At 64.4% G+C, this 55080-nt stretch carries 57 protein-coding genes and 1 pseudogene (2 of these 58 only partly in view); 27 read left to right on the top strand and 31 right to left on the bottom strand.

Annotation, left to right across the window (positions count from 1 at the left end):
- The 3 genes from QM996_RS10240 to QM996_RS10230 all read right to left on the bottom strand — a co-directional run.
- Window positions 1–456, bottom strand: partial view of an RNA polymerase sigma factor gene (locus tag QM996_RS10240; RefSeq protein WP_500267383.1) — the 5' portion only. Its footprint begins 99 nt before the window's first position; 456 of the gene's 555 nt are visible here — the first part of the coding sequence; its start codon is at window positions 454–456; its stop codon lies beyond the left edge, outside the window.
- Window positions 440–814, bottom strand: coding sequence for a COG4315 family predicted lipoprotein (locus QM996_RS10235; RefSeq protein WP_500267382.1), 375 nt, complete (start codon window positions 812–814; stop codon window positions 440–442). Before QM996_RS10235 ends, QM996_RS10240 begins: the two co-directional genes overlap by 17 nt.
- A 219-nt stretch (window positions 815–1033) precedes the next feature.
- On the bottom strand, window positions 1034–2128 hold the full coding sequence (locus QM996_RS10230; RefSeq protein ID WP_500267381.1) for an AbrB family transcriptional regulator: 1095 nt from the start codon (window positions 2126–2128) through the stop codon (window positions 1034–1036).
- Window positions 2129–2533: 405 nt separating this feature from the next.
- Here QM996_RS10230 and QM996_RS10225 point away from each other — a divergent pair, with 405 nt between their 5' ends.
- Both QM996_RS10225 and QM996_RS10220 read left to right on the top strand, forming a co-directional pair.
- Window positions 2534–3661, top strand: coding sequence for an ATP-dependent DNA helicase (locus QM996_RS10225; RefSeq protein ID WP_173517113.1), 1128 nt, complete (start codon window positions 2534–2536; stop codon window positions 3659–3661).
- A 384-nt stretch (window positions 3662–4045) separates the two neighbouring features.
- A complete protein-coding gene (locus QM996_RS10220; RefSeq protein WP_500267380.1) occupies window positions 4046–4789 on the top strand; it encodes an NUDIX hydrolase in 744 nt (247 codons plus the stop codon).
- 99 nt (window positions 4790–4888) lie between these two features.
- Here QM996_RS10220 and QM996_RS10215 read toward each other — a convergent pair whose 3' ends face one another.
- The 3 genes from QM996_RS10215 to QM996_RS10205 all read right to left on the bottom strand — a co-directional run bounded on the left by QM996_RS10215 (window position 4889) and on the right by QM996_RS10205 (window position 8060).
- A complete protein-coding gene (locus QM996_RS10215; protein ID WP_500267379.1) occupies window positions 4889–5563 on the bottom strand; it encodes a spermidine synthase family protein in 675 nt (224 codons plus the stop codon).
- Between the two features lie 214 nt (window positions 5564–5777).
- On the bottom strand, window positions 5778–6455 hold the full coding sequence (locus tag QM996_RS10210; protein ID WP_500267378.1) for a MerR family transcriptional regulator: 678 nt from the start codon (window positions 6453–6455) through the stop codon (window positions 5778–5780).
- 492 nt (window positions 6456–6947) lie between these two features.
- Complete coding sequence (locus QM996_RS10205; protein ID WP_500267377.1) at window positions 6948–8060, bottom strand: hypothetical protein; 1113 nt, start codon at window positions 8058–8060, stop codon at window positions 6948–6950.
- A 450-nt stretch (window positions 8061–8510) separates the two neighbouring features.
- On the opposite strand from QM996_RS10205, the gene QM996_RS10200 reads away from it, so the two are divergent.
- Window positions 8511–9263 (top strand): pyridoxine 5'-phosphate synthase, encoded by a 753-nt coding sequence (locus tag QM996_RS10200; protein WP_500267376.1) that lies wholly within the window; start codon window positions 8511–8513, stop codon window positions 9261–9263.
- 196 nt (window positions 9264–9459) lie between these two features.
- Window positions 9460–10674, top strand: coding sequence for a multidrug effflux MFS transporter (locus QM996_RS10195; RefSeq protein WP_500267375.1), 1215 nt, complete (start codon window positions 9460–9462; stop codon window positions 10672–10674).
- A 75-nt stretch (window positions 10675–10749) separates the two neighbouring features.
- Here the strand turns inward: QM996_RS10195 and QM996_RS10190 are convergent, their stop codons facing one another.
- Entirely contained in the window at window positions 10750–11634 is an 885-nt protein-coding gene (locus QM996_RS10190) for a Rossmann-fold NAD(P)-binding domain-containing protein (protein ID WP_500267374.1), read from the bottom strand.
- Window positions 11635–11835: 201 nt separating this feature from the next.
- On the opposite strand from QM996_RS10190, the gene QM996_RS10185 reads away from it, so the two are divergent.
- From QM996_RS10185 to QM996_RS10170, 4 genes are all read left to right on the top strand, one after another.
- The gene (locus QM996_RS10185; protein WP_500267373.1) at window positions 11836–12240 is read left to right on the top strand and encodes a winged helix-turn-helix transcriptional regulator; all 405 of its coding nucleotides are present in this window, start codon (window positions 11836–11838) and stop codon (window positions 12238–12240) included.
- A 517-nt stretch (window positions 12241–12757) separates the two neighbouring features.
- Window positions 12758–14038: an FAD-dependent oxidoreductase gene (locus QM996_RS10180; protein WP_500267372.1), complete on the top strand. Its 1281-nt coding sequence runs from the start codon at window positions 12758–12760 to the stop codon at window positions 14036–14038.
- 47 nt (window positions 14039–14085) lie between these two features.
- Window positions 14086–14466 carry a VOC family protein gene (locus tag QM996_RS10175; protein WP_500267371.1) on the top strand — a complete coding sequence of 127 codons (381 nt, stop codon included), beginning with the start codon at window positions 14086–14088 and terminating at the stop codon, window positions 14464–14466.
- On the top strand, window positions 14466–14834 hold the full coding sequence (locus tag QM996_RS10170; protein WP_500267370.1) for an NIPSNAP family protein: 369 nt from the start codon (window positions 14466–14468) through the stop codon (window positions 14832–14834). The genes QM996_RS10175 and QM996_RS10170 overlap by 1 nt, the downstream gene beginning before the upstream one ends.
- Window positions 14835–14897: 63 nt before the next feature.
- Here the strand turns inward: QM996_RS10170 and QM996_RS10165 are convergent, their stop codons facing one another.
- A complete protein-coding gene (locus QM996_RS10165) occupies window positions 14898–15617 on the bottom strand; it encodes an aspartate/glutamate racemase family protein (RefSeq protein ID WP_500267369.1) in 720 nt (239 codons plus the stop codon).
- Window positions 15618–15805: 188 nt separating this feature from the next.
- Between QM996_RS10165 and QM996_RS10160 the strand changes: the two genes are divergently transcribed.
- The gene (locus tag QM996_RS10160; protein WP_483504176.1) at window positions 15806–16270 is read left to right on the top strand and encodes an Lrp/AsnC family transcriptional regulator; all 465 of its coding nucleotides are present in this window, start codon (window positions 15806–15808) and stop codon (window positions 16268–16270) included.
- Between the two features lie 213 nt (window positions 16271–16483).
- Window positions 16484–17752 (top strand): NAD(P)/FAD-dependent oxidoreductase, encoded by a 1269-nt coding sequence (locus tag QM996_RS10155; protein ID WP_500267368.1) that lies wholly within the window; start codon window positions 16484–16486, stop codon window positions 17750–17752.
- Window positions 17753–17837: 85 nt separating this feature from the next.
- Here the strand turns inward: QM996_RS10155 and QM996_RS10150 are convergent, their stop codons facing one another.
- Window positions 17838–18563 (bottom strand): class I SAM-dependent methyltransferase, encoded by a 726-nt coding sequence (locus QM996_RS10150; RefSeq protein ID WP_500267367.1) that lies wholly within the window; start codon window positions 18561–18563, stop codon window positions 17838–17840.
- A 361-nt stretch (window positions 18564–18924) separates the two neighbouring features.
- Here QM996_RS10150 and QM996_RS10145 point away from each other — a divergent pair, with 361 nt between their 5' ends.
- The 3 genes from QM996_RS10145 (at window position 18925) to QM996_RS10135 (ending at window position 22825) form a co-directional block, all read left to right on the top strand.
- Window positions 18925–19365, top strand: coding sequence for a hypothetical protein (locus QM996_RS10145; RefSeq protein WP_500267366.1), 441 nt, complete (start codon window positions 18925–18927; stop codon window positions 19363–19365).
- Between the two features lie 3 nt (window positions 19366–19368).
- Window positions 19369–20601 carry an HlyD family secretion protein gene (locus QM996_RS10140; protein WP_500267365.1) on the top strand — a complete coding sequence of 411 codons (1233 nt, stop codon included), beginning with the start codon at window positions 19369–19371 and terminating at the stop codon, window positions 20599–20601.
- A 139-nt stretch (window positions 20602–20740) separates the two neighbouring features.
- The gene (locus QM996_RS10135) at window positions 20741–22825 is read left to right on the top strand and encodes an adenylate/guanylate cyclase domain-containing protein (protein ID WP_500270284.1); all 2085 of its coding nucleotides are present in this window, start codon (window positions 20741–20743) and stop codon (window positions 22823–22825) included.
- Between the two features lie 394 nt (window positions 22826–23219).
- Here QM996_RS10135 and QM996_RS10130 read toward each other — a convergent pair whose 3' ends face one another.
- Both QM996_RS10130 and QM996_RS10125 read right to left on the bottom strand, forming a co-directional pair.
- Window positions 23220–23708, bottom strand: a complete 489-nt coding sequence (locus tag QM996_RS10130; RefSeq protein ID WP_500267364.1) for a GNAT family N-acetyltransferase — start codon at window positions 23706–23708, stop codon at window positions 23220–23222.
- Between the two features lie 248 nt (window positions 23709–23956).
- On the bottom strand, window positions 23957–24388 hold the full coding sequence (locus QM996_RS10125; RefSeq protein WP_500267363.1) for a rhodanese-like domain-containing protein: 432 nt from the start codon (window positions 24386–24388) through the stop codon (window positions 23957–23959).
- Between the two features lie 87 nt (window positions 24389–24475).
- Between QM996_RS10125 and ftrA the strand changes: the two genes are divergently transcribed.
- Window positions 24476–25513, top strand: coding sequence for a transcriptional regulator FtrA (gene ftrA / locus QM996_RS10120; protein ID WP_500270283.1), 1038 nt, complete (start codon window positions 24476–24478; stop codon window positions 25511–25513).
- A gap of 34 nt (window positions 25514–25547) precedes the next feature.
- Here the strand turns inward: ftrA and QM996_RS10115 are convergent, their stop codons facing one another.
- The gene (locus QM996_RS10115; protein ID WP_500267362.1) at window positions 25548–26531 is read right to left on the bottom strand and encodes a nucleoside recognition domain-containing protein; all 984 of its coding nucleotides are present in this window, start codon (window positions 26529–26531) and stop codon (window positions 25548–25550) included.
- A 115-nt stretch (window positions 26532–26646) separates the two neighbouring features.
- Between QM996_RS10115 and QM996_RS10110 the strand changes: the two genes are divergently transcribed.
- On the top strand, window positions 26647–27099 hold the full coding sequence (locus QM996_RS10110; protein WP_500267361.1) for an Lrp/AsnC family transcriptional regulator: 453 nt from the start codon (window positions 26647–26649) through the stop codon (window positions 27097–27099).
- Window positions 27100–27197: 98 nt separating this feature from the next.
- Here QM996_RS10110 and QM996_RS10105 read toward each other — a convergent pair whose 3' ends face one another.
- Together QM996_RS10105 and QM996_RS10100 are read right to left on the bottom strand one after the other, a co-directional pair.
- Window positions 27198–27947: a Rossmann-fold NAD(P)-binding domain-containing protein gene (locus QM996_RS10105; protein ID WP_500267360.1), complete on the bottom strand. Its 750-nt coding sequence runs from the start codon at window positions 27945–27947 to the stop codon at window positions 27198–27200.
- Window positions 27948–28033: 86 nt separating this feature from the next.
- Window positions 28034–28927: a LysR family transcriptional regulator gene (locus QM996_RS10100; RefSeq protein ID WP_500267359.1), complete on the bottom strand. Its 894-nt coding sequence runs from the start codon at window positions 28925–28927 to the stop codon at window positions 28034–28036.
- Window positions 28928–29031: 104 nt separating this feature from the next.
- Between QM996_RS10100 and QM996_RS10095 the strand changes: the two genes are divergently transcribed.
- The gene (locus QM996_RS10095) at window positions 29032–29253 is read left to right on the top strand and encodes a DUF1127 domain-containing protein (RefSeq protein WP_500267358.1); all 222 of its coding nucleotides are present in this window, start codon (window positions 29032–29034) and stop codon (window positions 29251–29253) included.
- Window positions 29254–29292: 39 nt separating this feature from the next.
- Here QM996_RS10095 and QM996_RS10090 read toward each other — a convergent pair whose 3' ends face one another.
- The 5 genes from QM996_RS10090 to QM996_RS10070 all read right to left on the bottom strand — a co-directional run bounded on the left by QM996_RS10090 (window position 29293) and on the right by QM996_RS10070 (window position 34660).
- Window positions 29293–29991: a Type 1 glutamine amidotransferase-like domain-containing protein gene (locus QM996_RS10090; protein ID WP_500267357.1), complete on the bottom strand. Its 699-nt coding sequence runs from the start codon at window positions 29989–29991 to the stop codon at window positions 29293–29295.
- 75 nt (window positions 29992–30066) lie between these two features.
- The gene (locus tag QM996_RS10085; RefSeq protein WP_500267356.1) at window positions 30067–30477 is read right to left on the bottom strand and encodes a hypothetical protein; all 411 of its coding nucleotides are present in this window, start codon (window positions 30475–30477) and stop codon (window positions 30067–30069) included.
- Window positions 30478–30557: 80 nt separating this feature from the next.
- Complete coding sequence (locus QM996_RS10080) at window positions 30558–32501, bottom strand: ABC transporter permease (protein ID WP_500267355.1); 1944 nt, start codon at window positions 32499–32501, stop codon at window positions 30558–30560.
- Between the two features lie 11 nt (window positions 32502–32512).
- The gene (locus QM996_RS10075; RefSeq protein ID WP_500267354.1) at window positions 32513–33862 is read right to left on the bottom strand and encodes an efflux RND transporter periplasmic adaptor subunit; all 1350 of its coding nucleotides are present in this window, start codon (window positions 33860–33862) and stop codon (window positions 32513–32515) included.
- A 177-nt stretch (window positions 33863–34039) separates the two neighbouring features.
- Window positions 34040–34660, bottom strand: coding sequence for a cysteine hydrolase family protein (locus tag QM996_RS10070; RefSeq protein WP_500267353.1), 621 nt, complete (start codon window positions 34658–34660; stop codon window positions 34040–34042).
- A 99-nt stretch (window positions 34661–34759) separates the two neighbouring features.
- On the opposite strand from QM996_RS10070, the gene QM996_RS10065 reads away from it, so the two are divergent.
- The 3 genes from QM996_RS10065 to ilvC all read left to right on the top strand — a co-directional run bounded on the left by QM996_RS10065 (window position 34760) and on the right by ilvC (window position 37914).
- Window positions 34760–35608 (top strand): LysR family transcriptional regulator, encoded by an 849-nt coding sequence (locus tag QM996_RS10065; RefSeq protein ID WP_500267352.1) that lies wholly within the window; start codon window positions 34760–34762, stop codon window positions 35606–35608.
- 408 nt (window positions 35609–36016) lie between these two features.
- A complete protein-coding gene (locus QM996_RS10060; RefSeq protein WP_500267351.1) occupies window positions 36017–36658 on the top strand; it encodes a TetR/AcrR family transcriptional regulator C-terminal domain-containing protein in 642 nt (213 codons plus the stop codon).
- Window positions 36659–36852: 194 nt separating this feature from the next.
- Complete coding sequence (gene ilvC / locus QM996_RS10055; protein WP_500267350.1) at window positions 36853–37914, top strand: NADP-dependent ketol-acid reductoisomerase; 1062 nt, start codon at window positions 36853–36855, stop codon at window positions 37912–37914.
- A gap of 124 nt (window positions 37915–38038) precedes the next feature.
- Here the strand turns inward: ilvC and QM996_RS10050 are convergent, their stop codons facing one another.
- From QM996_RS10050 to QM996_RS10000, 11 genes are all read right to left on the bottom strand, one after another.
- Entirely contained in the window at window positions 38039–38272 is a 234-nt protein-coding gene (locus QM996_RS10050) for a hypothetical protein (RefSeq protein ID WP_500267349.1), read from the bottom strand.
- A 90-nt stretch (window positions 38273–38362) separates the two neighbouring features.
- The gene (locus QM996_RS10045; protein WP_500267348.1) at window positions 38363–39130 is read right to left on the bottom strand and encodes an HAD family hydrolase; all 768 of its coding nucleotides are present in this window, start codon (window positions 39128–39130) and stop codon (window positions 38363–38365) included.
- 254 nt (window positions 39131–39384) lie between these two features.
- On the bottom strand, window positions 39385–40290 hold the full coding sequence (locus tag QM996_RS10040) for a PALP domain-containing protein (protein ID WP_500267347.1): 906 nt from the start codon (window positions 40288–40290) through the stop codon (window positions 39385–39387).
- A 364-nt stretch (window positions 40291–40654) separates the two neighbouring features.
- Complete coding sequence (locus tag QM996_RS10035; RefSeq protein ID WP_282439033.1) at window positions 40655–40777, bottom strand: hypothetical protein; 123 nt, start codon at window positions 40775–40777, stop codon at window positions 40655–40657.
- 358 nt (window positions 40778–41135) lie between these two features.
- On the bottom strand, window positions 41136–41369 hold the full coding sequence (locus tag QM996_RS10030; RefSeq protein WP_500267346.1) for a hypothetical protein: 234 nt from the start codon (window positions 41367–41369) through the stop codon (window positions 41136–41138).
- Window positions 41370–41667: 298 nt separating this feature from the next.
- Complete coding sequence (gene rpsU, locus QM996_RS10025; RefSeq protein WP_500267345.1) at window positions 41668–41904, bottom strand: small ribosomal subunit protein bS21; 237 nt, start codon at window positions 41902–41904, stop codon at window positions 41668–41670.
- 326 nt (window positions 41905–42230) lie between these two features.
- Window positions 42231–42440 (bottom strand): cold-shock protein, encoded by a 210-nt coding sequence (locus tag QM996_RS10020; RefSeq protein ID WP_500267344.1) that lies wholly within the window; start codon window positions 42438–42440, stop codon window positions 42231–42233.
- 588 nt (window positions 42441–43028) lie between these two features.
- Window positions 43029–43271: a helix-turn-helix domain-containing protein gene (locus QM996_RS10015; protein WP_429806815.1), complete on the bottom strand. Its 243-nt coding sequence runs from the start codon at window positions 43269–43271 to the stop codon at window positions 43029–43031.
- 282 nt (window positions 43272–43553) lie between these two features.
- Window positions 43554–45140 (bottom strand): acetolactate synthase large subunit, encoded by a 1587-nt coding sequence (locus QM996_RS10010; protein WP_500267343.1) that lies wholly within the window; start codon window positions 45138–45140, stop codon window positions 43554–43556.
- 116 nt (window positions 45141–45256) lie between these two features.
- Window positions 45257–45889 (bottom strand): LysE family translocator, encoded by a 633-nt coding sequence (locus tag QM996_RS10005; protein WP_500267342.1) that lies wholly within the window; start codon window positions 45887–45889, stop codon window positions 45257–45259.
- 123 nt (window positions 45890–46012) lie between these two features.
- Window positions 46013–46636: an FMN-binding negative transcriptional regulator gene (locus tag QM996_RS10000; protein ID WP_500267341.1), complete on the bottom strand. Its 624-nt coding sequence runs from the start codon at window positions 46634–46636 to the stop codon at window positions 46013–46015.
- An 87-nt stretch (window positions 46637–46723) separates the two neighbouring features.
- On the opposite strand from QM996_RS10000, the gene pdxR reads away from it, so the two are divergent.
- The 8 genes and pseudogenes from pdxR to QM996_RS09960 all read left to right on the top strand — a co-directional run bounded on the left by pdxR (window position 46724) and on the right by QM996_RS09960 (window position 54146).
- Entirely contained in the window at window positions 46724–48208 is a 1485-nt protein-coding gene (gene pdxR, locus QM996_RS09995; RefSeq protein ID WP_500267340.1) for an aminotransferase-like domain-containing protein, read from the top strand.
- A gap of 136 nt (window positions 48209–48344) precedes the next feature.
- A complete protein-coding gene (locus QM996_RS09990) occupies window positions 48345–49028 on the top strand; it encodes a peroxiredoxin-like family protein (RefSeq protein ID WP_500267339.1) in 684 nt (227 codons plus the stop codon).
- Between the two features lie 184 nt (window positions 49029–49212).
- Complete coding sequence (locus tag QM996_RS09985) at window positions 49213–49773, top strand: hypothetical protein (RefSeq protein ID WP_500267338.1); 561 nt, start codon at window positions 49213–49215, stop codon at window positions 49771–49773.
- A gap of 175 nt (window positions 49774–49948) precedes the next feature.
- Complete coding sequence (locus QM996_RS09980; RefSeq protein WP_500267337.1) at window positions 49949–50944, top strand: PALP domain-containing protein; 996 nt, start codon at window positions 49949–49951, stop codon at window positions 50942–50944.
- 72 nt (window positions 50945–51016) lie between these two features.
- A pseudogene (locus QM996_RS09975) lies at window positions 51017–51573 on the top strand (DsbA family protein).
- A gap of 425 nt (window positions 51574–51998) precedes the next feature.
- The gene (locus tag QM996_RS09970) at window positions 51999–52661 is read left to right on the top strand and encodes a peroxiredoxin (protein ID WP_500267336.1); all 663 of its coding nucleotides are present in this window, start codon (window positions 51999–52001) and stop codon (window positions 52659–52661) included.
- Between the two features lie 130 nt (window positions 52662–52791).
- Window positions 52792–53841, top strand: coding sequence for an MBL fold metallo-hydrolase (locus QM996_RS09965; RefSeq protein ID WP_500267335.1), 1050 nt, complete (start codon window positions 52792–52794; stop codon window positions 53839–53841).
- Window positions 53842–53930: 89 nt separating this feature from the next.
- A complete protein-coding gene (locus tag QM996_RS09960) occupies window positions 53931–54146 on the top strand; it encodes a hypothetical protein (protein WP_500267334.1) in 216 nt (71 codons plus the stop codon).
- Window positions 54147–54335: 189 nt separating this feature from the next.
- Here QM996_RS09960 and QM996_RS09955 read toward each other — a convergent pair whose 3' ends face one another.
- Window positions 54336–55080 carry the 3' end of an arylsulfatase B gene (locus QM996_RS09955; protein ID WP_500267333.1) on the bottom strand. The gene runs 788 nt beyond the window's last position, so the window shows 745 of its 1533 coding nt (coding positions 789–1533); the start codon falls outside the window, past its right edge — the gene reads right to left on this strand; the stop codon is at window positions 54336–54338.

The raw sequence follows: 55080 nt of genomic DNA, 5'->3' as shown, positions 1-55080 counted from the left end.
AATGGCCATCATCTCGGCCACGTCCTGGTAGCGGTACCCCTCGATCACCACGAGCATCAGCACCGAGCGGTTTTCGGTCGAAAGGCCGTTCAGCGCCCGTTCGAGCTTGGAGCGTTCCAGCGGATCGCTCTCGCGGTTCTCTGCCTCGAGCCCCAGATCCTCGTCCAGTGCCACCTGCGGGTGCATGGCGAGGTAGCGGTGCCGGTTGCGCCCGAGATTGGTCATGATGGTGAAGGCCCAGGCGCGCAGATTGACGCCACGCCACTGTGCGCGGCGCGCCAGCACCTTCTCCACGCAATCCTGCAGCAGGTCCTCGCCGTCCGGGTCCGAACGCACGAGGCTGCGGGCATAGCGTCTCAGCGCCGGCACGAGTGCCAGCACATCCTCCTCGAACCGGTCGGATGCGGGGGGATCGCCCCCCGCATCCGCATTTCCGCCATTACGGCTTTGCGACATCCCATTCGCCCTTTACGCCGTCGCCGGTAATGTCACCCATCTTCTTGTCCTTGACGAAGAAATACAGCGGCATGCCGTCCTTCGCCCATTGCTTCTTACCGTCCTTGCGCTCGACGAGCGTATAGGCGCCTTCGGCCTTGGCACTGGCTTCCGCCAGGAAGGGCGGCCAGTTCTTGGCGCACTTGTCGTAGCAAGTGGACATGCCGCCATGGTCGTCCTTGTAGGTATAGAGCGTCATGCCGTTTTCGCCGGCCAGTACCTTGCCCTTGGCCGATTCGACTTCCTTGACCGGCGGCGCGGCAAAGGCCGTGGCGCCGGCGGCAAGGAGCATGGCGATCGTCAATGGAAACGTTCTCATGGCAATTGTCCTTCCTCAAGATGGTTTTCGTATCCGGAAACGGGCGAATGCCTCCGCGCCCATTCCGCAAGAGCCGCAGGCTTGCAGATCCGACCGTGAGACACGGTGCGCGGTGAATTTATTCCCGGAAAACTGGTGGCAGTTTCGGCCCCGCCTTTTCGCCGCTACTGCATGTCTTTGGTCGACAGCATCCGAGTACCAATGCCAGAGCTACCCATCTCAAGCCCGGTCGGCGACGAAGCGGGCGAGTGCCGGGCCGATCATGGTGATGATCAGCAGGCGGGCGGTCTGCAGCGCCATCACGAAGGAAAGATCGACATTGCTGGAGGCGGCGATGACGGCGATCGAGTCGAGCCCGCCGGGGCTGGTGGCGAGATAGGCGGTGAGGGGATCGATGCCGACGACCTTGATCAGGAGCACCGCGAGCAGGCCCGAGAAGGAGATCAGCACGATGATCGAGAGGACGGTCGGCACCAGGGCGCGGCGCGCGTGGATGAGGATCTGGCGGGTGAAACCGAGCCCGATGTTCCAGCCGAGCAGGGCATAGCAGAGCCCCAGCAGCCACTGCGGCAGCACGGTGGTCATGACGCCGGTGACGTTCAGCACGGCGCCGAGGAGGAAGGGCAGCAGGAAGGCGCCCGCCGGCACGCGCAGAAAGCGGCCGGCAAGGGCAGCACCGAGCCCGACGGCGATGGTCTCGAGGAAGGGGAGGCCGGCGACCGGTGCGAACCAATGAGTGGCCTCATCGGCTTCCGCGCCGGTGACCCACATATGCGCCACCAAGGTCGCGGTGCTGGCGACGAAGATCACGCGCAGATATTGCATGAAGGCGACCAGCCGGGCGTCCGCACCGTAGGCGTCGGCCATCAAAAGCATCGTCGAGGCGGCACCGGCCGACGAGCCCCAGATCGCCGTCGTGCCCGGCAGGATGCGCATACGGGTGATCACCCAGCCGCAGAGCGTGCTGACGGCGATGACCGAGAGGATGACGGCGAGAAACAGCGGCCAGTTGCCGGAGAAGGTTGCGAGCATGCCCGGCGTCATGGCGCCGGCGATCATCATCGCCAGGATGAACTGCACGCAGAAGAAGAGCTGGCGCGGCAGGCGGATCGTGCCGCCGTTCAGGCCGATGAGCACCGCCGCGAGCATCGGTCCCATCAGCAGTCCGGCGGGTATGCCGATGTATTCGAAACAGACAGCAAAGACGAGGGAGAGGGCCGCAAGCAGGCACCATTGCAGCCACGGCGGCAGCCGTCCGATGCCGACCTTTTCCGAAGAGGACGCGGCTTTGGGCTTGTCGGTCGTCACGGGCATTCTCCGGCATGGCCCCGCAAAAGGCGGGAGCGATGGCCGGCCTTAACGGGCTTCGTGCGATGACAGCCGCCAGCGCGATCGTGGCGCCATCAACGTCCCGCTCGTTAGCAACAATGCGGCGTTGCATTCAAGGGGCACGGCAAGAAAGTGCCACAGCGACCGGCAGCCTGAAATGGGCCGAGTGCTGCCGCGGCCTATGTGATGAAGACCGGTTACGAGAAAAAAACGTGAACAAAGCATCTCTGGTCCGAGCGGCCGGAAGGGCGCGGTCAGGCGAAAAGACATTGATTTTGTGCGGTAATTTCTTGGGTTTTCGAGGGACGCTTTCCAAACTGCCGTCACAGCGGCCGCGCGGCCCATAAATCCGGGCTTGCTTGTGGCGTCCGAATCCTGACACTCAGCCCCATGCAGTTCGCACCGCAACAGGACGAGGCCCTCAAGGCCGTTTCGCAGTGGCTGAAAGAGGGCCGCTCGCCGCTCTTCCGGCTGTTCGGCTATGCCGGCACCGGCAAGACGACGCTTGCGCGCTATTTCGCCGAGCATGTCGACGGCGAGGTGCTGTTTGCCGCCTTTACCGGCAAGGCCGCGCAGGTGCTGCGCTCCAAGGGCGCCAGCAACGCCAAGACGATCCACTCGCTGATCTATCGTCCGCGCGGCGAGGAGGAGGTTTCCGACGAGGAAACCGGCAAGACCTCGATCGCCCCGATGTTTGCGATCAACCGCCAGAGCCCGGTCGCGAAGGCCGCGCTGATCATCGTCGACGAATGCTCGATGGTCGACGAGGCGCTCGGCAAGGACCTGATGAGCTTCGGCACGCCGATCCTGGTGCTCGGCGATCCGGGCCAGTTGCCGCCGGTTTCGGGTGGGGGGTACTTCACCAACCAGGAGCCGGACTATCTGCTGACGGATATCCACCGCCAGGCGCGTGACAACCCGATCATCCAGCTCGCCATGCAGGTGCGCGAAGGCAACGAGATCATGCATGGCGACTACGGCACCACGCAGGTGATCGGCCGCGGGCAGGTGAACCAGGAACTGGTGCTGGAAGCGGACCAGGTGCTTGTCGGCACCAACAGGACCCGCCGGCGCTACAACCAGCGCCTGCGCGAGCTCAAGGGCTTCACCAGCGACTATCCACAGTCCGGCGACAAGCTGGTCTGCCTCAGGAACGACCCGGCCAAGGGCCTGCTCAACGGCTCGCTGTGGCAGGTGATGAGTTCGTCGAAGGAGACGGTAAAGCCCGGCATCAACCTGATGATCCGGCCGGAAGACGACGACATGGATCGGGGTGCTGCCAAGATCAAGCTGCTGAAGGCCGCCTTCGAGGATGTCGAGGGCGAGATCCCCTGGCAAACGCGCAAACGCTACGACGAGTTCGACTACGGCTATGCGCTGACGGTGCACAAGGCGCAGGGCTCGCAGTGGAACAACGTCGTGCTGTTCGACGAAAGCTGGGCCTTCCGCGACACCCGCGAGCGCTGGCTCTATACCGCCATTACCCGCGCGGCGGAGCGGCTGACCATCGTTCGCTGACCGATCTCGCTGATCGAGGCGGGCGACCGATGGGGAGGGGCGACGTTGCCGATCAGCAGGGTCATCCTTTATGAGCACGACGTGGAAGTGACTGGCTCCTATGAGAAGCACTTCGGTTTCAGAAGTTGCGCGAGGCGGGCGACCGTATCATCGAGCTGGTCCCGCGAGATGGTGGCGCCAACCTGCTGATCCATCCTGCGTCAAAAGACCGGCGGCGTGGCCAATCGCTGGTCAAGCTGGTGTTTGATGTGAGAGGCCTTTTGTCAGCATAGCGGACGCGATTTCGACTGCGATGCGCCAAGAGCAGTCATTGCGGCCCTTTCAAATTTCTCTACTCTCCTGTCTCGCAGCCTATGGAGCCGAACACGGGTTAGGAGTGAACATTTGTTTGAAGATCAATCGTTCAGCATTTCCGTGGATCGAATACACTGCAGTCTATCAGGAGAGTTTCGGCTGCCTACAGCAGTGGAAGCGGCTCGAAAATCGAATTGGGATGTTGTCCGTGCCAAGCGGCCTTCAGCCTTCGATGGCGCTTTATTGCGGATGGCATCTCATCAACTTGAAGATGGACGGCTAATCGTTTCTGCAAATCGCACCTCATTTTCCGCTTATTTGGTAACGCGCCACCCCGAATTTATCGTCGAGCACACGGATGCGGAGCGCGCCGATCCGCTTGGACTGACGGCTATTGTGCTCACTGCAGACGACCAAGTGATTGTCACAGTGAGAAGTTTGGCGGCTGATCAGAACCCTGGAGGCCTTTACCTCATCGGGGGCTACGCGGAACCTGCTGCCAGCGATGGCCCTGTTGACCTTTTCAATGAGGCCGCGCGCGAGATTGAAGAAGAAATCGCCGTATCTGACATAAACCGATCCAGGTCGTTCGCAGTCGGCCTTGCTTACGATCCGGTCTTTTGCCATCCGGAGTTGTTTCTTCTGATGTCCAGCAAATCCGCTGCGGCTAGTATCCTGACTGGAGCAGGAAGCGCACGGGACCGGAATGAAGCGTCTCAGCTCCTTGCCTATCCGATCAGTGATGTCCTCGGCGAGAATGGCTCGCTAACAAACAGGCCCCAAACATGGAGTTTCATAAAAGCGAGGCATTTCCTCCAACAGCATTTGCTCTAATTTCACGACCGGCAATGTCTTCTTCGGGTCTATTGCCGGCGACGAGCGAGAAGAGCTTGACCTAGGCGCGCCGATTAGAGAAGGAGCCAGAAGGGACCGCTACTTTTTGGTCGCCATCCACAACACGTGGCGGGCACCGCCGCGCTTGCCATTGGCGCGCACATTCACCTCGTCGGTGGCGAAACCCACCTCGCGCAGACGGCGGGTGAAGGCGCTGTCGGGCGCGGACGACCAGACGGCGAGCACGCCACCAGGCCGAAGTGCTGCCTGGGCAGCGCGAAGGCCGGTATGGCTGTAGAGGCTGTCGTTGGAGGGGCGGGTCAATCCGTCCGGGCCGTTGTCGACATCGAGCAGGATGGTGTCGTAGGCGGCCTTCTTCGAGCGGATCAGGGCGCCGACATCGCCGATATGGATCGTAACGCGGGGATCGTCGAGCGTGCCCTTGTGAAGTTCGGCCATGGGACCACGCGCCCAGTCGACGACGGCCGGCACCAGTTCGGCGACGGTGACGCGGGCATCGTCCGGCAGCACGCCGAGGGCGGCGCGCAAGGTAAACCCCATGCCGAGGCCGCCGATCAGCATGCTCAGGTTCTTGCCACCGGCGATCCGCTCATAGGCGAGCGTTGCCAGCGCCTCTTCCGAACCACTCAGGCGGCTGTTCATCAGCTCGGTCGAACCGAGCATGATGGAAAACTCCTGGCCGCGCTGCTTCAGGCGCAACTCGTCGCCGTCTCCGGGAATGGTTGCGCGATCTAGCTGGATCCAGGGAAGCATCGGGGCATCTCACCTCAGTCGTTTCAGCGCCTCGTAACATGAGCGTGGCGTTGAAGACATCACATTATCGGTCAACCGGGGAGAATTGCGCGCAGTCGGGCTCCGCGACCGGCCGCCGGCAGGTTTGGGTCCTCCTTCATTCCGGGCACGGCGACACTCGGTTACGCCGGTGAGGCGCATGGGCGAAGGTGATGGCGCCGCGGGCGCGGCTCGGTCATTCCGCCGAGATCATACCGGCGATAACGGCCTTGGCGATCGCCTGGAAGCGGTTGTTGGCGCCGAACTTGCGAATGATGCCGGCCTCGAGGGTCAGCGCCGCCGCGACATCCATCTCCATCAGGCCGGCGATGCGCGAGGCCGGATAGCCTTCGGCCATGAAGGTCAGGCATTCGCTTTCGATCGGGGAAAGATGGACATGGTTCTCATGGTCGCTCGCGGTACCGCTGCCATCGCTGCTTTCGAGCAATTCGGTGATGCGCTGCATCTGGCGGCGCAGGTTCGCCTGCTGGGCGGCAAGTTCCCGCCGCCGCGCCAACAGCGCCTCGCGAAACAGGTGGTCGGCGTCGGCCTGTTCTTCGGTGCCGGCAAGGCCGGTCAGGAGCTCCAGGATGGTGGCGATCGGCATGTCGATCTCGCGACAGGCGTTGATGACGGCCATGCGGCGGATGTGTTCTTCGTTGTAAACCCGCATCGGCCCCATGCGGGCGGCGGTCAGCAGACCCTTCTCCTCGTAGAAATGCAGGGTGCGGTGGGTGACGCCGAAGGCATCGGCCATGTCGGCGATCGCCAGCGGGGCCGTCGGGTCGTGATGGGGAAGGGGAAGGTTGGGCAGGAAGCCGCCGCGGTCGGGCGCGGCGAGCATGCCTTCGTATTTCCAGTGGTCTCGCGGCATATCGATTGTCCCCGGTTTACAGGCCGCGCCTATCCGGCGCGTTGTCGCTGTAACGTTTGATTTTCCGCATGGGTGACCTGGATCGAGGTTGACCCAGGGGCACACAGTCCGCGTCCGGAAGCGGCGGCGATCACCGGGTCTCTCAAATGTGCGGAGCACGTCCGCGTGCTGAGGCACTCGTTGACCGACAACGACAATGCCTGCTGCTCGGCTGGGGCATCCCGCGTGGACGACGCGGTTTACTCAGGACTTCGATGCTTGCCTGACGAGCAACCAGGCATCCATTCCCAACGCATGCGTGCAACGTTATACGCGAATCGAATATATGACCAGTCATTAATATTGTAGACTGACGATCGTTTCGCCAAATGGTAGTGCCGTCGCGACTGCATGTTTGCTCCCGTCTCCGCCGATCTCGGGAAACATGCAGCAATTCAACATGTTACAGTGACATTTGCGCGCGTCGAGGGCGTGCCGCACGCCGGGGTGCGGTCAGTGACCGATGACCTTGAGCGGGCTGTTGGCGCTGAGGATGAATAGCGGTTCGTCGCCGCGCAGCGGCGACAGCTTCTGCTGGCAGGACCAGGCTTCCTCGAAGGCGCCCCGGGTCAGATGCCTGCGATAGCGCTGGGTGGCGGCCATGCAGCCCATGAGCGGGCTTTCGATCTGCTCCTGGCGGGCGTGCTCGTAGATCTCGCCGTCGAGCGAAAACAGTTCCGAGGCCAGCGACATGCTCTCGTAAAGCAGGTCCGGCTCGGACTTGAGCCGCTTCCAGGTGATGAAGTCCTGGCGCAGGGGTATATTCTCTCCATCATGGGAGAGGGTGACGCGGATGCCCTGCGCCGGCGCGTCGTACCAGGCCACCTGCACGGTGAAGGACAGGGCGGAATTGCGCGAAACGGGGCGGCCGGTGTCGCCATCGGTGGCGCGGGCCAGCGTCTTGTGGCGCTGGGCCGCAAGGCGGAGCGCGGTGGCGAAGGCCTTGGCGTCCCCGTTGTCCGCGCCGGTCACCTTCACCTGCACGGAGGGCAGCACCCGTTCGGTCGCGTGGCGCGCGTTGAAGAGCTTGGCCTGCGCGTCGATGTCCAGCGTCATTTCCTGCGAGGGCATCGGCGCGAAGAGAAGCAGCGGCAGCACGGTCAGCACCGAGAGCGGCGACGAGAAGGGTGCCGGCGGCCAGGCGGGCCGATGTCCGGCAAAGCGTCGCTTCGTCAGCTTCGGCTGGCGGGGCGAAGCTTCTGCCTGATGCTCTTCCGCCTTGCGGATGCGCTGGTACTCCGGAACATAGGTTCCCTTGGGAATGGCGATCCGCCATTCGTCGTCGGCACCATCGCCTTCGTAGAATGCCTTGAGCAGCTTGCGCAATTTGCCGGCGTGCACGCGCACGAGCGGGTCGCTGTCGGCGTTGAAAGCCTGGGGCCGGCCGAAGACGTCGATCGCGATCGAATAGCCCTTGAGCTGATGGCCTTCACCGGCCATCTCCTTCTCGACCACATAGGCGAGGAAGGCCCTGAGGCGCTCTGAACGCGCGAAAGCCTTGCTTTCGAGGATACGACGGAGGGCCCGTCGAATCGTCTCGTCGCAGGGTCTTTCGACCGTCGTCATCCGTTCTTGCTCCAGTGTCATATGAATAAGGATCTATGAAATGCGATCGAGGCGCGGGCGGGGCCATTCGATCTGATTCGGAAAGTTAAGCCCAAAAAAAGTGGTTGTCAGGGGCAGCAGGCGGCAGGTTTGAGTTTTTTCTGAAATAAACGCACTAATTGCGCCGGTTCTCCCTGTGGTAGGTGGTAGCGGAAGCCCAGCCGGCCATTTTCGCCGTTCGTCATTGAGCCTTTTCGCATATTAGAGGCGTTGATTGTCAAGACTTGGTCAAGACAAGGCGGGCAAACGAACCGCGCGCAATCGTCGCATCGCTCCGCGCGCAACCTCCTTGGAATTGCTGCATAATCGGACCTCAAACCGTTTCTGGTTTCGGCAATTATGCAGTAGAACATTGCAACTACATTGCCTGCGTCCGGGCCCGCCAGGGTCCGCTTTCTGGAAAGTTCAGACATGCCTGCAAAACTGTCCGTGAATCTGAATGCCGTCGCAATGCTCCGCAACCGGCGCGATCTGCCCTGGCCCTCCGTCACCGCGCTTGGCCGAATCGCGCTCGAAGCGGGGGCTGCCGGTCTCACCGTGCATCCGCGTCCCGACCAGCGCCACATCCGCTTCACCGATCTGCAGCCGATCCGCGACCTGATCGACGAGGCGTTTCCGGAGACGGAATTCAACATGGAAGGCTATCCGAACGAGGAGTTCCTCGGTCTCGTGGAGACGCATCGGCCGGAGCAGGTGACGCTGGTGCCCGACGATCCGGCGCAGGCGACCTCCGACCACGGCTGGGATTTCCGCAAGAACCACAATCTGCTCGGCAATGTCGTCGGCCGGTTGAAGAAGAAGGGTTTTCGCGTTTCGCTGTTTGCCGACGGCGACGAAGATCAAGAGGCGCTGCGGATCGCCAAGGAGACCGGCGCCGACCGTATCGAACTCTACACCGGTCCCTATGGCGGCTGCTATGACGATCCGGCCAAGGCCGAGAAGATCGCCGGTGAACTCGGCCGCACGGCTGCGATCGCTGCAAGCCTTGGGCTCGATGTCAATGCCGGCCACGACCTGACGGTCGCCAACCTGCCGCTGCTCGCCCGGCACATCCCCAATCTTGCCGAGGTTTCGATCGGCCACGGGCTGACGGCGGACGCACTGGAATACGGCATGGCCGAAACGGTACGCCGCTTCCGCCGCGCCTGCGGGCAGGAGGTCTGAGGCGACATCTGCGCCCTCAGCGCGGCGTGCCTCGCGCCCCCGAGCGAGGCCATGAAAGCTCTCGTCGTCGTCAACAGCGGTCACAAATATCTTCTGCAGAAACCAGAGTTTTGCGCGTGCTCTTGCGACTGGCGCGTGCAGACTTGCGGCAAGACTGCTATCGGTAGCGCCCATCCCTTCGACTTGTATACGGCCAATGACATTCCCCACCAGTTTTCGTGAGCGCATCGTTCTCTATGCGCTGCTGACGTCGCTGACCTCGATCAGCATCGATGCGCTCCTGCCGGGCCTGCGCCAGATCGGGGCCGATCTCGCCGTCCGGCCGCCACTTTCCACCCAGCACGTCATCTCCCTCTTCATTCTCGGCATGGCGTTTGGAGAGCTGCTGCTCGGGCCGCTTTCCGATGCAATGGGGCGGAAGAGGGCGCTTGTTCTGGGGCTTGGCGTCTATGCGGTCGGGACGGTCATCGCCTTGGCGGCGGGCTCGCTCGAAATGGTGATCCTCGGCCGCTTCCTTCAGGGCGCCGGCGTCTCCGGGCCGAAGATCGCGACGCGGGCGATGATCCGCGACCAGTTCGAAGGCGACGCCATGGCCCGCGTCATGTCCTTCATGTTCACGCTCTTCATTCTCGTGCCGATGCTGGCCCCGACGCTGGCGCAAGGGATCATCGCCGTCGGTGGCTGGCGCTGTGTCTTTGCGGTCTACCTCGCGGCGGCGGGCCTTCTCGGATTGTGGCTGGTGATGCGGCAGCCGGAAACATTGGCGAGAGAGAAGCGCATCCCCTTTCGCCCGCGGCTGCTCATATCAAACGGGCGACGCATCCTCTCAAACCGGCGCGTGACGCTTCTGATCCTGGCGACCGGGCTCGTCTTCGGCGCGCAGCTCCTTTATCTCAGCACGGCGGCAGACCTCTTCTTCGACGCCTACAGGATCGGACAGACCTTTCCCCTTTATTTTGCCCTGCTCGCCGCAGGCATCGGGCTTGCCTCGTTCCTCAATGCGAAGCTGGTGCAACGCTTCGGTTCGGAGGTGATGGCGCGTTATGGCTTCCTGGGATTGGCGGCGGCAGGGCTTGCCATGCTGGTGGTATCGGCCTCTTGGGCCGGCCGGCCGCCGCTGACGGTGCTGATGGCGCTCGGCTTTGCCGCCTTCTTCGCGATTGGGGTGCTTTTCGGCAACCTGAATGCCATGGCCATGCGCTCGCTGGGTCAGGTTGCGGGTCTCGGTGCCTCGTTGATCGCCTCCGGATCGAGCCTGATCGCCACCCTGTTCGCGATAGCAATGGGCGCCTTTTACGATGGCACGACGCTCAATCTGTCCGCCGGGTTCTTCATCGCCGGCATCAGCGCGCTCGTTGTTTCGGAGATCGCGGTACGGGCGGATGCCTCGCCGGTGGAGGCCGTCAGGTAAATACTCAAGCGGTAATGGGAATGGGACGGGCCGAGAGCCGGCATGCCGCCGGCTCCCTTCCTTTCAAGCGGTTTCTCAGCCGGCAAGTTGCGCCTTGCTCGCTTCCAGGAAGGCGCCGAGCTTCACCGGTGTCGCACCCGTCAGCGACGTCACATCGTTCGTGACCATGTTGATGTGGCCCTCGCGGGTGTTGGCATCGAAGGAAACGACGATCGGGATGAGGAAGTCCGGGAGGCCTGCGCCCTTCAGGCCACCCGCCAGCGCTTCGTCCGAGATATGCACGACATCGAGCGGCTTGCCGGTCGCCTTGGCGACGAGGGCGGCGATCTCGTCGGTCGAGCGCTGCTCGCCGCCGGTCAGTGTATAGGTGCGGCTCTCGTTCGTGCTTGAGGCAAGCGCTGCAGCGGCGGCCTTGGCGGCGTCGGCGCGGGCGATGTGGGCGAGGCGGCCTTCGCCGGACGAGGAATACCATTGGCCGGTTTCGAGCGCATGCGGCAGCGCCATGAACAGGTTCTCCATGTACCAGCCGTTGCGCAGGATGGTGTAGGGGATGCCGGTCGCCTTGATGGCGTTTTCGGTGCCGAGATGATCGGGCGCGAAGGGGATGACCGACGTCTCGGGGCTGGGCATCGAGGTGTAGAGGATGTGCTTGGCGCCGGCCTTCTTGGCGGCGGCGACGGCCGCGAGATGCTGCTTCAGGCGCTTGCCCGGCTGGTCCAATGCGTCGGTCGAGATGATCAGGATCCGGTCGGCGCCGACAAATGCGCTCTCGAGCGAGGCGGGGTCGTCGAAGTCAGCGGCGCGGGTCTTGACGCCCTTGGCGGCATAATCGGCAAGCTTCGCCGTGTCGCGGCTGGTGGCGATGATGCGGGCCGGCTCGACGCCGGAGCCGAGAAGCTGGTCGAGCACGAGCCTGCCGAGTTGGCCGGTTGCGCCGGTGACGAGCAATGTTTCGGACATGTCTTTTCCTTTTCCTCTAAACCTGAGCCGGGATGGGAGCGGGCGATCGCCCGCACTTTCCTCGCTCGCCGTTGATGCCGGCCGCCTGGGAGGAAGCGCCGGCACATGGTCTCTTTTTGAGACTTGCTCTTATCCCGTAATCTCGGTAGAGCTGTAAAGGAGGCAGTTTTTTCTGCTGTGGTAACAGGAAGGGTACCGCCTATGAACAGGCTGACCGGCGAAGTGAAGGGCAAGCGCGTGGCAATGGTCTGCGGCGTTCCGATGGATGTCGAAAACTGCCCGGTGCGCGATGTCATGGACAATATCGGCGGCAAGTGGAATTCGCTGATGATCCTGTCGCTGGCGGACGGTCCCTTGCGCTTCTCGCAACTCCGCCGGCTGATCCCCGACATCTCCCAGCGCATGCTGACCCAGACGCTGCGCGACCTGCAGCGCGACGGCTATATCCATCGCACCGTCTATCCGACCCAGCCGCCGAGCGTGGAATATGCGCTGACCGACCTCGGCCGTTCGCTGCTCGGCCTGCTCAAGCATTTCGTCAACTGGTCGGTGGAGAACCACGGGGCCATTCGGGCGGCACGCGAGGTTTATGACGCGGAGGGGTGAAGTTCTCCGGGGGGGGCGGACACCGCGGGCGAACGGTTCGCTTGTGCGCCCGACACGCTTCTTTGTTCCGGCGATCGTTCGTGAAGTTTGCCCCTCACTCTAACCCTCTCCCCGCAGGCGGGGAGAGGGGACGAGGACGAAGGCGGCGTTGCCAATCGGAACCTGCCGTGAGAGAGCGCTGCAATTGAAGATGGGGACGTGAAGCGAGCGGGTGCCGCGAGTCTCCTTCGCCCCGCCTGCGGGGAGAAGGTGGCCGGCAGGCCGGATGAGGGGCGGTGGCGGCGTTGCCAACCGGAACCTGCGATCAGAGAGCGCTGCGATTGAAGATGGGGACGTGAAGCGAGCGGGTGCCGCGAGTCTCCTTCGCCCCGCCTGCGGGGAGAAGGTGGCCGGCTGGCCGGATGAGGGGCGGTGGCGAGGCACGACGCGCGACGTCGTGTCTCGCCGTGCAATCTTGCCCTAGCGCCTTGATTTTCCCTATAGTTTCGCCAATCACCTGCGTCACCCCTGGGGAATCATGAAGACACTTGATATCGGCATTGCGGGCGCCGGCCCGGCGGGGCTTGCGGCGGCACTGATGCTGTCACGGCGCGGTCATCGGGTGGAAATCCTCGAGCGTTTCGGCGAAGCCTCGCCGGTCGGTTCCGGCCTGATGCTGCAGCCGACCGGGCTGACGGTGCTGAATGCGCTCGGCCTGTTGCAGCCGATGCTTGTCCTCGGCAGCCGGATCGACCGGCTTTACGGCGCCGACGCGAAGTCCGGTCGGACGGTGCTCGACGTGCGTTACGATGCGCTTGCCGGTGGCCGCTTCGGTCTGGCGGTGCAGCGGGCGGCGCTGTTTAATACGCTTCATGACGCCGTGGTCACGGCCGGCTTGCCGGTTCGCACCGGGATCACGCTCACCGATGTCCGGATGCAGGGCAACAAGGCTGTTCTTCTCGATGCCGAAGGGCGAGAAGCGGGCGCCTACGATCTGGTGATCGATGCGAGCGGCGCGCGCTCGACGCTTTCGACCGGCTCCGCCGTGGCGCCCAAGGTGCGCGAACTGACCTACGGTGCCTTCTGGGCGACGCTCGACAGCGACGGACTTGTCCATGATCCTCACGCCTTGGTGCAGCGCTACGACCAGGCGCGGGTGATGATCGGCCTATTGCCGGCGGGCAGGGCGCGGGTCGGCGAGATGGAGCGCGTCGCCTTCTTCTGGAGTCTCAAGGTGGCAGATGCGGACCGGGTGCGGGAGGCCGGGCTCGGCCGCTGGAAGACGCGTATCCTCGACTACTGGCCGGATTGTGGCCCCTTGCTCGATCAGATCGCCGACTGGGAGCAATTGACGCTGGCGCGTTATGCCCATCGCACCATGCGCCCGCCCGTTTCCGGCCGTGTCGCCTTCGTCGGCGACAGCGCTCATTCGACCAGCCCGCAACTCGGGCAGGGGGCCAACATGGCGCTTCTCGACGTGGCGGCGCTGGCGCATGCGCTCGACCGCGCGTCGGACCTCGACACGGCCCTTGCTGCCTATGCGGCCGCGCGCCGCAATCACGTCGCCCTGTTCCAGCTTCTCTCGCTGGCCTTCACGCCGTTCTACCAGTCGGACTCGACCCTTCTCGCCTGGCTGCGCGACCGGCTGGTCGCCACGATCGCGCGCACGCCGCCGATGCAGGCGCTGCTGGCTTCGATCGTCTCGGGCACGCTGATCGACCCGTTCGCGCCGGCCGGGCTTGGCGAATGCGACTGGCGGGCGGTGGGCGCCCCTGCGCACCGCCTACTCCAACCGGCCTCGGACGCGATTTCCGCTTGAGGCAGTCGACGAAACGAGAGGACCGGACGGCGAATGGAGAAATTGCGATGACCGATAGCGTGGCGGCCATTCTGGTGCATGTTCCAGACACGGAAGCGGGGCTCGCCTGGTACCAGCGTGCTTTCCCCAAAGCCGAGCGACGGTGGCTTGAAGAATTCGACTTCGCCTATCTCCAGGTCGGGACAGTGGATCTCGAAATCGTGCAGGCGGATGAGAAGGTGGCGAGCGGTGCCGCAGGCTCCGTCGTCTATTGGGCGGTCGATGATTTCGACCGGGCTCTCAAGCATTTCGAAGCGCTCGGCGCCTCGCTCTATCGTGGGCCAATGGCGATACAGGAGGGGCTCTGGATGTGCCAGGTGCGCGACCCCTGGGGCAATTGCATCGGCCTTCGCGGACCGAGACCCGGATACAAGGGAGATGAAGCCTGATGCCGGACGGTCCCGTCACCTGTGAAATCCGCTACCGGATCGAGCAAGGCCGAATGGCCGACTTCAGCGGCTACGCAGAAATCTGGGTCAGGCTCATCGAGCGTTACGGCGGAACGCATCACGGCTATTTCATCCCGCGCGAAAAGCCCGAGGGCGTCGGCACAAGCTTTCCGGGTGTGGGTGAAGAGGGTGCCGGCGATATCGCCGTCGCGCTGTTCACGTTTCCGGATGAGGCTACCTATCTTAGCTATCGCCGAGAGGTTGCCGAAGATCCGGATGGCATTGCGGCCAACGCGCGTTATGGAAATGACCTGCCGTTCATCAGCTATGAGCGCATTTTCCTGCAGCCGCTTCCACGAGGCGAGTAGCCGGTCGCATTTGAGGGCGGGCGAATTGCCCCGCCCCCGCTTGCATCCGCTTCTCGCTTCCGCTCAGGCGGCGCGTGCCAGCGACGCGCCCTCAAGCGCAAACTCCACGGCGGCCTCCGCGTGGATCGCGGTGGAATCGAAGCCCGGCAGCGGCAGGGCTCTTGGGTCAAGCGTCAGGCAGATCTCGGTGCAGCCGAGGATGACGGCGTCGGCGCCTTCCGCCTCGGCCTTGTCGATCAGGTCGATCAACGCCCTGCGGGAAGAGCGCAGGACCTTTCCGGCACAAAGCTCGTCGAAAATGACATTGTGGGTCAGCGTGCGGCCGTCCGCATCCGGCACCATGATGTCGATGCCGTGGCTCTTCATGCGCTCGGCATAGAAGCCGTGCTCCATGGTGTAGCGGGTGGCGAGCAGCAGCGGCCTGCGGCTGCCGGCTGCCTTGAGACGTGCGGCGGTCTCGTCGATGATGTTGATCAGCGGAATATCGACGGCGGTCTGCACGGCGTCTGCGATCAGGTGCATGGTGTTGGTGCAGATCAGCACGCAGTCTGCACCGGCCGCCTCCAGGCCGCGGGCGACACCGGCAAGCCGGCTGGCGGCATCGTCCCAGCGGCCGGCCTTCTGCAGGTCGACGATCGACTGGAAGTCGACGGAATGCAGCAGCACCTCGGCCGAATGCAGCGCGCCCAGACGCTCGCGCACGGCTTCGTTGACCATCCGATAGTAGACCGCCGAGCTTTCGAAGCTCATGCCGCCGATGAGACCGATCTTGCGCATAACCATTCCTCTCTGCCCGCTGTTGCCGCGCCCAGCGCAGCCGTTGTTCGATGGAGAAAACTATGCGGCGAAACACGTTGGAACGGTTCGCTTTGTTGGAAGGGAAAATGCGCCTTTGCGCGAGATATTTGCGCAAGAGATCGCAGATGTGCAAAGATATGGCGCAACGGTTGGCTGTGGGTGGAGGGATCGGCGTGCTTGACGAGAGGGACAGGAAGCTGCTTGGGCTGCTGCAGCAGGATGCAAGCGTTGCCGTTGGCGAATTGGCGGAGCGGGTGAACCTCTCGTTGTCGGCCTGTTCGCGCCGCATCCAGCGGCTGGAGGAGGCGGGCTATATCAGCAGGCGCATCGTCGTGCTCGACCGCGAACGCATGGGCGTGCCGACGACCGTCTTCGCGCTGATCAAGACGGCGCACCATTCGGACGAGTGGATTGAGACCTTCCGGCGGGCGATCAGCGATATCCCCGAGATCGTCGAGGTGCATCGGCTGACGGGGAATTATGACTATATCGTCAAGGTCGTGCTGCCGCGCGTCGAGCACTACGACGTGGTCTACAAGCAGATCGTGCGCAAGGTGGAGCTCTTCGACGTTTCTGCCTCGATCTCGATGGAAATCCTGAAGAGCGGCACGGCGGTGCCGGTCGATTATGCGGAGTGAGGCATGGCAAAGGGCTTCACCCTCGCCAACGATGAGATCGTGCTGGTGGACGTGGCGGAGAAGATCACCTTCGCGAAACGGTCCTGATCGCGGTCGTTCTTGATTTTTTGCAAGGGTGACATGAGCCGCTTGCGCTTGTCCTTGGCCGCCACACTCCCAATGTTGTGGCATGTCCAATAGAAGGCCGGCTGGGAGCCAGCTGGAAGCACAAACATGCAGGACAGGCATCACGTGGTCGTCGTCGGCGGCGGGTTCGGCGGGGTGCAGCTCGTCAAAGGGCTTGCCGGCGCACCGGTTCGGATCACCCTCATCGACCGGCGCAACCATCATCTCTTCCAGCCCTTGCTCTATCAGGTCGCGACGACGCTGATTGCGACCTCGGAAATTGCCTGGCCGCTTCGCACCCTCTGGCGCGACCGGCCGGAAGTGACGACGCTCCTCGGCGAAGTGACGGATGTGGACGCGGCCGGAAAGGCGGTCGTTCTCAGGGACGGCAAGCGGATCGGCTATGACACGCTGGTGCTGGCGACCGGGGCGACGCACGCCTATTTCGGCCATGACGAATGGGAGCCGTTCGCCCCCGGACTGAAGACGCTGGAGGACGCGACCACGATCCGCCGCCGCGTGCTCACCGCCTTCGAGCGCGCCGAGCTGGAAGAAGACCCGGCCGCGCGCGATGCGCTGCTGACCTTCACCATTATCGGTGCCGGTCCCACGGGCGTCGAGCTTGCCGGGATCATCGCCGAGATGGCGCATCGCACGCTTCCGGACGAGTTTCGCCGCATCGATACGCGGCGAACCCGCGTGATCCTCGTCGAGGCGGGGCCGCGCATTCTCGCCGCCTTCAGCGAGGATCTCTCGGCTTACGCGGTCGAGGAACTGGAAACTCTCGGCGTCGAGGTTCGCACCGGCACGCCGGTGACATCCTGCACCGAAGAGGGCGTGATGATCGGCGAGGAGTTCGTGGCGAGCCGCACGCTCGTCTGGGCCGCGGGCGTCCAGGCCTCACCCGCCGCCCGCTGGCTGGACATCGCCGCGGACCGGGCCGGCCGGGCGATCGTCGGCGCCGATCTCACCGTCCCTCGGCACAGGGATGTCTTCGTCATCGGCGACACGGCTGCCGTCACCTATGACGGCGGCAAGCCGGTGCCGGGCATTGCACCTGCGGCCAAGCAGCAGGGCGCCTATGTCGCCGACGTCATCCGCGCGCGGCTCGCCGGCGACCGGCCGCCCGGTGATTTCCGCTATCGCCACCAGGGCAGCCTCGCCACCATCGGCCGGCGCGCCGCGATCATCGATTTCGGCCGCTTCAAGCTGAAGGGCGCGCTTGCCTGGTGGATCTGGGGCATCGCCCACATCTACTTCCTGATCGGCACCCGCAGCCGCTTCGCCGTCGCCTGGAGCTGGTTCTGGACCTATTTGAGCGGCCAGCACAGCGCCCGGCTGATCACCCAGAAGGAGACGCTGAAGGACAAGGGGTAGGCGGAGATTGGGGTGCCCGCTTGCCAAAAACCACCTTCAGCGTTTGGCAGACAGTCTGAGCAGCTCATACATAAGCCGCCTTGCATTACTTCTGCACCTTCACGATCAGGATCATCGGGCGGTCGACTTCTTCGGCCAGCGCCGGGATCTCGGCGATCTGCGCCTCGGTCGGCCGCCATTCCTGAACGTGCCGAATGGCAAAGCCCGTTGATATCAGCGTGTTGAGCGTCGTGCCGATGGTGCGGTGGTGCTTGATCACGCCCTTCGCCAGCCAGTCGGTGGTGCGCGGTCCCTCCTCGGAATAGTGATCGATCGGCCAGGTCCGTTCGCCGTTTTCGAGGCGCCAGCCGGGATTGTGGGAGGCCATGTAGATCGGGTGCTCGATGGTGAAGACGAAGTGCGCGCCGGGAACGAGCGCCCGGTGGATGGTGGCGACCAGCCGGGCGAAATCCTCGACATAGTGGAAGGCGAGCGAGCTATAGGCGAAGTCGAAGCCTTGCGCGGGGAGTTTGAGCTCATCGAGATCGGCGATCTTGTATTCGATCGCCGGATCGGCCGTGTCGGCCCGGGCGCGGGCGATCATCTTCTGCGAGAGATCGACGCCGAGCACGTGAGCGGCGCCGGCCTCGCGGGCAAAGCGGGAAAACCAGCCGAAGCCGCAGCCGAGATCCACGACGCGCTTGCCCGCGAGATCCGGCAGCAGGGCGCGGATCGCCGGCCACTCGGCGGCGCCGGCAAGCCCGTGCAGCGAGCGCCCGAGCTGGCTGTAGCCTTCGAAAAACTCCGGCCTGTCGTAAATGTTTTGAGCCATCGTGATCTCCTTCAGGCAATGGACGGTGGGTGCGGCCGTCTGCGGCGCGCGATAGGGCGAGCGGGCATCGGCCGCGGTTACCGGGGGAACAGCATGCCGCCGAGGATCCTGCTCGAAACCTCCGGCATTTCAGCGTGCTACTGCATATTCTTTAATCGTAGCCGGTTAAAGGAAACATGCAGCAATTCAAAGTGCTACAGCGCTTTGCGCATCTGATAAGACGCGCAGTGCCGCAGCCCTGATTTGCTTAGGCGCGCGGCCCGCAAGGTCAAGTTGCGGCTGAAGTGCAAGTTTTGTTTGCGTTTTTTGGGGGTGTGCTAATGTGCGATTCTCCTGGTCCGGTCCGTTTCATGGAGGCGTAATGTCTGAGGCCGTCCATCCTACTGCAATTCATCATTTGCCGGCGTTCATCACGGCGCCGGGGCAAAGCGACGTCCTGTTCAACGTCGTCGTCATCTTCATGATCCTGGCGATCTTCGCGCTTGGCACCTTCTATCTCCGGCTCCATTCGCTGCCGGAAACCATGGCGCACAAGAGCCACAAGGTTCAATACGAACTGGTGGCGGTGCTGGGGCTGATCTCGCTGGTCACGCACAACAACATCTTCTGGATCGCTGCGCTGATTCTGGCGCTGATCGACCTGCCGGATTTTTCGTCGCCGCTTTCGTCTGTCGCCCGCTCCCTGGAGCGGATCGCCCGCAAGGTGGATGGAGCAACTGAACCGGTACCGGCCGAGCCCGAGCCGGCAGCGGGGCATCCGGCCGCGCCTGCAGATCAGCCGTCGGTGGAAGGGAAGGCCTGAGCCATGTTCGAATTCATGCTTTGCTCGATGCTGACGATCCTGCCGGACTATCTCTTCCGCCGCTATGTCCAGGGCAAGAGGTTCGGCAAGGAGATCACGATCTATTCGGTGTGGTTCGAACTGCGCTGGGGCATCACCGCCTGCATCATCCTGACGATCTCGCTGATCACGCTGATCTTCTACTTCCATCCGTCGACGAAGAACGTCACCGCGGCGTTCCGCACGGTCGCGGTTCTGCCGGAGACCAGTGGCCGCGTCTCGGAGATCTACGTGACCACCTTCGAGAAGGTGCAGGCCGGCCAGCCGCTGTTCAAGCTCGACAGCTCGGAAGAGGAAGCCGCCGCCGAGGTTGCGCGCCGGCAGATCGCCGAGGTCGAGGCCGAAATCACCGTCTCCCGCACCGAACTGGTCGCTGCCGATGGCGCGATCGTCCAGGCGCAGGCCGCGGTGCAACAGGCCCAGGACGAGTACGACACCCAGGTCGAACTCAACAAGCTGAACCCCAACGTCGTCGCCCGGCGCGAAATCGAGCGCCGGCAGGTCAATCTCGAAGGGCGCAAGGGCGCGCTCACCGCCGCCCTCTCCAACAAGCAGACGCTGGAGACGAAGCTGCAGTCGCTCCTGCCTTCGCAGAAGGCGAGCGCCGAAGCAGCGCTGAAGGAGGCGGAGGTCGATATTGCCAAGGCCACGGTCAGGGCCGGCGTGTCCGGCACGCTGCAGCAGTTCACGCTTAGGGTCGGCGAAGTCGTCAACCCGCTGCTGCGGCCGGCGGGCGTGCTCGTGCCCGAGACTGCCGGCCGGGCGCGGCTTATTGCCGGCTTCGGCCAGATCGAGACGCAGGTGATGAAGGTGGGCATGATCGGCGAGGCGACCTGCGTCGGCAAGCCCTTTACCATCATTCCGCTCGTCGTCACCGAAGTGCAGGACGTGATCGCCGCCGGCCAGGTGCGCGCCAGCGACCAGCTGATCGACGTCACGCAGCTCTCGCAGCCCGGCACCCTGACCGTCTTCATGGAGCCGCTCTATCCCGGCGTGCTGGATGACGTTCCGCCGGGCAGCAGCTGCATCGCCAATGCCTATACCAACAGCCATGACGAACTGGAGTCGCCCGATATCAGCACGGCCCGCTGGGCCTATCTGCACGTGGTCGACACCGTGGGCCTCGTCCATGCGATGATCCTGCGCATGCAGGCGCTGATGCTGCCGGTGCAGACGCTGGTGCTCGGCGGCCATTGAGGGGCGGTGACAACCCGATCGGGCACGACGAGCCCGGTCGGTGCCCGTCCGAATGCCACTTGCAGCCAGAAGTCACGTCGCGGGGGCAGAGTGAGTGAACTCGACTGAATTGATCTCCAGATCACGCCCTGCCTTCGGGTTGGCCGCAAAACTCTTTGCCGTTCTCGTTCTGCTTGGCTCGATCGCCATTCTGGTCACAGCGGTGCTCGGTTATTTGCGCGCCCGTGATGCGATTGAAATGGTGATTTTTGAGCACCTCACGGCAGCTCGACAGAACAAGGTTCGTCAAGTCGAAACTTACTTCCACACAATCCAGAGCGAGTTGCGGCTGCTCGCCACCTCGAAGATGGTGGTTGAGGCTACGCGGGAGTTTCGCGGGGCGGTCGACCGGCTCGATCGACAAGAATTGCCGCCAGAACTGCGTGAGAAGGTCAGCAACTGGTATGCTGACAATTTCATCCCGCAGATGGCACGGGTTCTGGGCAGGGAGCCGGCGCTGGCCGACTATCTTCCGGTCGGCGCCGCTCCCTACTATCTGCAATACCACTACCTCGTCTCCAATCCGAATCCGCCGGAGAGGCGGAAGCTCGTCGACGATGCCGGCGACGGGAGCGACTACAGCCGTCTGCACGCGATCTACCACCCGCTGTTGCGCGCGGCGGCCAACACGGTTGGTTTCTTCGATTTCATGTTGGCGGATCCGAAGTCAGGGCGGCTGATCTACACGGTTCAGAAGGAAGTGGACTTCGCCACGTCTCTTCAATTCGGCCCATACCGACGCTCCAATGTTGCCACTGCGGTTGCTCGATGTGCGGAAAGCGCTGATCGATCAACCATCTGCCTGGAAGACTTTGCCCCATACGCGCCGTCTGGCGGCGCTCCCATCGCTTTCATGGCCGCGCCGGTGATCGACCGAGGCGAGGTCATCGGCGTGCTGGTTGCACAACTGTCGAACGAAGAGATCGACAAGGTCGTTACTGGGGGGCGTCGTTGGCGACAGGAGGGATTCGGAGAGACTGGCGAGGCCTACTTAGTTGGACCGGACTATCTGGTTCGTTCTGGTCCGCGAACCTTTTACGAGGATCGTGAACACTACTTCGCCGAACTCACGGCCGTCGGCACACCGGACGAAGAAATCGCTGCAATCAAGCGCTACGGCACGCCAGTGCTGCACCAGCGCATCGAGACCGCAGCCACCAGGGCTGCCATTGCCGGGGTCGAGGGGACCGGAGAGATCGTCGGTTATCGCGGCGTTCCGACACTCGCGTCATGGGGCCCGCTTGCAATAGCCGGAGTCAACTGGGGCGTTGTCGCCAAGATCGACAGCGCTGAAGCCTTTGCGCCGATCGACCAGTTGCGCAGAGACCTGATGGTGGTTGGCGGGTTGGCGTTGCTCGCATTGACTGCAGCGGCCGCCTGGCTTGCGCGCGCAATGCTTGGACCGCTCAGGGAACTCACGGCTGGTGTGAAACGCTTCGCCGCAGGCGATTACGAAGCCAGCGTGGCTGTGCGCACAGGAGACGAGATCGGACAACTTTGTTCGGCTTTCAACGGCATGGTTGGGGATCTGCGCGAAAAGAACGTGGTGATCCAAAACAAGAACCGCGAAAACGAGGAGTTGTTGCTGAACGTGCTGCCCGCGCCGATCGCCAACCGACTGCGCGGCGGCGAGGAACGGATTGCCGATGGCTTCGCGGAAGTCACGGTCGCCTTTGCCGACCTGGTGGGCTTCACCGAGCTTTCGTCCAACATGCCGCCGCAGGATGTCGTCAAGTTGCTCAATGGGCTGTTCACGCGTTTTGACGCGGCGGCGCAGGAGCTCGGCATCGAAAAGATCAAGACCGTCGGCGACGCCTACATGGCGGTCTGCGGCCTGCCCGAGCCTTGTCCCGATCACGCCGAGCGCATGGTGCGCATGGCCATTCGCATGATCCATATCAGCCGCGAGCACGCGCTGGAGCACAACACCTCCTTGAAGCTGAGAGTCGGTATCAACAGCGGCCCCGTCGTGGCCGGCGTCATCGGCAAGAGCAAGTACATTTACGACCTGTGGGGCGACACGGTGAATCTCGCGAGCCGAATGGAGTCTGCGGGCGTTCCCGATTCCGTTCAGGTGACACGCACAGTGTATGACCAGCTCCAAGGCCAGTTTGTTTTCGAGTCGCGCGGCGCAATCGACGTCAAGGGCAAAGGCAAGGTGGAGACGTGGCTTTTGAGGCTTTAGCCACGTGACCAGTGCGAGGCAAGATCTTCCGTGTTGCGGGTCGAGATCACGTTTGTAGACCGCCCGCTGCCGGTTTCGCGTTGCTTCAATTGCCTATTCTTCAAAATGATTGAGCCCCCGCGGGGAACGGAGGCTCAAGCGCGCAATAAAAACAAATAAAGCAATTGCACGGCAATAAAAACGCAACCACACTACTCTTCCGGGGATTGTATGTCTGCGGTGTGCAATTACAGGTACAGTTTGACAAAAGCGGTGCCTGAAATCAATAAAATTTAAGAGGGATTTGAGTAGGCAATTAGGGCTAGGCAAGGCGGTGAAATGCCCTGCCCAAGCGGGTTATGGAGGCTTTGGCGGGGGTTAGGCGCCGTTCTGGGGCGCATGGCCGGGTGGATCTTCAGCTTTCGCAGCCGCCCGGAACGGCCTCGACCGGCATCGTCCAGGGCTCCCAGATCGCATCGCGGCTGCCGCCTTCGCGCCGGTAGAAGCGCTTGGCGGCGTCGTTGCTCGCCAGCACCGTCCAGTTGATGCGTGGCGCGCCGATGCTGGCGGCGTGACGCTTCAAAGCCGCGATCAATGCGGCGCCTGCGCCCGAGGAACGCGCTGTTTCATCGACGAAAAGTTCCTTCAGCACCAGCGTCGGCTTCAGGTCGTAGGTCCAGGGGATGACGTAGTGGACGGCGATGCCGACCGTGCGGCCGCAAAGCTCCGCGAGCAGCACGCCGAAGCGCGGGGTTTCGCCAAGACCGTGTTCGGCCAGATCCGCTTCGGTCACGCAGAATTTGTCGATGTAGCCCTCGAAGATTGCAAGGCCGCGCATCAGCCTCAGCACGTCGGTCACGTCGTGGCGTTGGAAGGGGCGGACGGTGAGGGGTGATGCGTGCATCTCGACATCTCGTGCAAAGGGGTGATCCGTCAGGCGCGGGTTACTGAATGCCGGCGGGGGCAAGGTCACGCGGCGCTGCAAGGTGCTGCAGCGTGCTTCACGCGTCCGGAGACGCGCGAAGCAATCATGTGAGCTACTGCATGTCTCCTTAAATCGACCTCGATTTAAGGACAAAGACATGCAGCAAATCAAAGTGCTACAGCGACCTTTGCGCGTCTTAAAAGACGCGCGGCGCTGTAGGCGCGGGCTCAGGCGGCGAGCAAGGCCTGCGCTTCACCGGGCGCGGAGCCGGTGGCGAAGGCCAGGCCCTCATCTTCCCAGCCGGTGATGCCGCCGATCATGATCTTCACGGGGCGGCCGAGCCGCGCAAGCCTGAGGGCCGCCTGGTCGGCGCCGTTGCAGTGCGGGCCGGCGCAGTAGGCGACGAAGAGCGTATCCTCGGGCCACTCGGCCATGCGTTCGGCGCTGATCTGGCGATGCGGCAGGTGGATCGCGCCCGGCACGTGTCGGCGGGCATAGGCCGCGTCCGAGCCGACCACATGCAGAAGCACGAAATCCTGTTCGCCGCTCTTCAGGGCATGGGCGACGTCCGAGCAATCGGTCTCGACGCTCAGGCGCTTGGCGAAATGGGCAATGGCGATCTCGGGGGAAGCGGCGGGGGTTTCGGTGACGATGCTCATCGGGCTCTCCTCAGGTGTTCGTGCGGGTTGACGAGGAAACATGTAGCAGCGCTTGGCGGGGACTGGCAGTTGGCAACATTGCCATATATGCTCAAGATCATGCCAAAGTCATTTTCCGCTGCCTCATCGCTTCAAAATCCGCTCGTCGTGGCGCTTGCCTATGATGGGCTCTGCACCTTCGAGTTCGGCGTCGCCGTCGAGATGTTCGGCCTGCCGCGGCCGGAAATGGGCGAGGGCTGGTATCGCTTCGCCGTCGCCTCGGTCGATCCCGGCGAACTTAGGGCAACCGGCGGCGTGCGCCTCGTTGCCGACGGCGGCATCGCGCTTCTGGCCGAGGCCGGCACGATCATCGTTCCCGGATGGCGGGGCGCCGACCAGCCGGTGCCGGAGGCGCTCTGCGCCGCGTTGCGCGAGGCGCATGATCGCGGCGCGCGCGTCCTTTCGATCTGTTCCGGCGTCTTCGTGCTGGCGGCGGCCGGGCTGCTTTCGGGCCGGAGGGCGACGACCCACTGGCGCCATACCGACAGGCTGAAGGCGCTCTATCCTGACATCGAGGTGGTGCCGGACGTGCTCTATGTCGACGGCGGCGCGGTGCTGACCTCGGCCGGCAGCGCTGCCGGCATCGATCTCTGCCTGCACCTGATCCGCCGCGATTTCGGCAGCGAGGCCGCCAACCGCGTCGCCCGCCGCCTCGTCGTACCTCCGCACCGCGACGGCGGCCAGGCGCAGTTCATCGAGCGGGCGGTGCCCGACGTGCATGAGAGCGCCCGGCTCGGGCCGTTGCTCGACCGCATGCGCGAACGGCTGGGCGAGGATTTCTCGATCGCCGTGCTCGCGAAGGCGGCCGGCATGAGCGAGCGCACCTTCCTGCGGCGCTTCGAGGCGGCGACCGGCACGACGCCGGCGCGCTGGCTGCTTTCCGAGCGGCTTTCCCGCGCCCGGCAATTGCTGGAGGAAACGGCGCTCGGCATGGAGCAGGTGGCCGAAGCCTCGGGCTTCGGCTCGACCCAGACGCTGCGCCACCATTTCCGCCAGCAGCTTTCGACGACACCCGTCGCTTACCGTGCGGCGTTTGGGCGGATGACGGTGCCGCCCACTCTGGCTGCAGAGGCCGCGGCGGAGTAACGCAAGACCGCAGCACATTTTTGCGCGGCATGCTCTACGCCTCCGACAGGACGGGTTCGCCACCGTCCTTGCGGAAGAAGGAGCGGAAGAACACCCTGTCCGGCGCGGACGTGACGACGCGCGCGACCATGGCCGTCGCCGCGATGGCAAAGAGCAGGCGACCGAAGAACACGCTGGTGAAATCCGCACCGAGGGCAACGACGACCAGCGTATCCTCGATGAGACTGTGGCCGAAACCCATGAAGACGCAGGCGAGGAAGACCTGGCGCGGCTCCACCCTGGCTTCGCGCGCCTCGCGGATCAGCAGCGCGCCGCCATAGGATATGCCAAGGAGCACGCCGACGGCGGTGAACGGCACCGTCTCGGACCTTATGCCGGCCAGGCGGAAGAGCGGCGCCATGCCCCGGTTCAGCCAGCCGAGGATGCCGACGAGCTTGAGGATCTCGATCGTCCAGCTCAAGGCGAGCAGCACGACGAGCATGGTCGCGAGCGTCTTCAGTGTGCTGAGCGCGAAAGCGACCCAGCCCGAGCCCTCGTTGACCGGGATCCATGTGGGGTTCAGCGGCGCGGCGAGCCATCCGGTCAGCGCGAAGACTTGGTGCAGCAGTGCCGCGAAGACGAGGCCGCCGCCGATCCTGAGCGCGGCCGTGACGAGGAAACTCGGGCCTGCCTTCTGGATGATGCGCTGCTCGATCGGGATGGCATGGGCCACCAGCATCAGCGCTGAAAAGACCGTCATGTCGGCGGTCGTCAGCTCCGAAACCGGCACCAGCGCGAAGACGACCACCACGGCGCCCCAGATGCCGACAAGCAGGCCGGTCAGCCAGGCGAAGGCGAGTTCGGGCGGCAGCCCGACCACGGTCATCAGCGGCTCGAAGGCGGGCGCGACGGCGCGGATCACCCCAAGTTCCTGCAGCACATGCGTGACGATGGTGACGGGGACGATGATGCGGACCAAGTCCCAATAGACTTCGAGTGTGGTGAGCGTCTTGCGGTAGAGGATGATCAGAACGGCCATGACGGTGCCTCCTTGACTGGTTGTCCAAGGACTAGCGCGGGGCCATTCGCAGTTGTGGTCAAAATATGCGAGTTTGTGCAATAAAATTGCATAGGGCCGCAACAGGGAAACTGGGATGGACAGGATCGACAGCAAGCTTCTGAAGCTCCTGCAGCAGGATGCGTCGCGCACCAATGCCGAGCTTGCGGCCGAAGTCGGCCTGTCGCCGTCAAGCTGCCTGCGCCGCATAAGGCGGCTTCATCAGGCCGGCGTCATCGACCGGATCGTCGCGGTCCTCAATCCGGCCAAGGCCGGCCGAACCATGAAGGCGATCATCACCGTCGAGCTCGAGCGCCACGGCGAACAATATGTCCGCCGCTTCCTCGACATGGCGGCCAAGGAGCCGGCGGTCATCCAGGCCTACAGCATCAGCGGCGAGACCGATGCGCTGCTGATGCTGCGGCTGAAGGACATGGACGAGCTCGATGCGCTGACTGAACGGCTCTTCCGCGAGGAGAGCAATGTCGCGCGCTATTACACGGCGTTCGTGATCCGCACGGGCAAGGAGACGACGGAGATCCCGATTTGAAGGGCTGCCGGGGAGAGGCGACTGTCCGGATAGAGGTACTGGCGCGGGTTCGCGCCAGGGCAGCCTGCCCTGGCGCCTGTTGGGGCCGCTGGCCGCCGTCACTTCACCGCAGCATTGCCGCCATCGGCAAAGAGCGCCGCACCCGAGACGAAGCTTGCCATTGGGCCGGAGAGGAAGAGGGCGGCCTGGGCGATCTCTTCCGGCTGGGCGATGCGCTTCATCGCGTGCAGGCCGGCGGCCCATTCCTTCTGCTCCTTGCTGCCGCCCGCCGGCGTATCGACGCCGCCCGGAAGGAGCGCGTTGGCGCGGATGCCGCTTGCGCCATAGTCGGCGGTGATGCCCTTGACGAGGCCCATCAGCCCGGCTTTCGCCGCGCCATAGGCGGCCATGCCGGGGATACCGACGCTGGTGCCGACGAAGGTGGAGGTGAAGACCAGCGATCCGCCGTCGCGTTGCAGCATGGCCGGGATCTGGTGGCGGGCGGCAAGGAAGGCGGAGGTGAGGTTGGCGGCGAGCGTCTCCTGCCATTCGGAGGCGGTGATTTCGGCGATCGGCCTGACGGCGCCGACGGAGCCGGCATTGTTGACGGCGATGTCGAGGCCGCCGAAACGGTTCAGCGCCGCCTCCACCAGCCGGAAATGGGTCGCTTCCTCGGTGACGTCGCCGCTGACGGCGATTGCTTCGCCGCCGTCCTCGTGGATCGCTTCGACAACGGCCGTAAGCGGCGCTTCACCGCGGGCGTTGGCGACGATCTTCGCGCCCTCGGCGGCGAAGAGCCTGGCGACCGCGCGGCCGATGCCGGAGGAGGCGCCGGTGACGATCACGATCTTGTCTTGCAGCATGGTCATGGACTTATCCCTTCTCTTGGTTGAAGTTCGCCCTGACTACTGCCGGCGGAGGGCAGCGCCCACCCGATTTCCGATCGCCGCGCTTTCTAGTCCTCGTCCAGGTCTGCCAGTGTCCTCAAGGCGGCCAATGTCTCGCGCAGCGCCCGGTCGAGTCGCTTGTCGCGGCGAAGGACGAGGGCGGAGCGGCGTGAGAAAGGCGGCGTGACCGGTCGCACCTCCAGTCGCTCGTGATCCCCGGCGCGGAGCGCGATTTCCGGCACGAGCGCTGCACCGAGGCCGGCGGCGACCATTTCCTTGATCGCGTCGACGCTGCCGAACGACATGAGCGGTTTGACGTCCGTGCCGCCCGAAATCAGCCATTCGTCGGTGATCCGGCGGGTGTTGGCGCCCGGTTCGTAGAGGATCAACGGGTGCTTCGCCAGGGTTTTGGCGGTCACGCTGTCAGGCAGGTCGGTTCCCGGAGGGGCGATGGCGACGAAGCGTTCGTCGAAGAGCGGGGCCACATCGAAGATGCGGCCGGTGACGGGAAGGGTGACGAGCCCGATATCAAGCAGATTTTCGTCCACCGCCCGGACAATGTCGGCGCTGTTGCCGGTTGTGACCGTGATGTCGAGGTCGGGGAAGCGGCGCTTGAGATCGGCCAGCAGCGGCGGCAGCAGGAAGGCGCAAGGGGTGGCGCCGGTGCCGAGCCGCACGCGGCCGAGAACGCCCTTGGCGTGGCGCGCCACCGCCTCGATGGCCTGGCTCGTCGCCGCCTCGATGCGGCCCGCATGGGCCAGCAGTTCCGCCCCGGCGGCACTCGGCCGCGCGGTGCGGCCGACACGCTCGACGAGGCGCACGCCGAGCTGCTTTTCCAAAGCGCGCACCTGCAGGCTGATCGCCGGCTGGGTGAGCCCCAGCCGCTCGGCGGCGGCCGAGAAGCTGCCGAGATCGGCAACCAGCGCGAAGGTTCTGAGATAGTCGAGATTGAGCGCACCCATATCAAAGTTTTCCTTATGCTTTGAATAGGAATGCTAACCTTCATTTGTGGAATGTCGAGGCGCAGACTGTCCTCATAATCAGGAACAAGACATGGGTATTCGACATGTTCAGGGAAATCGGCCTCTATCTCGTCGCCTCGCCACGGTCTCGGTACCGGCAGTTGCAGCAGTTGCGTGAACTCGACGCGGAGCGCCTCGCCGACATCGGCATCACTGCTGGAGAGGCGCAGCTCGGCAGGCGCAACGCCGCCTCGGCGCCGCTGCCGCTGCGAGAAAGAGCGGCCGCGCCACGCCTCGCGCGGGCCGCGCGGGCGGGAGCGATATAGAGGGGCGGGGCTCAGCGACGCGCAACAGGATGTGCGCGGTCAGATCTGCAAAATCGAGAAGCCGTCGAGCTCGAGCTCGCCCGGCGCGCGTGCGGCTCCGCCCGCAAGCCAAAGCGGATTTCCTGCGCATTCGATCCTCCTGCCGGTCACAATGATGCCGTCGCCGTCATTGCAGGCAACGATCGGTCTTGGCGTATGCGTGCTGTAGCGGAGAAGCGCGGGAAGGTAAGTGTCGTCGTCGCTGAGATGCGGGAAGAACGCGAACGGCACGAGGTCGAGCGCATCTCCATCCGACAGGTCCTCGGGTCTCTTACCGACGAACAGCGCATCCGTCGCGATCGTCGGGGCCATGAGGATGGCGCCGGCGCTGACGCCGATGAGGATGCCGCCTGACAGCGCCCAGTCGCGGAGCGACCCGAGCATGCCGCTTCGCTTCAGCCGTTCGAGAAACCCGCCGGTATGGCCGCCGGCGAGGTGAATGGCATCCGAGGCGAAGAGTGCAGCGATGTCTTCTGCCGAGTGCGGCTCATCGAGATCGAAGAACAGAGCGAGATCGAGGCCGGATCGGCCGTAATAGGACCGGGCGGCAAGGAAGAAGCCGCGGTCCGGCTCCGGGCCGGAGGCGACATAGGCGATGCGATTTCCGGTTTCGCGCGCCTTCAGCAATTCGACGAGCCTCAGGTCGATCGCCGAACAGGCGGGGAAAAGCTGATCGCTGTAGAGTACGAGGTTGAGCAATCTGTCTTCACTTTCGCGAGCAGGGCGACTTGCGCCACGGTGAATGCTTGCGCGCGCATCTGAACGAAGTTCGCGTCAGTTCGCGGGAGCAGATTGCCGCTTCACGGCGTGGGCGTGGCGCCAGACGCCGAGCCACCCGAAATAGGCAAACGCCAGAAGGACCGGATAGAGCACCACCACCGCGGCCAGTTCGCTCCTGGAAAATGCCGCCGGGCTGAGAGACAAGAGTGCCCAGGTCGTGTCAACGATTTCAAAGGCCGTCCAGAAGGTTAGCGCTTTGGCAAAAGGCGGCCAGAAGGCCGATGGAAGCATGGTCCTATCGTAGGCATAGCAGACGAGGCCGATGGTTGTCGGCACCGACATGATCATGCTGATCAGGTCCCTCAGGCCAAATTCGCCTTCGATGTGCCCCGAAATCAAGAGCGCAAGCCAGATGAAGGCCCCCGCCGTAAGCACACATGTCAGGGCCGCGAAGAACTTCCACATCTCGAATCACGCCAATGGTTGCATAATGCCATCTTGGGTAGTGGGGCGTGCTTTGTCTACAGCCGGCCAAGTCGTAGCCCTCAATCCGCACTCAGCGCCACCGCCGGCTGCAGCCGTGAGGCGTTGCGGGCGGGGAGGAAACCGAAGACGAGGCCGGTGAGGAAGGCGCAGGCGAAGGCGAGCGCTACGGGGCCGAGGGTGAAGGCGACGGGCATGCCGAACTGGCCGGCGAGCGCGCCGGTCGCGAGGCCAAGCGCGACGCCGAGCGTGCCGCCGATCGCCGAGACGACGAGAGCCTCGATGATGAACTGTAGGAGGATGTCGCGCTGGCGGGCGCCGGTCGCCATGCGCACGCCGATCTCGCGGGTGCGCTCGCTGACCGAAACCAGCATGATGTTCATGACGCCGATGCCGCCGACCAAGAGCGAGATCGCCGCGACGGAGCCGAGGAACAGCTTCAGCGTGTTCGAGGTCTCGGTGAAGGCCTCGCGCACGGAGGACATGTTGGTGATCTGCGTGTCCTGGCGCTTGTGGCGCTGGTCGAGCAGCGCCTGGATCGTCTGCTGGGTGATGTCGATCGCGGAGCCGTCCTTTACCTGCACGGTGATGGTGCGCACGTTGCGCTGGCCGAAGAGGCGGATGCTGCCGGTGGTCAAAGGCACCAGCACGACATCGTCCTGGTCGGTGCCGAAGGCGGTGGCGCCCATTTCCGCCATCACGCCGATGACCTGGAACGGGATCTTGTTGACCAGCACATATTGGCCGATCGGGTTGTCGCCATCGGGAAAGAGCGTCTTGACCACCGTCTGGCCGAGGACAGCGACCGGCGCGTAAGCGTCCATGTCGTTCTGGTTGATGAACTCGCCCTTGGCCATCTTCCAGGATTTCGCCGTCGTGAACTGCGGCACGGTGCCATTGGCGGTCGTCTGGTAGTCGACATTGCCGCGGCGGAGCGTGACGCTGCTCGTCATCTCTGGCACGGCGAAGGCGACATTCGGCACTTCGAGGATCGCATCGGCATCGGCCGGAATGAGCGTGACGTTGCTTCCCCCCGCGCTGCCGCGGAAATTCGCCATGCTGGGGCGCACCACCAGGAGGTCCGAGCCCATGGAGGAAATGCGGCTCAGGACCGAGTCCTGCGCGCCTGTGCCGATCGCCAGCATGGCGACGACCGAGCCGACGCCGATGACGATGCCGAGCAGCGTCAGGATCGTGCGGAAGAGATTGGCCTTCAGCGCCCGAAACGCCATCTTCACCGCTTCGGTGACGTCGGCGATCGCCGCCGAACCTTCGCTGACATGGCGGGCAAGGGCGGCCGCACCTTCGGCATTGCTGCGGCTCTTCTTGGCCCGGTCGGCGACGATGCGGCCGTCATGGATCTCGATCAGCCGGTCGGCCTGCTCGGCGACCTCGCGCGAGTGGGTGATGACGATGACGGTGTGGCCCTGGTTGTTCATGTCGCGCAAGAGCGCCATCACGTCCGAGCCGCTCTGGCTGTCGAGCGCGCCGGTCGGCTCGTCGGCAAGGATCACGCGGCCACCATTCATTAGCGCGCGGGCGATCGAGACACGCTGCTGCTGGCCGCCGGAGAGCTGGTTCGGCCGGTGGTCGAGGCGCTCGCCAAGCTTCAGCGCTTCGAGCAGCGCCTCGGCGCGATCGTGCCGGTCGCGGGCCGACATGCCGGCATAGACGGCCGGCACCTCGACATTCTCCTTGGCGCTGGCGGTCGGAATGAGGTTGTAGCTCTGGAAGACGAAACCGAAGGTGCGGCGGCGCAGCGCCGCCAGTTCATCGGTATCGAGGTCGGCAACGCTTTCGCCGTCGATCAGATAGTCGCCGCCAGTCGGCTGGTCGAGGCAGCCGAGAATGTTCATCATCGTCGATTTGCCGGAGCCGGACTGGCCGACGATCGCCACGAACTCGCCCGCCTCGATGTCGAGCGAGATGCCGTGCAGGACCTCGACGGCGAGATCGCCGTTGAAATAGGTCTTGCTGACATGCTTGAGCGAGATGAGCGGGGACATGGCCGGCAGCCTCAGAACATCGGCGGCATGCGCATGCCGCGCAGGCTGCGGCCGTCACGGGCGTTGCCGCTGCTGCCGGAGCCGGTGCTGACGACGATCTTCTCGCCCTCTTCGAGGCCGCTCCTGATCTCGGCGCTGACGCGGTTGCGGATGCCCACTTCGACGTCGCGGGTTTCAAGCGCGCCGGAAGCGGTGACGACGGTGACCTGAGCTTTGCCGGCCTCACCACGCGCGCCGTTCGCCTGGCCGCTTCTCTGGCCATCACGTCGGCCGCCGCCCTGGCCGGCCGCATCGCCGGTGGCCTTGGCCGGGTGGTTCAAGGCGGCGCTCGGCACGATCAGCACGTCCTTGGCGGCGGCCTGCACGAAGAACACCTGCGCGCTCATCGACATCATCAGCTCGCCGTCGGGATTGGGCACGTCGAAGAGGGCGTAATAGAGCACGACGTTATTGGCGGTGTCGGGCATCGGCTGGATCTGCCGGAGCTTGCCGACGAAGCGCTTTCCCGGCTGGCCGAGCAGCGTGAAATAGGCGTCCATGCCGACCTTCAGCCGGGTGACATCGGCTTCCGACACCTGCGCCTTCACCGTCATGGTCGAGAGATCGGCAATGGTGACGATCGTCGGCGTCGTCTGGTTGGCGTTCAGCGTCTGGCCTTCCTTGGCCGGGTTGGCGACGATGGTGCCGGCCATCGGCGCGAAGATCTTGGTGTAGCCGAGGTCGACCTTGTCGCCGGCAAGGGTCGCCTGCTGCTTGCGGATCTGCGCCTCGATGGCGTTGACGTCGGCTTCGGCCGCGGCGAGATCGGCGATCGCCTGGTCGAGCGTCGATTGCGCCACGCTCTTCGCTTCGACGAGATTGCGCTGGCGGTCGATATTGGCCTGCTTCAGAACGAGCTGCGCCTTCTTGGAGACAAGCTGCGCCTGGAGGTTGGCGAGCTCCGCCTGGTCGATCTCGATGCGGTTCTCGATCGTTGCCGGGTCGATCTCGGCGACCAGTTGATCTTGCGTGACCTTGTCGCCGATCTCGACATGCAGCGCCTTCAACTGGCCGGAGACCTGCGCGCCGGCATCGACGGATTTGACCGCATCGAGCGTGCCGACGGCGGTGACGCTGTTTTCAATGTCGCCGCGCGCCACCACGTCGGTCACCATCGCCGCCGCTGCCGGCTCCTCGCCGTAGCGCACCCAGCCGTAATAGGCAGCGCCGGCGACGGCGAGAACGACCGGCAGCCACAGCCAGGAGCGCGTGCGACGCTTGCGCTTCGCCTTCTGCACTGCACCAGGAATGAAGGTCACGTTGGGGGCCGCGTCGTCGCGGGGCGTGGTGTCGGCTCGCGCCGTCTTTGCTGTCTTGCTCATCGCTTGCGCCTAACCGGCATCGCCGATGCCAAAGTGGATAGGTCAAAAATAGAAGCGAACGGCCCCGGCGAACAGCATTGAGATCATTATATTTTCGTAATCTTCCGCAGCTGCGCTGCGACAGAGGGCGCCCACGATCGGCGGGCGCCCGGGGTTTCGATGACGGCTGACGACCGGTCAGCCGCGCGGCGCGATCAAGGCGGCGACATCGACGACGGCGCCGTGGTGATCGGCAAGGCCGGCGAGCTCGGCATCATGCAGGGCGCGCGCCGGAATGGTGCCGGTCGGCGAGGGAAGGTCGCGGGTGGTGCAGGCGTCGGCCGCAATCGTGATGCCGTAGCCGAGGTCCTTGGCGGCGCGGGCGGTCGACGAGACGCAATTGTGCGTCATGAAGCCGGCGAAGATAACCGGCGTGCCGGCCGGCCCGACGATCTCCGAGAGGTCGGTGCCGGAGAAGGCGTTGGGCCGTGGCTTCTCGACGACGGTTTCGCTTGGCAGCGGCGCCAGCGCATCGACGATCGCGCCGCGATGTTGAGCCCGGTCGAAGACGCCGCCGGCAGCACCGCGATGGGCGACGTGGATGATCCTGGCGCCGGCGGCACGAGCGGCGACCAGAAGCTGCCGCGCCTTCTCGATCGCCGCTTCCGGTTCGACGAGACGCAAGGGGCCGGCCAGATATTCGTTCTGGTAGTCGATCAGGATCAGCGTCGCATCGCCAAGCGCGGGCGGGGTGAGCGTGACGCCGGCCAGCGTGAAGAGGGTTGCGGGGGCGGCGGGCGAAAGGGTGGCAGCGGTCATCGTCAGGCTCCTTGCTTTTCGAAGCGGGGGTGTTGATGGGCTTGATCTTAGCGACTGCGTTGATGCAGAGTGAGCCGAAATTTTCGGAGGCAAATCTGCATGAATGCAGGGACATGGGCAGATCTCGAACTGCTGGACCATCTGGTGCGCGGCGCGACGCTCAGCCAGGCGGCGCGTTCGCTCGGCGTCGACCAGACGACGGTGTCGCGACGGCTCGCGGCGCTGGAGCGGCGGGTGGGGGCGGCGCTCTTCGACCGCATCGACGGCCGGCTGACGCCGACGCCGGTGCTGGCTCCCGTCGTCGAGCGGCTGCGGACGATGTCCGAGGAAGCGTCGCTGTCGCTCGCGACGCTGTTACGGCGGACGGCGGAATTGAAGGGGCAGGTGCGGGTGACGAGCATCGGCTTTGTGCTGAGCGCCATCCTGGCGCCATCGCTTGCCCGGCTCGAAGAGCGGCATCCCGGCCTGACGCTTGATCTCATCGCCGACAACCAGATGCTGAGCATCGAACGGCGCGAGGCCGACATCGCCATCCGCATGGCGCGCACCGGCGAGGATTCCGTGCGGGTGAAGAGCCTCGGCACGCTCCGCTTCCGGCTGTTCAGGCCGAAGGGGCAGGGCGCGGGCCCATGCCCGGTCGTGCGCTACGGCCCGGCGCTCGCGCATGTGCCGGAGATGCAGGCGCTGGACCGGCTACGCGCCGGCGCCCGGGTGGCGCTGACTGCCGACAAGCTGGAGATCCTGATGGAGGCGGCGCTTTCGCTCGGCGCCGAGTTGATGTTGCCGGAGGTCTCCGCCTCGCGCGACTTGCGCTTCGAGGCGGTGGACGAGCCGGGTGCAACGGCCGAGCGCCCGGCCTACCTGATGATGCATCCGGAACGGGCGCGGGTTCCGAGCGTGGCGGCGGTGGCGGCTTTCATCGAGGAGGCTGTGCGGGGGTGGCGGTAAGATTTTTGCGGAGAGGCGTCGCGTGCGATCGTGTCGCAAGACCTGCCCCTCACCCTAACCCTCTCCCCGCAGGCGGGGAGAGGGGACGTGGCCGATGGCCAAGTCGCCACATGGGCCAGCTGTCAGCGAATGCGTGATGCCGAACGGAGCCTTATTCCGGTGGGAGATCGAGGATGCCTGCTTTTGAGGCGAGCGAGCGCCGCACCCGTCCTTCTCCCCGTGATGACGGGGAGAAGGTCCCGGCAGGGGGATGAGGGGCGGCGATAGACGTGCACCATAAAGACTACCCCGCCGTCCCCGCCGAAATTTCGCCCCCTTGTAAGAATCGTCTTGACGCTCCCAGGCCTCTTCACTAGAAGAATGCGAACCGTACCGTACGGTACTGATCGGGAGTGAGGCGACGTGCAGATGACTGCGGCGATAAGGGAGGCGAATGCCGGGGAGGGGCTGACGGAACGTCAGGGCGCCGTTCTCGAGCAGGCATTGCGTCTTCTGGTCGACGGCGGCGAAAAGGCGCTGACGACGGCCGGCATCGCGCGGGCCGCCAATTGCTCCAAGGAAAGCCTCTACAAGTGGTTCGGCGATCGCGATGGCCTGATCTCGGCGATGATCGGCTTCCAGGCGAGCAAGGTACGCACGCAGGACGTTGCCGCCAGGGCGCTCGATGCCGAGAGCCTTGAGCGTCATCTGATCGTGTTTGCCAAGGATCTGCTCGAGGTTTTGGCCGGAGACGTGTCGCTGGCGCTGAACCGGCTGGCAATCGGCCAGGCAAGCCGCGACGGCTCCAAGCTCGGCCACATGCTGCAGGAGCGCGGGCGCCGGCAGATCGGCCGCCGTGCGGCGGCCCTGCTCGAGGCCGGCCGCAAGGCAGGGCTGCTGACGTTCGAGGATGCCGACGAGGCCTATGGCGCCCTCTACGGGCTTGTCGTCTCCGACTGGCACCTGAAGATGCTGCTCGGCGAAGAGGCCGGCGAGATGAAGAAGAGTTTTGGCCGCAAGGCGGAGCAGGCGGTTGCAGCCTTCCTCACGCTTTACGGAACGAAGAGGTGACGGCCTGCAGCGCCGCGCTTCGAAAGAAGCGCAAAGGCCGCTGCAGCAGTGAAATGGCAGCGCCGCGCTTCGAAGGAAGCGCAAAGGCCGCTGCAGCAGTGAAATGGCAGCGCCGCGCTTCGAAGGAAGCGCAAAGGCTGCTGCAGCACTAGGAATTGCCGTAGGGCGCCTGAGCCGATCCCGGTTCTGGCGCCATGCGGCGGAGACAACTGACAACAACGGGAAGGACCACAAAAATGCGCGTCTATTACGATCGTGATGCCGATATCAACCTGATCAAGTCGAAGAAGGTCGCCATCGTCGGCTATGGCAGCCAGGGCCGCGCCCATGCGCTGAACCTCAAGGATTCCGGTGCCAAGGAAATCCGCATCGCGCTGAAGCCGGGTTCGGCAACGGCTGCCAAGGTCGAGGCCGACGGCCTCTCGGTTCTCTCGGTTGCGGAAGCCGCCAAGTGGGCCGACCTCATCATGATGGCGACGCCGGACGAACTGCAGGCCGAAATCTACAAGGCCGACATCGCCGGCAACATCCGTGACGGCGCTGCGATCGCCTTTGCGCACGGCCTCAACGTTCACTTCGGCCTGATCGAGCCGAAGGCGACCGTCGACGTCGTCATGATCGCGCCGAAGGGCCCGGGCCACACGGTTCGCGGCGAATACCAGAAGGGCGGCGGTGTGCCCTGCCTCGTTGCCGTTCACCAGGACGCCTCGGGCAACGCGCTTGACCTCGCGCTCTCCTACGCCTGCGGCGTCGGCGGCGGCCGTTCGGGCATCATCGAAACCAACTTCAAGGAAGAGTGCGAAACCGACCTCTTCGGCGAGCAGGTCGTTCTCTGCGGCGGTCTCGTCGAGCTGATCCGCGCCGGCTTCGAAACGCTGGTTGAAGCCGGCTACGCTCCGGAAATGGCCTATTTCGAGTGCCTGCACGAAGTGAAGCTGATCGTCGACCTGATCTATGAAGGCGGCATCGCCAACATGAACTACTCGATCTCGAACACGGCCGAGTGGGGCGAATACGTCACCGGTCCGCGCATCATCACCGAAGAAACCAAGGCCGAGATGAAGCGCGTCCTCAAGGACATCCAGACCGGCAAGTTCACCTCCGAGTGGATGCAGGAGTACAAGTCGGGTGCTGCCCGCTTCAAGGGCATCCGCCGCGTCAACGACGCCCACCAGATCGAGGAAGTCGGCGCGAAGCTGCGCGGCATGATGCCCTGGATCGGCAAGAACAAGCTGGTCGACAAGGCGAAGAACTAAGCCTTATCGAACGGTCGAGTGAAGGAAGCCGGGGCAGCGCTCCGGCTTTTTTCGTTGACGGGCTATTCCAGTCTTCGTCATCGCCGTTTTGCGGCAGGCATCCGGCGAGCCGAGGGCTGTTGGGTCAGAAGATCCTCGCGAAATCGACGAGGATTTCGAGGCATGAGGTGGGCGCGGCCGCAAAGGCCATGCCCGCACCGAAACCGACCAGGCCGAGGGAGATCGCTCCCGGCCAGCCGTGATTTTGCCAGCCATAGAAGGCGCCGAAAGCCGTTGCCCCGCTAACGACAGTGAGCCACCAGAGGCAGCGAACGACCATCGCACCGTAGCGAACAACGACCGTGAGCCTATCGTACATTTGCCTCCCCGACCGGCTGGAACAACGCAAGGTTATGAGCGGACATAAGTTCGCGTCACCGCCTTTGCCAGGGGCGGCGAGGACAGCGGTTCAATGCCGGTGGAGGATGAGGTCGCAGGCGGCCTTTATGTCGTCGACGACCGTGGAAGGCGCCGGCGCGAACCGGTTTTCGTCGCCCTCGCGGTATTTGCCAGTGCGCACGAGGATCGCCTCTCCGATCCCGGCGGCAAGCGCGCCGGCGGTATCGCTTTCGGCATCGTCGCCGATCATGGTCGCATCGGCGGGGTCAAGGCTCATGCTCGCTGCGGCTGCCAGGAAGAAATCGGCGGAGGGCTTGCCGAAGAGTGTCGCCTTGGTGCCGCTCGCATGTTCCAGCGCCTCGACGAAGGGGCCGGCATCGAGGCTCAGTTCGCCGTCGCGATCCCGGAAGAATCGGTTGCGGGCGAGCGCCAGCAGTGGTGCGCCGGCCATCAGCGCACGGAAGGCGGTATTGAGGCTGTCATAGCTGAAGCGTTCGGCCGCATCGCCAACGACGACGGCGGCGGGGCCGTCCTTGCGGCAATCGGCGAAGTCCTCCTCAAGCGCGGGATGAACGAGCAGGTGCGGCTGGTGGCCGTTCGCCTCGAGCCAGGCGCGCGCGGCAGCAACCGGCGTGAACACTTCGTCGGCGGCACAATCGAAGCCGAAACGCTGGAGCTGGGCGACGAGCTGGCGCTTCGATTGCCGTGTGGTGTTGGTCAGGAAGCGGAGAGGCAGGTCGGCGGCCCTGAGGCGCGAGACCGCCGCGACGGCACCCGGCAGCACCGTGTCGCCGTCATAGAGCACGCCGGAGAGATCGAGCAGCACGCCTCTGGCCATGGCAAGAGACTGCCTGAGCGCCAGGCCATGGTCAACGGTCAGCGGCGGATGCCTGCCTATCGGTCCGCGCCTGTCGCGCCGGAACCTTGGGGACTGGCTTGTCTTTCCGCTGCATGCGGAAAGGGGCGGTGCCGCCTAAAGTATGTCGCGCAAAAGTGTGCGGCGGTTTTGCGATAACGACATACGAAAAATCAAAGACTTAAAGCAAAGGAGCGAATCTGAAAGATCGCGACGCGCTTTAAACGTCAGGCGGCCTACCAGGCCTGCAGCCGTTCGACCGTCGTCGTCGCGCCGCCGCAGACGATCGTCAGCACCCGCTCGAAGCGCAGCAACGGATCGGCGCGGGTATAGGCGACCGCGAGTGCCGCGCCGCAGGCGGGCTCCACCAGCACCCGGTGGTCGTCGAGGAAGCGGGTGCAGGCCTCGACGACCGCCCGGTCGCTGACAACGACGCATTCGACCGGATGGCTCCGGCTGACCTCAAAGGCACGCTCACAGACCTTTCGGGCGCCGAGCGAGGTGGCAACGCCGCTGATCGAGGGAAGCGTCATCAGCCTTCCCGCCTTGACGGAGGCTGCGAAGGATGCGGTGCCTTCGGTCTCGGCGGTGATGATGGGAATATCCCGCAGCCCGTTTCGCTCCAGCCCCTCGGCGACGCCCGAGAGCAGCCCACCGCCGCCGACCGAGAGCACGACAGCATCGAAGGCGAGGCCGGCCTTGACGACGTCGTCGATAACAGTGGCGTGCCCGGCCCACAGCAGGGGATCGTCGAAGGGATGGATGAAGGCGGTCTCGGCATCGAGCGACGCAAGCGCGCGGGCATTCGCCTCGTCCCAGCCGGCGCCGTGGACGATCACTTCGGCGCCTTCCTGGCGGATCAGCGCCTTCGCCCGCTCGGTGGTTGTTTCCGGAACGTAGACGGAGACGGGAATGGAGAGCCGGCGGCCGGCATAGGCGACCGCCATGCCGGCATTGCCGCCGGACGAGGAGACGAAACGCCGCTTGCCGTTTCGCGCATGGTGCTCGCAGGCCGCCCCGACGCCGCGGATCTTGAACGAGCCCGGCGGTTGCAGCGCATCCATCTTGAGCCAGACGGAGCAGCCCGATGCGAGGCTCAGCGGAAGGGATTCGATCAGCGGAGTTTCGAGGTGCAGTGCCATGGGAGGTCCCGTTGAAAAGCGCAATGGGGGCAATTGCCGACTACAGCGCCGCGCGTCTTATCGGACGCGCGAAGGTCGCTGTAGCACTTTGAACGCTGAATGTTTTGTCCTTTAATCGGTTACGATTAAAGGAAACATGCAGCAGGCAGAAGGTTTCTCAGATTTTCAAATGTGGAATTTGCCACCGATCACGGCCTCGCCGCAACGTGCTCGGCCCGATCATCGGCAACAATGGCGTGAGCTGACCGCATAAATCGACCTCGATCTAAGGACGGGCAGAAGATCGAAGTTCGAGAGCGGCCCTTGCGCGTCCGATCAGACGCGCGGCGCTGTGGTGGCGCGCGAACGGGCGAGGCTCGCGATGCTACCAGAGAAGGCCGCTGAAGATAACGAAGGCGACGAACAGCAGCGACAAGACCAGCGACGCCTTGATTGCCGCCAGCGTGTAGTCGTATCGGCGAATTCTATGTGCGAGGTCCTGGAACATATGGTCGTCCAATCCTGGTGTTGCCTGCGCGTGTCGTCGTGCAGGCGGCTTGCGCGGCGGTCGGACGTCCGGGCGGAAGTGTCGCGCTTGGCGCAATCTGCTTTCATTCCGTCGAGGCGTCTCGCCCCGTGCTTTCCCGAGCGTGCGCTGTGGCAAGATACTGCCGGTCCGCTTGCGCTCGCGCTCGGCTTTCCAGTCGCGCAAGCTTAGCCGTCGATAATGGGAAATTGGCGGGCCGTGGACCTCTGACGCCGCGAAAAGCCAATTAGGCCAATGTCGATGCATGACCATGCGCTTCAAATACGCCCAATACAAGTTCGTTCTCACGGGCGATGGGCGACAGCCGCGGGGTGATCGATCACGGCCGCCGTGTCTTGCGGGTGGTTTTGCGGGAGGTTTTGGGGGCGGGCGGCGGCGCCTGCGGCTCGGCGGCGGCGCGTTCGAGGCGGAGCGCTTTCAGCTTCTCCGTCTTCTTGTCGCGGGCGACCTTCTCGGCGGCGATGATGTTCTTCGCCGAATGATCATTGGCGCCGGCCTTGTCGCCGGTCGGAGCCTTGCCGGGCTTGAAGAGATTGCTGCCGGTAAACGTCATGACTTGTCTCCGCAGGATGGGCGTGACGCCATCGGAGGGCGGACACGCCGCAGGAGTGCTGTCTTGCTGTCAAAAACGCTGCGCAGGGGCGCAACGGTCGCTGTAGTCTTTTGATTCTCCGGGTAATTTTACCTGCAAATCGCGTCGGGCCTAAAGAAATAATGGCGACGGGATGAGGCTTTGTCCGGGCGGTTCAGCCTCGCCCACGGACCTGCCCGGTTTCCGGGTCCCGGTGGCGCCACAGCGCCACCGGCCTTGTCTCTCGCATGGTCCGCCGCAAGGCGGGACTGCGGTGCGATCAGCGCGACTTTGCAGGCCGCTTGGACGCCGGCAGCAGGCCTTCGCGCTGGAGTTTCTTGCGCTGCAGCTTGCGCTGGCGCCGTACCGCTTCGGCCTTCTCGCGGGCGCGCTTTTCCGACGGCTTTTCGTAGCTGGTGCGCGCCTTGAATTCGCGGAACAGGCCTTCTCGCTGCATCTTCTTCTTCAGGACGCGCAAAGCCTGGTCAACATTGTTGTCTCTGACAAGTACCTGCAAGTTACGTTCTCCTTCATCGATTCACGGGCAGCATCAGACGATGCCGTGACTTCTGACTGTCGGCCTATCCATGTGCTCAAGGACTGAGCCAAGGTCGAGCGGTGGTGGCGGTCCGACCCGTTGCTTCGGGGCGGAAAGCCGGTGCGGCGCAGGCCGAGAGCGCGGCTTTTTCGCTCAATACGCAGGCTTGCGGCACGATGATCTCCTTCACCGGAGATCGAAGGATCCAGAGACGCAAAAAGGCCGGGTTGTTTCCCCGACCTCTTCCCGTCATTCAAGCGCTTCCCTGCCAGTACATCCGTGGTCAGGGGAGAGCGAATGACAAATCAAGCCGCTCTGAGGTTGTCGGCCGAGCTCTTGCCGGTGCGGCGGTCGGCGACGACGTCGAAGGTGATCTTCTGTCCCTCGGCGAGCGAGCGCATGCCGGCCCGTTCTACAGCCGAGATATGGACGAACACGTCGGTGCTGCCGTCATCGGGCTGGATGAAGCCGAAGCCCTTGGTGCTGTTGAACCACTTTACAGTGCCCGAAGCCATGATGATTTCCTTTCATTCGTTGAGTTTTCCGGAAGATATTCTCCCGGCCGTAATCGATATTTGAGAGGAAATCTGGCCGCGCGGAAGCGCTTCGTCAAAGGTCACAAGCAATATTCGATGCGACGATATATAGGCGATACTTTTTTCAGTTCAACATAAATATCCGGTTTTGCGTTTTCAGGTGTTTGTGAAAACCTCTCTACGACCCTGTAATACCAGGCTTTTCGTCCGATTATTTTTCTTGGCCGAACCGGCACGGGTTTTATTACGGACCGGGCCAGGATGCCCGCGACGAGGCCGGCGCGCGGCGTCGACGGCCGCTCGGCCGGGCCGATTGCCTACAGCGCCGCGCGTCTAATCAGACGCGCAAAGGTCGCTGCAGAACTTTGATTTGCTGCATGTCTTTGCCCTTAAATCGAGGTCGATTTAAGGAGACATGCAGTAGTGACGGAATGCGTTGGTTTTGGTGGCGTGGCCGGCCTCGGGAGCGCCGCGCGTTCGGATGACGCGGCTTCAGCCGGTTGCCGCCGGATCGGCCGGCGGTGGAAGGCGGCGGCGCGCTTGTCTTTGGCGCACCGCCCCCGCTTGTCAGGCGGCGTTAAAGGTCTGCGGCGAGACCTGCAATGCGGCGGCGATGCGCTGCAGCTTGGCGGGATCGGTATCGGCGCCAAGTTCGATCTTCGAGATTTCGATTTCCGTCAGGCCGGTCGTGACCGAGAGATCGTCGACCGAATAGCCGGCGGTTTCACGCGAACGCTTGATGGCGGCTCCGATATTGACGCGGGACAGAGACGCGCCGGGGGCCTTGGTTAGGTCTTTCTTAAAGGACATGAAGTGTCTCCTTCGTTGGTCCACCGACAAAGAGCGCTGTCGGTTGAAGGGGGCCCAAAACTGAAATGCGACTCGGACAGACGAGCGCGAACCTGGGGCGTCGCTAATATAAGCGAGAAGTCTCCGGGCGCAAGTTTGCGGCTGAATTTTTGTGAATATCCTAATTAAATCAGTTATTTAACATGTGTTTTCCGCCCCCGGAAGGGCGTGAATCGCACCGATCGGGGGCTTCATTCTCGCGGCGCGCCGGTGCCCGAATCAGCGCGAAAACGACACGGAATTTCACACGAGGCGCGCCTCGATCAGAAACGGTCCGCGCCGCGACAATGCGGCATCGAAGAGGGCGGCGAAGGCTTCGCAGGAGGTCGCGACGGCCGCCTCGACGCCGAAGCCGCGGGCGAGCGAGACCCAGTCGAGCGCCGGCTGGTCGAGGTTCAGCATGCGGCGGGCATTGGTGCCGATCTCTTCGACACCGACATTGCGCATCTCGGCGTGGAGGATCGCGTAGGTGCGGTTGGAAAAGATGATGGTGACGATGTCGAGGTTTTCGCGCGCCTGGGTCCACAGGCCCTGAATGTTGTACATGGCGCAGCCATCGGCCTGCAGGCAGATCACCTTGCGTTCGGGACAGGCGATCGCGGCACCGGTCGAAAGCGGGATGCCTTCGCCGATGGCGCCGCCGGTCTGCATGATGAAGTCGTGCGGCGCCGAGAAGGCCGAAAGCGCGAAGAAGCGGCGGGCCGAGGTGGCCGCCTCGTCGCAAACGATCGCATTCTCCGGGACCTTGCGGGCGACGATGACGGCGACTGCGTCTTCCGTCAGCGTGCCGGAGGGTTCGCCCTCGTCGGTAGGGGCGCCGGCTGTGGGCAGCGGCAGCGTTGCGCTGATGCCGAGTTCGTCGCGCAGCGCTTCGAGCGTTGCCTTGAGGTCTTCACCGTGGCGGGCAAGCGTCACGACCGCGCAGCCCTCCGGCACCAGGCGGCCGGGTTTTCCCGGATAGGCGAAGAATGCCACCGGTTCCGGTGCGCCGACGAGGATCAGAACCTTGACGTCGCTGAGCGTCTCGAGCGCCATGTCGATCGGGTAGGGGATGCGCCGCGGCGCCACCCGCCCGCGGCCGCGCTGGGTGTGGGCGACGAGCACCTCGTTGAAAAGCTGGACGTTGTGTGCGGCCGCGATCCGTCCGGCGACGGCGAGGCTTTCTGCCTTAGCGGCGGCGCCGCTCAAGACCATGGCGACCCCTGGAGGATGGGCACGGATGAGACCGGCGACCTCGCGGACCGTTTCCGCACTTGCCGGGCGCGGTGCTTCGAGGCGCACCTTTTGCGGTGGCGCGTCGGTGGAAAAGGCACCCCAGGACGCGTCGGCCGGCAGGATCATCGTGGCAACGCCCGGTGGCGTCAACGACGCGCGAAAGGCGTCCGCCGCCGTCGGCCCCACGTCGGAGGGATCCTTCACCCGCCGCACCCAGTTCGACATCGGGCGGGCCAGGCCCTCGATATCGCTGGTCAGCGGTGCGTCGAGCGCGAGATGGTAGGAGGCATGGTCGCCGACGATGTTGAGGACAGGCGTGCGGGCGCGCCGCGCATTGTGCAGGTTGGCAAGGCTGTTGGCGAGGCCGGGGCCGGTGTGGAGCAGGGTCGCGGCCGGGCGGCCGGTCATGCGCGCATAGCCGTCAGCCGCACCGGTGACGACGCCTTCGGAAAGGCCGAGAATGCAGCGCATCTCCGGCTTGCGATCGAGGGCGGCGACGAAGTGCATTTCCGACGTGCCGGGATTGGCGAAACAGACGTCGACGCCGTTTGCGAGCAGCGTGTCGACGAGCATATCCGCGCCCGTGGTGCGAATTGGTTGGCCGCCTTCTCCCATGCGCCTGTCCCCCGCTTGGCCCTCGGGCGCATGATAGCTGCACCTTGACCCGGCGCAAGCGCGGTGCACCGGCCTCAGGGGCGAAATCTTGCGTGCGCTGCCCTAGGTCCGCTGCCCTAGGTCCGCTGTAAGGCGAGATGGGTGCCAAGCCCGATCAGCACCGTGCCGCCGGCGCGCTGCAACAGGCGCTGTGCCCTGGTGGAGCGGCGCATCTTGACGACGACGGCATCGGCGAGGAAGACGCAGGCGAGATCGGCGGAGGAGAACATCAGGTTGACGGCGGTGCCGATCAGCAGGAACTGCACCCACAGCGGGAAGGTGGCCGCGGCATCGGTGAACTGCGGCAGGAAGGCGACGAAGAAGATCGCGGTCTTCGGGTTCAGGACCTCGACGGTGATGCTCTCGAAGAAGGCGCGGCGGGCCGATTTCGCCTCGACGGCGGGCAGATGACCACCGCCGCTCGCCTTGGCGCGCATCAGCGTGAAACCCAGCCAGACGAGATAGGCGGCACCGGCAAGCTTCACCGCGAGATAGAGCGTCGGCACCGCATGGAACAGGATGGAAAGGCCGGCGGCGGCGGCAACGACGTGGACATAGCCGCCGAGATGGATGCCGAGCGAGGCCATCAGCCCGGCGAAGCGGCCGCGCGCCATCGTCTGTGCGGCAGCGTAGAGCATCGCCGGTCCGGGGATATAGGCGAAGATCGCCGTGGTGACGAAGAAGGTGAGGAGAATGTCGAGCGATGGCATGGGATGTACCTCGTCTGCTGATGCGCGGCCTCTTTCGAGAGTCGTTATAGGGCATTGCGCGGAAAAGTTGAAGGAAGGTCGCAGCCGTTTCGGCAATGGGCGCGGGCGCGATCCGGACCAGCCTCAGACCGGGATCTCCGCGGCGACCAAGCGATCTTCGGGCCGCGCGCTGGCTGCGAGCCCGGTGGCGACGCCCTGCCGGTCCTCGGCGCTGCGGTTCTGGCTGAACTTGCGCTTGCCGTCGAGCCGGTCGATCGGCAGCCTGAGGCCGATGATGCCGCGAAGCTGGGCCCTGACGAAGGTGGGCGGCGCGTCGCTCACCTGCCAGGGTTCGGCACGGGCCGCTTCGTGACGGTTGGTGAGGCGGCTGACGACATCGAGAAGCCGGTCCTCGTCGCTGAAGAATTCGACCGCGCCATAGGCATGCACGGCCGAATAGTTCCAGGTCGGCACGACCTTTCCGTGTTCGCGCTTGGAGGCGTACCAGGAGGGCGTGACATAGGCATCCGGCCCCATGAAGGTCGCCACGGCGGCGCCGATCGGTGCGGTCGTCCCTTGCGGATTGGCGCGGGCGAGGTGGCCGTAGAGCGTGCCATGAGGACCTTCGTCGCGATCAAGCAGCAGCGGCAGCGGGGTCGCAAGCAGGCCCTCGGCCGTTGCGGTGACGAAGGTCGATAGCGATGCCGCCTCGATGATCGCGTGCAGTACGCTCAGTTCCTCCTCCTTGAAGGCCGGGGGTGTGTACATGATCTCGCTCCTTGTGCTTGCCATTTCATAGAGGCAAACTGGACCGGGCTGAATATCCAGTTTCTGCATAAATGAGTGGGCCAGTTGGTGACGGAGAAGAACGAGGCGAGGGGCGGGATCACCCGGCGGATCTATGAGGCATTGAAGGCGCAGATCCTCGGCGGCACCTACGGCCCTGAGGATCGGCTGCCATCGACGCGGGCGCTGGCGGCCGAGCTCGGCGTGTCGCGCACCACCGTGACGGCGGCCTATGAGCAGCTTCTTTCCGAGGGGTTTCTGGAAAGCCGGCAGGGCGCGCCTTCGCGGGTGGCGCTGCTGCATGAGTACGAGGGTGCCAAGCCGCTCACCGAAGGGACGCCTTCAGGGTCTGCGCCGAGACCGGCGGCACCCGTTCGGCTGTCGCGCTTTGGAACGGCGCTTGGCGAGGGGCCGACCTGGGTACCGCCGCATTCCGGCGGGTTGATCGCCGATTTTCGCTATGGCGACCTGTCGGCGGCCGACTTTCCGGCGGAAGCCTGGCGGCGGGCGGTCAACGCCGCGCTTCGGCGGCGCCGGCCGCGGCTGGCCTATGACGACCCCGGCGGCTCGGCGGAACTGCGCGCTGCACTTCAGGCCTATCTCTGGCGGGCGCGTGGGCTGAGATGTGCGCCGGACCAGATCATCATCGTCAACGGCTCGCAGCAGGGGCTGGACCTTGCCGCCCGCGTGCTTGCCGATCCCGGCGACCGGGTCGCGGTGGAGGATCCCGGCTACGTCATGGCGCGCCGGGCCTTTGCCGCCGCCGGCGCGCGGGTGGTTCCGATCGCCGTCGACGGAGAGGGCTTGCGAACCGAGGCGCTCGAAGGGCTCGAAGACGTGAGGCTCGCCTATGTCACGCCTTCGCACCAGTTTCCGCTCGGCAGCGTGCTCTCGGCCCGGCGCCGGCAGGAGCTTCTCGCCTGGTCGGAACGCAGCGGAGCCTATGTCATCGAGGACGATTACGACGGCGAGTATCGCTACGATATCCGCCCGATCCCGCCGCTGCAGACGATGGCGCACGCGGAAAACGTCATCTATCTCGGCACGATTTCGAAGAGTCTCTCGCCGATGTTGAGGCTCGGCTATCTCGTCGTGCCGCCGCTGCTTCGTGCCGTCTTCGCCGCCGCCAAGCAACTGGTCGACCGCCATTCGCCTGTTCTCGAGCAGGAGGCGCTTTCGGCGATGATCGCAAGCGGCGCCTATGAGCGCCACATCCGCCGCAGCCGGCGCAGCAATGGCCGCCGTCGTGAAGCGCTGCTTGCGGCGCTCATGGCGGAACTCGGCGACCGGGTGACGATCGCGGGCGCCGATGCCGGCCTGCACGTCGTCGTCTGGTTCGATCGGGTCGAAAAGGCGCAGGAAGGCGAATTGATCGCGCGGGCGAGGGCGGCGGGCATCGGCCTCTATCCGATCTCGCCGCTTTACGGCGCGGATGAAGCCGGACATCGCCCCGATCGGGCCGGCATCGTCATGGGCTATGCAAGCCTCGAGCCGGCGGAGATCGGCAAGGGCGTGGCGGCGCTTGCCGCGGTGTTGCGTTGCTGGGGCGGCTAGAGGGCGGCGCGCGGGGCGCGGCTGTAGTGTGGCGCTGCCATCTCCGCTATAGTCTGTCGGTGCCGCCGCAGGCGCGTCCGGGCCGGGATCATTTCGAGGATTTGCGGAAGAGCGGCGTAATCAGGAGGCGAGGCCGATGGCAGAACGCAGGGTGCAGCCGTTGCAGCCGGGAGAACCGGCACCCGACTTCACGCTTCCGAGCGCCAATCGCGATGCTCCGGTTTCGCTGGCCGGCCTCAGCGGCCGTCCGTTTCTGATCGGCCTGTTCCGCGGTTTGCATTGCCCCTTCTGCCGCCGTCAGCTCCGGCAGTTTTCCGCCGTCGAGCCGGCACTTCGCGCCGTCGGCGTGGAGACGTTGGCGGTGGTCAACACACCGGTCGAACGCGCGCGCCTCTATTTCCGCTACCAGCCGACGCCGGTCACGCTGCTTTCGGATCCGGAATGCCGAACGCATCGGGATTTTGGTGTGCCGCGTGGCGTGTTCCTTTCGCCCGAAAGCGACGAGCCGCCGCAATGGCCGGATCGTGCGAGGCTGGCCGATTTCGAGGCGGCGCGCATCAACCCCACGGGCGAGATGCCGGAACCGGTGCAGCCGATGCGGGCCAATGATCTGCTCAATGCCATGGACGGCTTCGAGCCCAATGAGACCGACAACCGCATCTACGCGCAGCATGGCACGCAGCTCGTCGGCCACTTTCTCATCGATGCCGCCGGCATCGTGCGGTGGAGCGAGATCGAGGCCCGCTTCGGGCCGGAGGAGATCGGCGTCTTCCCGACTTCGCGCGAGATCATGCTGGCTGCCGGCAAGGTCGCCGGCTAAGCGGGCGAGGGCGGCGGTGTTGCCTTGCCGGGAGGGCGCCGAGCCGTCACCGGTTGTTCGGCTTCTGAGAACCGTCTTGACGTGCGCGGTTCGTCTTCCACCGCCCGACGTTACGGTTAGCCGCTTGCGTCGTGGCTGTATTCGCTGATAGTGGGCAACCCTTCAGTGTGGTGGTATGGCCTTCATGAAATCCCTTCGCATTCATCCCCATCTTCATGACGTTTTCGGTGAGCAGCAGCCGCCGGCCTATCTGTTGGCGATCCTCCTCTTCGGGGTCTGCGTTGCGGCTGTCTTTGCCCTTTCGTCCTGGCCGCTTCTCGCGGCCTTGTCCGGGTGGCGGGCGGCGCTGGCACTTCTTCTCGTCCTCGACATCGCGGCCGGCTGCGTCGCCAATTTCACCCCGTCGACCAACGACTTCTACGCCGCGCGGCCGCGCAATCGCTGGATCTTCATTGCGATCCACGTCCATGTGATCGCCGTCGCTGCGCTGCTTGGCGCCGGCCTTGGCGCCTCGGTCGCCGTCTGGGCCTATACGATCGCCGGCGCGGCGGTCGTCAACCTGCTTGCCGGACATGCAGCGCAGATCTTCGTCGGCGGCCTGCTGCTGGCGGCCGGCCTTGCGGGGCTGCCGCTGCTTCCGGGCCTGACGCCGGCGATGACGGTGGTCTCGGCCCTGTTCATGCTGAAGGTGCTTTTCAGCTTTGCGGTCGATCACTATCGCTCGCATCCGTCCCAAAATGGGTGACGGGGCCCATGTCCTTGCCTTGCCTGGCGGTCTTCACTACAGCGCCGCGCGTCTTATCAGACGCGCAAAGGTCGCTGTAGCACTTTGAAGTGCTGCATGTTTTTGTCCTTTAATCGGTTACGATTAAAGGAAACATGCAGTAGCCTTTGAAGCGGCAGGCTCGGGGAGACACTTGATGGCGGTTTCAGCGGCAGACGTGGCATTGCGCATTCCGACATTCGACGACGTGCACGCGGCGCGCGGCCGCATCGCCGGCGTGGCGCATCGAACGCCGGTGCTGACCTCGCGCACGGCCGATGCCGCGACCGGGGCGCGGCTCTTCTTCAAGGCGGAGAATTTCCAGCGCGCCGGCGCCTTCAAATTCCGCGGCGCCTATAATGCGATCGCCGCCTTGCAGGAAAGCGGCCACAAGCGGGGCGTCGTCGCCTTCTCTTCCGGCAACCATGCGCAGGCGATCGCCTATGCCGCGCGGCTGCAGGGTGTGGCCGCGACGATCGTGATGCCGAAGGATGCACCCGAAATGAAGGTGGCGGCGACCCGCGGCTATGGCGCCGATGTCGTGTTCTACGACCGCTATACCGAGGACCGGTCGGCGATCAGCGCCAAGCTGGCGGCCGAGCGCGGCGCCGTCCTCATCCCGCCCTTCGACCATCCCGACGTGATCGCCGGGCAGGGCACGGCGGTCCTGGAACTGATCGAGGAGGTCGGCGAACTCGACCTGATCGTGACGCCGCTCGGCGGCGGCGGGTTGCTGGGGGGCTCGGCGCTCAGCGCCCGGGAGCGTTCGCCCGGCGCGGTTGTCATCGGCGTCGAGCCGGAGGCTGGTAATGACGGCCAGCAATCGCTGAGGAAGGGTGAGATCGTTCGTATCCCGGTGCCGAAATCGATCGCCGACGGGGCGCTGACCAACCATGTCGGCGAGCACAATTTCCCGATCCTCAAGCGCGAGGTCCGCGAGATCGCCACAGTGAGCGACGCCCAACTCGTCGAGACCATGCGCTTCTTTGCCGAGCGCATGAAGATTATCGTCGAGCCGACCGGCTGCCTGGCGGCGGCAGCCGTGCTGCAGGGGGTGCTGCCCTCAGCCGGGCAAAGGGTGGGCATCGTGATCAGCGGCGGCAATGTCGATCTCGCCACCTTCGGCGCATTCTTCAGCGACATTCGAAGCTAGAAAACCGGGCGAAACTAGAAAACCTGGACGCACATCGATCCCGAACAGGCGGCTTTGAAAAAGGGGATTCGCATGACAAACACAGCTTGGCACGCCGATCCACTCATCTGGGGCACCGGTCCGCGCCTCTTCGAGGTCTTTCTGGAGCCGACCGATCCTTTCTCGGCCAAGGCGTTCAACAAGCTCGACCCCCTTCTCGACCATGCCGGAGAGGACAAGATCACCATCAAGATCCGCCTGCAGTCGCAGCCCTGGCATTTGTATTCCGGTGTCATCGTTCGCTGCATCATCGCGGCCTCGACGCTCGAGGGCGGCAAGGAGACGGCGAAGAAGTCATCGCCGCGGTCGCTGCACATCGGGAAGAATTCGAATTCGCCGACCACGCCGGCGGACCCAACATGGACGTTGCTCCCAACCAGATCATCGAGCGCCTGGAAAGCTATAGCGGCGTCAAGCTAAAGGCCGCCTTCGCGATCCCGGATCTCGACCGGGAAATCAAATGGCATTGCAGATATGCGCGACAGAACGGCGTCCACGTCTCCCCGACCTTCATGATCGACGGAATCGTGCACCCGGACGTGAGCAGCGGCGATGATGTTTCGGCCTGGGCGAAGAAGTTGCTCGGTTGACGAAGGGCGCCGAGATATTCGCGCTTCCGCACGGGACGAGGGTTCCACGGCAGGCGCGGATCCTGGCTCGAAGGTTCGGATGGCAATGTCGAGCGCGGCCTGCCGTTGCTGCGGCGATGCCTTCTGCTTGCTCGACCAGGCCGCTTGTGCGCCTGTCTTTCCGGTTGCCTTAAACGGCAAAAGTGGCACACTGGGCATCGCGCTTTGGCGCCGTGCTTCCCTGTGCGGTCCAGGGCTGCTGTAATGATATGATTTCCTAAAGGAATTTTTCCTCCGGGCGGTCGTCGCCGGAGTGTAAACAATGGAAGAAAACGGAAGGATTACAGCGGCCTTCTGGCGCCTTGCCGGGCTCGGCGCTGTCAAGAAAATAGAGCACTCCCATCGCGCCCGGGCGGGCGCAGCGCTCACACACATTGGAGGGTATCGTGACGCTTGCAATCAATGACCTCGCACCGGACTTCGAGGTCGGAACGACCGATGGCACAATCCGGTTTCACGACTGGATCGGTGACTCCTGGGCGGTCCTGTTCTCGCATCCGAAAGACTACACGCCCGTCTGCACCACCGAGCTCGGCTACATGGCGCGCATCAAGCCGGAATTCGACCGGCGCGGCGTCAAGATCATCGGCCTCTCCGTCGATCCGCTCGACCGGCACGCCGGCTGGGCCGCCGATATCGAGGAAACGCAGGGCCATGCACCGAACTTCCCGATGATCGCCGACGTCGACTACACCGTCTCGAAGCTCTACGGCATGCTGCCGGCGCCGGTCTCCGGCGACCCGACGCTGCGCACGCCCGCCGACAACCAGACGGTGCGCAACGTCTTCGTCATCGGCCCGGACAAGAAGATCAAGCTGATCCTCGTCTATCCGATGACCACCGGCCGCAACTTCGACGAGGTACTGCGCGTCATCGACTCGCTGCAGCTCACCGCCAAGCACAAGGTGGCGACGCCGGTGAACTGGAAGCAGGGCGACGACGTCATCATCGCCGGTTCGGTCAGCGACGAGGATGCCCGCAAGGTCTACCCGGAGGGCTGGCGCGCGCCGAAGCCCTATATCCGCATCGTGCCGCAGCCGAAGGGCTGAGGCGCAACAACGGCAAGGGGTGAGGGCAATAGCCCCTCATCCGCGCGGATGAGGGGCAATTCCCTCACCGCGCGGACGAGGGGCGGGACCGCCATCTGTTGAATGACGCCTCGATGCAAGGGAGCCGCCGATGATCTTCCGCCAGTTGTTCGACAGCGTATCCGGCACCTACACTTACCTGATCGCCAGCCGCCAGGGCGGCGAGGCACTGATCATCGATCCGGTCCTGGAAAAGGTCGAGCGCTACCTGCAGCTCGTCCGCGAGCTCGACCTCAGGCTGGTCAAGGCCGTCGACACCCATCTCCATGCCGATCACATCACCGGTCTCGGGGCACTGCGCGACCAGACGCACTGCATCACCGTCATGGGCGAACAGACCGCGGCGGACGTCGTTTCCATGCGGGTGACGGAGGGCGACCGGGTGTCGATCGAGGGATTGAGCCTCGACGTGCTCTATACGCCCGGCCATACCGACGACTCCTATTCCTTCCTGATGGGCGGCGACATGGGCCGGCGGGTCTTCACCGGCGACACGCTGCTGATCCGCGGCACCGGGCGCACCGACTTCCAGAACGGTGACCCGCGGCAGCAATATGACTCGATCTTCAACAAGCTGCTGAAGCTGCCCGACGAGACGTTCGTCTATCCGGCGCACGACTACAAGGGCGACACGGTCTCGACCATCGGCGAGGAGAAGCGCTTCAACCCGCGGCTTCGGGTGAGGTCCGTCGACGAATATGTCGAGCTGATGAACAATCTCAAGCTGCCGAACCCGAAGATGATGGACGTGGCGGTGCCGGCCAACGTCCATATCGGCCTGCACCAGGACGAGCTCGCGCGGCGCGGCTGGGCGCTTTCGGCAAAGGAAGCGCTGGCGCTCTGCGGCCGGGCGAAGATCGCGCTTGTCGACCTGCGCGAAAAGGCCGAGCGGGAAAAGCACGGGGTCATTCCCGGTTCGCTGCACGCGCCCTATCCGGACCTCGAGCAGAACATCGCCGCCGGCGGCGTGCTGCACGAGCTGGCGGCGGCGACCGGAAAGCGCATCGTCTTCTACTGCGCCTTCGGCGAGCGCTCCGCCATGGCCGTTGAGGCCGCTCAGGCGGCCGGGCTTACCACCGCTTGCCATATCGAGGGCGGCATTGCCGCCTGGAAGAAGGCGGATGGGCCAGTGACGCATTGATGCCGACGCATTGACGTCGGCGCCGCGCGCACCATCTCCATCTCGAAGCGTTGCGGTGATCGAAACGCGCAAGGGACAGGTTTGGGACCATGCACAAGTTCGCTGTCAGCGTCAGCCAGGAATTCGAGGCCGATACTGCCGAGGAGGCGGCCCTGCTGATGTATCAATATCTCACCCGGGAGCCGGCGCCGCTGTCCTATTCCGTCATCGATGAAGCGAAGAACGCGTTGAGCCTGATGCTCGACCGGGAAAAGGCGGACGAATTCGCCAGCATCGACCACACGGCAGACCCGGGCAATTGGTAGGCATTGGCGAGGCGCGTTTCCTTGCAGTCTCGTATGGGCGTGCGGCGCGCGGAAGCCTGAGGACATGGCGCGCACGATAGCGCCGCGCGTCGTGTCAGCCGTGGAAGCGTCGCTCCAGCACTTTGAATTGCTGCATGTTTTTGTCCTTTGACCGGCTACGATCAAGGGAAACACACAGTGGCCGCAGGGTCAGTCACCGAGGCTGAAGAGCGTCGAGGGATCGGCGGCCACCGGCGGTGCCTGGAAGGTCAGCCGCACCGCGTCCAAGATGAGGAGAGGCGGGGCCATTTCGGCGGCAAGCCGGCTGATCCAGTCCTGCAGGTCGCGGGTCTTGTCTGGGTTGCTGGCGGCAAGATCGTTCGCTTCGGACGGATCGGCGGAAAGGTCGAAGAGCTCCAGTTTCGGCGGCAGAGATGCCTTCCAGACGAGTTTCCAATTGTCCTTGCGCACGGCACCTGCCAGTGGATCGACATTGTAGACCATGTCCCGGCGCGGCGACGGCTTGCCTTCGCTGAGCGCCGGCCAGAGGTTGATGCCGTCGAGCGGCTTGGTCTTGCCAAGCGGCGCGCCGGCGATTGCCGCGAGCGTCGGGTACATGTCGACGACATGGACCATGCCCCGGACCGTGCCCGGCTGGATCCGCTCCGGCCAATTGGCAAGTGCCGCGACCCGGGTGCCGCCCTCGTAGAGCGAACCCTTGCCGTCACGATAGGAGCCGTTGCTGGCCGGCAAGCCGCCGCTGATCTTGGAATCGCCAGCAAAGAGCGAACTCTTCACGCCGCCATTGTCGCTGTGGAAGACGATCAGGGTGTTGTCGCGCATGCCGCGTTTCTCCAGCGCCGCGACCACCTTGCCGACACCGTCGTCGAGCACGGAGATCATCGCCGCATAGGCCCTGCGGTTTTCGTCGGCAATGTGCTTGTAGCGGTCGAGA

Source organism: Sinorhizobium chiapasense (genome assembly GCF_045277575.1).
Taxonomy (GTDB): Bacteria; Pseudomonadota; Alphaproteobacteria; order Rhizobiales; family Rhizobiaceae; genus Ensifer; species Ensifer chiapasense_A.
This window is presented reverse-complemented; position numbering and strand designations above follow the sequence as displayed.

Excerpts from the sequence above, each read along its gene's own strand:
- QM996_RS10190 (WP_500267374.1), bottom strand. The coding sequence starts at position 11,634 with ATGTCCGAAACATTGCTCGTCACCGGCGCAACCGGCCAACTCGGCAGG.
- QM996_RS10200 (WP_500267376.1), top strand. The coding sequence starts at position 8,511 with ATGCCTGCAAAACTGTCCGTGAATCTGAATGCCGTCGCAATGCTCCGC.
- QM996_RS10180 (WP_500267372.1), top strand. The coding sequence starts at position 12,758 with ATGAAGACACTTGATATCGGCATTGCGGGCGCCGGCCCGGCGGGGCTT.
- QM996_RS10115 (WP_500267362.1), bottom strand. The coding sequence starts at position 26,531 with ATGGCCGTTCTGATCATCCTCTACCGCAAGACGCTCACCACACTCGAA.
- QM996_RS09960 (WP_500267334.1), top strand. The coding sequence starts at position 53,931 with ATGCACAAGTTCGCTGTCAGCGTCAGCCAGGAATTCGAGGCCGATACT.
- QM996_RS10225 (WP_173517113.1), top strand. The coding sequence starts at position 2,534 with ATGCAGTTCGCACCGCAACAGGACGAGGCCCTCAAGGCCGTTTCGCAG.
- QM996_RS10015 (WP_429806815.1), bottom strand. The coding sequence starts at position 43,271 with ATGTCCTTTAAGAAAGACCTAACCAAGGCCCCCGGCGCGTCTCTGTCC.
- QM996_RS10235 (WP_500267382.1), bottom strand. The coding sequence starts at position 814 with ATGAGAACGTTTCCATTGACGATCGCCATGCTCCTTGCCGCCGGCGCC.
- QM996_RS10140 (WP_500267365.1), top strand. The coding sequence starts at position 19,369 with ATGTTCGAATTCATGCTTTGCTCGATGCTGACGATCCTGCCGGACTAT.
- QM996_RS10175 (WP_500267371.1), top strand. The coding sequence starts at position 14,086 with ATGACCGATAGCGTGGCGGCCATTCTGGTGCATGTTCCAGACACGGAA.
- QM996_RS10185 (WP_500267373.1), top strand. The coding sequence starts at position 11,836 with ATGAACAGGCTGACCGGCGAAGTGAAGGGCAAGCGCGTGGCAATGGTC.
- QM996_RS09985 (WP_500267338.1), top strand. The coding sequence starts at position 49,213 with ATGAAATCCCTTCGCATTCATCCCCATCTTCATGACGTTTTCGGTGAG.
- QM996_RS10155 (WP_500267368.1), top strand. The coding sequence starts at position 16,484 with ATGCAGGACAGGCATCACGTGGTCGTCGTCGGCGGCGGGTTCGGCGGG.
- QM996_RS10150 (WP_500267367.1), bottom strand. The coding sequence starts at position 18,563 with ATGGCTCAAAACATTTACGACAGGCCGGAGTTTTTCGAAGGCTACAGC.
- ilvC (WP_500267350.1), top strand. The coding sequence starts at position 36,853 with ATGCGGCGGAGACAACTGACAACAACGGGAAGGACCACAAAAATGCGC.
- ftrA (WP_500270283.1), top strand. The coding sequence starts at position 24,476 with ATGCTCAAGATCATGCCAAAGTCATTTTCCGCTGCCTCATCGCTTCAA.
- QM996_RS10105 (WP_500267360.1), bottom strand. The coding sequence starts at position 27,947 with ATGACCATGCTGCAAGACAAGATCGTGATCGTCACCGGCGCCTCCTCC.
- QM996_RS10230 (WP_500267381.1), bottom strand. The coding sequence starts at position 2,128 with ATGCCCGTGACGACCGACAAGCCCAAAGCCGCGTCCTCTTCGGAAAAG.
- QM996_RS10165 (WP_500267369.1), bottom strand. The coding sequence starts at position 15,617 with ATGGTTATGCGCAAGATCGGTCTCATCGGCGGCATGAGCTTCGAAAGC.
- QM996_RS10195 (WP_500267375.1), top strand. The coding sequence starts at position 9,460 with ATGACATTCCCCACCAGTTTTCGTGAGCGCATCGTTCTCTATGCGCTG.
- QM996_RS09965 (WP_500267335.1), top strand. The coding sequence starts at position 52,792 with ATGATCTTCCGCCAGTTGTTCGACAGCGTATCCGGCACCTACACTTAC.
- QM996_RS10210 (WP_500267378.1), bottom strand. The coding sequence starts at position 6,455 with ATGCCGCGAGACCACTGGAAATACGAAGGCATGCTCGCCGCGCCCGAC.
- QM996_RS10125 (WP_500267363.1), bottom strand. The coding sequence starts at position 24,388 with ATGAGCATCGTCACCGAAACCCCCGCCGCTTCCCCCGAGATCGCCATT.
- QM996_RS10035 (WP_282439033.1), bottom strand. The coding sequence starts at position 40,777 with ATGTTCCAGGACCTCGCACATAGAATTCGCCGATACGACTACACGCTG.
- QM996_RS10095 (WP_500267358.1), top strand. The coding sequence starts at position 29,032 with ATGTTCAGGGAAATCGGCCTCTATCTCGTCGCCTCGCCACGGTCTCGG.
- QM996_RS10000 (WP_500267341.1), bottom strand. The coding sequence starts at position 46,636 with ATGTACACACCCCCGGCCTTCAAGGAGGAGGAACTGAGCGTACTGCAC.
- QM996_RS10100 (WP_500267359.1), bottom strand. The coding sequence starts at position 28,927 with ATGGGTGCGCTCAATCTCGACTATCTCAGAACCTTCGCGCTGGTTGCC.
- QM996_RS10085 (WP_500267356.1), bottom strand. The coding sequence starts at position 30,477 with ATGTGGAAGTTCTTCGCGGCCCTGACATGTGTGCTTACGGCGGGGGCC.
- QM996_RS10040 (WP_500267347.1), bottom strand. The coding sequence starts at position 40,290 with ATGGCACTGCACCTCGAAACTCCGCTGATCGAATCCCTTCCGCTGAGC.
- QM996_RS10075 (WP_500267354.1), bottom strand. The coding sequence starts at position 33,862 with ATGAGCAAGACAGCAAAGACGGCGCGAGCCGACACCACGCCCCGCGAC.
- QM996_RS10060 (WP_500267351.1), top strand. The coding sequence starts at position 36,017 with ATGACTGCGGCGATAAGGGAGGCGAATGCCGGGGAGGGGCTGACGGAA.
- QM996_RS10065 (WP_500267352.1), top strand. The coding sequence starts at position 34,760 with ATGAATGCAGGGACATGGGCAGATCTCGAACTGCTGGACCATCTGGTG.
- QM996_RS10045 (WP_500267348.1), bottom strand. The coding sequence starts at position 39,130 with ATGGCCAGAGGCGTGCTGCTCGATCTCTCCGGCGTGCTCTATGACGGC.
- QM996_RS10130 (WP_500267364.1), bottom strand. The coding sequence starts at position 23,708 with ATGCACGCATCACCCCTCACCGTCCGCCCCTTCCAACGCCACGACGTG.
- QM996_RS10170 (WP_500267370.1), top strand. The coding sequence starts at position 14,466 with ATGCCGGACGGTCCCGTCACCTGTGAAATCCGCTACCGGATCGAGCAA.
- QM996_RS10020 (WP_500267344.1), bottom strand. The coding sequence starts at position 42,440 with ATGGCTTCGGGCACTGTAAAGTGGTTCAACAGCACCAAGGGCTTCGGC.
- QM996_RS09980 (WP_500267337.1), top strand. The coding sequence starts at position 49,949 with ATGGCGGTTTCAGCGGCAGACGTGGCATTGCGCATTCCGACATTCGAC.
- QM996_RS10010 (WP_500267343.1), bottom strand. The coding sequence starts at position 45,140 with ATGGGAGAAGGCGGCCAACCAATTCGCACCACGGGCGCGGATATGCTC.
- QM996_RS10110 (WP_500267361.1), top strand. The coding sequence starts at position 26,647 with ATGGACAGGATCGACAGCAAGCTTCTGAAGCTCCTGCAGCAGGATGCG.
- QM996_RS10030 (WP_500267346.1), bottom strand. The coding sequence starts at position 41,369 with ATGACGTTTACCGGCAGCAATCTCTTCAAGCCCGGCAAGGCTCCGACC.
- QM996_RS10050 (WP_500267349.1), bottom strand. The coding sequence starts at position 38,272 with ATGTACGATAGGCTCACGGTCGTTGTTCGCTACGGTGCGATGGTCGTT.
- QM996_RS10215 (WP_500267379.1), bottom strand. The coding sequence starts at position 5,563 with ATGCTTCCCTGGATCCAGCTAGATCGCGCAACCATTCCCGGAGACGGC.
- QM996_RS10070 (WP_500267353.1), bottom strand. The coding sequence starts at position 34,660 with ATGACCGCTGCCACCCTTTCGCCCGCCGCCCCCGCAACCCTCTTCACG.
- QM996_RS10080 (WP_500267355.1), bottom strand. The coding sequence starts at position 32,501 with ATGTCCCCGCTCATCTCGCTCAAGCATGTCAGCAAGACCTATTTCAAC.
- QM996_RS10145 (WP_500267366.1), top strand. The coding sequence starts at position 18,925 with ATGTCTGAGGCCGTCCATCCTACTGCAATTCATCATTTGCCGGCGTTC.
- QM996_RS10205 (WP_500267377.1), bottom strand. The coding sequence starts at position 8,060 with ATGACGACGGTCGAAAGACCCTGCGACGAGACGATTCGACGGGCCCTC.
- QM996_RS10005 (WP_500267342.1), bottom strand. The coding sequence starts at position 45,889 with ATGCCATCGCTCGACATTCTCCTCACCTTCTTCGTCACCACGGCGATC.
- QM996_RS09990 (WP_500267339.1), top strand. The coding sequence starts at position 48,345 with ATGGCAGAACGCAGGGTGCAGCCGTTGCAGCCGGGAGAACCGGCACCC.